The sequence below is a fragment of the Micromonospora sp. NPDC051543 genome, from assembly GCF_044454415.1.
Lineage (GTDB): Bacteria > Actinomycetota > Actinomycetes > Mycobacteriales > Micromonosporaceae > Micromonospora.
The window spans coordinates 154,503-201,165 of record NZ_JBITDT010000010.1; the positions used below are offsets into that span (position 1 = coordinate 154,503).

39 protein-coding genes (1 of these 39 running past the window's edge) are annotated in these 46,663 nt (G+C 71.3%); 21 read left to right on the forward strand and 18 right to left on the reverse strand.

All coding sequences use genetic code 11. The features are described 5' to 3' along the window. Window positions 1–276, reverse strand: the beginning of a protein-coding gene (locus ACIA3K_RS19665) for a phosphoketolase (RefSeq protein ID WP_396802706.1). 2,118 nt of this gene lie to the left of the window's left edge; the window shows 276 of its 2,394 coding nt (coding positions 1–276); its start codon is at window positions 274–276; the stop codon falls past the left edge of the window. A 67-nt stretch (window positions 277–343) separates the two neighbouring features. After that, a complete protein-coding gene (locus ACIA3K_RS19670) occupies window positions 344–1,204 on the reverse strand; it encodes a universal stress protein (RefSeq protein ID WP_396802707.1) in 861 nt (286 codons plus the stop codon). Between the two features lie 169 nt (window positions 1,205–1,373). Here ACIA3K_RS19670 and ACIA3K_RS19675 point away from each other — a divergent pair, with 169 nt between their 5' ends. The 7 genes from ACIA3K_RS19675 (at window position 1,374) to ACIA3K_RS19705 (ending at window position 7,829) form a co-directional block, all read left to right on the forward strand. Next, window positions 1,374–1,610 (forward strand): helix-turn-helix domain-containing protein, encoded by a 237-nt coding sequence (locus ACIA3K_RS19675; RefSeq protein ID WP_396802708.1) that lies wholly within the window; start codon window positions 1,374–1,376, stop codon window positions 1,608–1,610. Further along, window positions 1,610–2,188, forward strand: a complete 579-nt coding sequence (locus tag ACIA3K_RS19680; protein WP_396802952.1) for a Clp protease N-terminal domain-containing protein — start codon at window positions 1,610–1,612, stop codon at window positions 2,186–2,188. The genes ACIA3K_RS19675 and ACIA3K_RS19680 overlap by 1 nt, the downstream gene beginning before the upstream one ends. 93 nt (window positions 2,189–2,281) lie before the next feature. After that, window positions 2,282–3,286: a diacylglycerol/lipid kinase family protein gene (locus ACIA3K_RS19685; RefSeq protein ID WP_396802710.1), complete on the forward strand. Its 1,005-nt coding sequence runs from the start codon at window positions 2,282–2,284 to the stop codon at window positions 3,284–3,286. Further along, a complete protein-coding gene (locus ACIA3K_RS19690) occupies window positions 3,279–4,280 on the forward strand; it encodes a YihY/virulence factor BrkB family protein (protein ID WP_396802712.1) in 1,002 nt (333 codons plus the stop codon). Before ACIA3K_RS19685 ends, ACIA3K_RS19690 begins: the two co-directional genes overlap by 8 nt. Window positions 4,281–4,350: 70 nt before the next feature. After that, complete coding sequence (locus ACIA3K_RS19695; protein WP_396802713.1) at window positions 4,351–5,841, forward strand: phosphatase PAP2 family protein; 1,491 nt, start codon at window positions 4,351–4,353, stop codon at window positions 5,839–5,841. A gap of 8 nt (window positions 5,842–5,849) precedes the next feature. Next, on the forward strand, window positions 5,850–6,650 hold the full coding sequence (locus ACIA3K_RS19700; protein WP_396802714.1) for an endonuclease/exonuclease/phosphatase family protein: 801 nt from the start codon (window positions 5,850–5,852) through the stop codon (window positions 6,648–6,650). A 48-nt stretch (window positions 6,651–6,698) separates the two neighbouring features. Then, the gene (locus ACIA3K_RS19705) at window positions 6,699–7,829 is read left to right on the forward strand and encodes a hypothetical protein (protein WP_396802716.1); all 1,131 of its coding nucleotides are present in this window, start codon (window positions 6,699–6,701) and stop codon (window positions 7,827–7,829) included. Window positions 7,830–7,961: 132 nt separating this feature from the next. Here the strand turns inward: ACIA3K_RS19705 and ACIA3K_RS19710 are convergent, their stop codons facing one another. Together ACIA3K_RS19710 and ACIA3K_RS19715 are read right to left on the reverse strand one after the other, a co-directional pair. After that, entirely contained in the window at window positions 7,962–8,837 is an 876-nt protein-coding gene (locus ACIA3K_RS19710) for an alpha/beta fold hydrolase (RefSeq protein ID WP_396802717.1), read from the reverse strand. Further along, window positions 8,834–9,796, reverse strand: a complete 963-nt coding sequence (locus ACIA3K_RS19715; protein ID WP_355051801.1) for a TIGR03557 family F420-dependent LLM class oxidoreductase — start codon at window positions 9,794–9,796, stop codon at window positions 8,834–8,836. The genes ACIA3K_RS19710 and ACIA3K_RS19715 overlap by 4 nt, the downstream gene beginning before the upstream one ends. 375 nt (window positions 9,797–10,171) lie before the next feature. Between ACIA3K_RS19715 and ACIA3K_RS19720 the strand changes: the two genes are divergently transcribed. Then, window positions 10,172–11,566: a cellulase family glycosylhydrolase gene (locus tag ACIA3K_RS19720; protein ID WP_396802720.1), complete on the forward strand. Its 1,395-nt coding sequence runs from the start codon at window positions 10,172–10,174 to the stop codon at window positions 11,564–11,566. Window positions 11,567–11,645: 79 nt separating this feature from the next. On the opposite strand, the gene ACIA3K_RS19725 is transcribed toward ACIA3K_RS19720, so the two are convergent. From ACIA3K_RS19725 to ACIA3K_RS19755, 7 genes are all read right to left on the reverse strand, one after another. Continuing rightward, window positions 11,646–11,969: a DMT family transporter gene (locus tag ACIA3K_RS19725; RefSeq protein WP_396802721.1), complete on the reverse strand. Its 324-nt coding sequence runs from the start codon at window positions 11,967–11,969 to the stop codon at window positions 11,646–11,648. Window positions 11,970–11,977: 8 nt separating this feature from the next. Continuing rightward, window positions 11,978–13,264 (reverse strand): RNA polymerase sigma factor, encoded by a 1,287-nt coding sequence (locus ACIA3K_RS19730; protein WP_396802954.1) that lies wholly within the window; start codon window positions 13,262–13,264, stop codon window positions 11,978–11,980. 3 nt (window positions 13,265–13,267) lie between these two features. Continuing rightward, window positions 13,268–13,669, reverse strand: coding sequence for a YciI family protein (locus ACIA3K_RS19735; protein ID WP_396802723.1), 402 nt, complete (start codon window positions 13,667–13,669; stop codon window positions 13,268–13,270). 95 nt (window positions 13,670–13,764) lie between these two features. Then, a complete protein-coding gene (locus ACIA3K_RS19740) occupies window positions 13,765–15,900 on the reverse strand; it encodes an alpha-galactosidase (protein ID WP_396802725.1) in 2,136 nt (711 codons plus the stop codon). After that, window positions 15,897–16,778, reverse strand: a complete 882-nt coding sequence (locus tag ACIA3K_RS19745) for a carbohydrate ABC transporter permease (RefSeq protein ID WP_396802727.1) — start codon at window positions 16,776–16,778, stop codon at window positions 15,897–15,899. Before ACIA3K_RS19745 ends, ACIA3K_RS19740 begins: the two co-directional genes overlap by 4 nt. Next, on the reverse strand, window positions 16,775–17,731 hold the full coding sequence (locus ACIA3K_RS19750; RefSeq protein ID WP_396802729.1) for a carbohydrate ABC transporter permease: 957 nt from the start codon (window positions 17,729–17,731) through the stop codon (window positions 16,775–16,777). Before ACIA3K_RS19750 ends, ACIA3K_RS19745 begins: the two co-directional genes overlap by 4 nt. Before the next feature lie 21 nt (window positions 17,732–17,752). Then, entirely contained in the window at window positions 17,753–19,081 is a 1,329-nt protein-coding gene (locus tag ACIA3K_RS19755; protein WP_396802731.1) for an ABC transporter substrate-binding protein, read from the reverse strand. A gap of 281 nt (window positions 19,082–19,362) precedes the next feature. On the opposite strand from ACIA3K_RS19755, the gene ACIA3K_RS19760 reads away from it, so the two are divergent. The 4 genes from ACIA3K_RS19760 (at window position 19,363) to ACIA3K_RS19775 (ending at window position 31,375) form a co-directional block, all read left to right on the forward strand. After that, window positions 19,363–21,351, forward strand: coding sequence for a beta-galactosidase (locus ACIA3K_RS19760; protein WP_396802733.1), 1,989 nt, complete (start codon window positions 19,363–19,365; stop codon window positions 21,349–21,351). Window positions 21,352–21,388: 37 nt separating this feature from the next. Continuing rightward, window positions 21,389–22,165, forward strand: a complete 777-nt coding sequence (locus ACIA3K_RS19765) for a DeoR/GlpR family DNA-binding transcription regulator (protein ID WP_396802735.1) — start codon at window positions 21,389–21,391, stop codon at window positions 22,163–22,165. A 320-nt stretch (window positions 22,166–22,485) separates the two neighbouring features. Further along, window positions 22,486–30,504, forward strand: a complete 8,019-nt coding sequence (locus ACIA3K_RS19770; RefSeq protein ID WP_396802737.1) for a LamG-like jellyroll fold domain-containing protein — start codon at window positions 22,486–22,488, stop codon at window positions 30,502–30,504. Between the two features lie 25 nt (window positions 30,505–30,529). Next, the gene (locus ACIA3K_RS19775) at window positions 30,530–31,375 is read left to right on the forward strand and encodes a hypothetical protein (protein ID WP_396802738.1); all 846 of its coding nucleotides are present in this window, start codon (window positions 30,530–30,532) and stop codon (window positions 31,373–31,375) included. Here the strand turns inward: ACIA3K_RS19775 and ACIA3K_RS19780 are convergent. Together ACIA3K_RS19780 and ACIA3K_RS19785 are read right to left on the reverse strand one after the other, a co-directional pair. Further along, a complete protein-coding gene (locus tag ACIA3K_RS19780; protein WP_396802955.1) occupies window positions 31,372–31,608 on the reverse strand; it encodes a hypothetical protein in 237 nt (78 codons plus the stop codon). The two genes, ACIA3K_RS19775 and ACIA3K_RS19780, sit on opposite strands and share 4 nt — an antisense overlap. An 83-nt stretch (window positions 31,609–31,691) precedes the next feature. Next, the gene (locus tag ACIA3K_RS19785; protein ID WP_396802739.1) at window positions 31,692–31,940 is read right to left on the reverse strand and encodes a DivIVA domain-containing protein; all 249 of its coding nucleotides are present in this window, start codon (window positions 31,938–31,940) and stop codon (window positions 31,692–31,694) included. Between the two features lie 332 nt (window positions 31,941–32,272). On the opposite strand from ACIA3K_RS19785, the gene ACIA3K_RS19790 reads away from it, so the two are divergent. The 4 genes from ACIA3K_RS19790 (at window position 32,273) to ACIA3K_RS19805 (ending at window position 35,766) form a co-directional block, all read left to right on the forward strand. Then, window positions 32,273–33,145, forward strand: a complete 873-nt coding sequence (locus ACIA3K_RS19790) for a helix-turn-helix domain-containing protein (protein WP_396802741.1) — start codon at window positions 32,273–32,275, stop codon at window positions 33,143–33,145. Then, window positions 33,142–33,363: a DUF397 domain-containing protein gene (locus tag ACIA3K_RS19795; RefSeq protein ID WP_396802742.1), complete on the forward strand. Its 222-nt coding sequence runs from the start codon at window positions 33,142–33,144 to the stop codon at window positions 33,361–33,363. Before ACIA3K_RS19790 ends, ACIA3K_RS19795 begins: the two co-directional genes overlap by 4 nt. 121 nt (window positions 33,364–33,484) lie before the next feature. Further along, window positions 33,485–34,618 carry a HEAT repeat domain-containing protein gene (locus tag ACIA3K_RS19800; RefSeq protein WP_396802744.1) on the forward strand — a complete coding sequence of 378 codons (1,134 nt, stop codon included), beginning with the start codon at window positions 33,485–33,487 and terminating at the stop codon, window positions 34,616–34,618. 179 nt (window positions 34,619–34,797) lie between these two features. Continuing rightward, a complete protein-coding gene (locus ACIA3K_RS19805) occupies window positions 34,798–35,766 on the forward strand; it encodes a sporulation protein (RefSeq protein WP_396802746.1) in 969 nt (322 codons plus the stop codon). 76 nt (window positions 35,767–35,842) lie between these two features. On the opposite strand, the gene ACIA3K_RS19810 is transcribed toward ACIA3K_RS19805, so the two are convergent. Then, window positions 35,843–36,127 (reverse strand): hypothetical protein, encoded by a 285-nt coding sequence (locus ACIA3K_RS19810; protein WP_396802956.1) that lies wholly within the window; start codon window positions 36,125–36,127, stop codon window positions 35,843–35,845. A gap of 376 nt (window positions 36,128–36,503) precedes the next feature. On the opposite strand from ACIA3K_RS19810, the gene ACIA3K_RS19815 reads away from it, so the two are divergent. Next, on the forward strand, window positions 36,504–36,929 hold the full coding sequence (locus ACIA3K_RS19815) for a hypothetical protein (protein WP_355051819.1): 426 nt from the start codon (window positions 36,504–36,506) through the stop codon (window positions 36,927–36,929). 55 nt (window positions 36,930–36,984) lie between these two features. On the opposite strand, the gene ACIA3K_RS19820 is transcribed toward ACIA3K_RS19815, so the two are convergent. Both ACIA3K_RS19820 and ACIA3K_RS19825 read right to left on the reverse strand, forming a co-directional pair. Further along, window positions 36,985–39,204 (reverse strand): HelD family protein, encoded by a 2,220-nt coding sequence (locus ACIA3K_RS19820; RefSeq protein WP_396802958.1) that lies wholly within the window; start codon window positions 39,202–39,204, stop codon window positions 36,985–36,987. Between the two features lie 258 nt (window positions 39,205–39,462). Then, window positions 39,463–40,584 (reverse strand): outer membrane lipoprotein carrier protein LolA, encoded by a 1,122-nt coding sequence (locus ACIA3K_RS19825; protein WP_396802748.1) that lies wholly within the window; start codon window positions 40,582–40,584, stop codon window positions 39,463–39,465. A gap of 97 nt (window positions 40,585–40,681) precedes the next feature. Here ACIA3K_RS19825 and ACIA3K_RS19830 point away from each other — a divergent pair, with 97 nt between their 5' ends. Both ACIA3K_RS19830 and ACIA3K_RS19835 read left to right on the forward strand, forming a co-directional pair. Further along, entirely contained in the window at window positions 40,682–41,338 is a 657-nt protein-coding gene (locus tag ACIA3K_RS19830) for a response regulator transcription factor (RefSeq protein WP_355051822.1), read from the forward strand. A gap of 71 nt (window positions 41,339–41,409) precedes the next feature. Further along, a complete protein-coding gene (locus tag ACIA3K_RS19835) occupies window positions 41,410–42,768 on the forward strand; it encodes a sensor histidine kinase (RefSeq protein WP_396802960.1) in 1,359 nt (452 codons plus the stop codon). 12 nt (window positions 42,769–42,780) lie between these two features. Here the strand turns inward: ACIA3K_RS19835 and ACIA3K_RS19840 are convergent, their stop codons facing one another. After that, window positions 42,781–44,439 (reverse strand): tetratricopeptide repeat protein, encoded by a 1,659-nt coding sequence (locus ACIA3K_RS19840; protein ID WP_396802750.1) that lies wholly within the window; start codon window positions 44,437–44,439, stop codon window positions 42,781–42,783. Window positions 44,440–44,496: 57 nt separating this feature from the next. Beyond that, window positions 44,497–44,958, reverse strand: a complete 462-nt coding sequence (locus ACIA3K_RS19845) for a MarR family winged helix-turn-helix transcriptional regulator (protein ID WP_396802961.1) — start codon at window positions 44,956–44,958, stop codon at window positions 44,497–44,499. A 49-nt stretch (window positions 44,959–45,007) separates the two neighbouring features. On the opposite strand from ACIA3K_RS19845, the gene ACIA3K_RS19850 reads away from it, so the two are divergent. Together ACIA3K_RS19850 and ACIA3K_RS19855 are read left to right on the forward strand one after the other, a co-directional pair. Further along, window positions 45,008–45,529: a VOC family protein gene (locus tag ACIA3K_RS19850; RefSeq protein ID WP_396802752.1), complete on the forward strand. Its 522-nt coding sequence runs from the start codon at window positions 45,008–45,010 to the stop codon at window positions 45,527–45,529. Between the two features lie 24 nt (window positions 45,530–45,553). After that, the gene (locus tag ACIA3K_RS19855) at window positions 45,554–46,480 is read left to right on the forward strand and encodes a hypothetical protein (protein WP_396802753.1); all 927 of its coding nucleotides are present in this window, start codon (window positions 45,554–45,556) and stop codon (window positions 46,478–46,480) included. Window positions 46,481–46,663 lie beyond the last annotated feature (183 nt).

Here is a 46,663-nt window from a genome sequence, read left to right on the forward strand (position 1 = left end):
GCCGTGCCCGGGGCCGGTGACCAGCATGGCGTTCAGGTCGCGGGCGACGATCACGCGGTTGAGGTGGGCGTAGATCAGGTTGAGCCCGGGGCTGGTGCCCCAGTGCCCGAGCAGCCGGGGCTTGATGTCGTCGGGGGTCAGCGGCTCGCGCAGCAGGGGGTTGCCCAGCAGGTAGATCTGCCCGACGGTGAGGTAGTTCGCGGCACGCCAGTAGGCGTCCAGCCGGCGCAGCTCGTCGTGGGTGAGTGCGCGCTGTACGTCTTCAGCGGTGTCCATGATGCTGCCTCTCGCGAGTAGGGGGTGGGTGTCCGCCGTCCAGCCTCGCCGCCGCGGACGTGGTCGGTCAGGGTCCTTGGTCCCGGATCGGGTGGGCGTCGGGCCCGGGGAGCGGCACCTCGGCCAGGCCGCGTACGACGACCACCGGGGCGGGGGAGTGGTAGAGCAGGGACTGGGCGACCGCGCCGAGCATGGCGCGTCCCGGTTCGTCGCCGCGGGCGGCGACCAGCGCCATCTGGACCGACCGTGACGTGTCGATGAGCACCTGCGCGGGGTCGCCGCGCACGACCCGGCACTCGGTGGGCACTCCGGCGTGCCGGTCGACGTGGCGGGCCAACGCCTCGCCGAGCTGCTCGGTGACCGCGTCGGTGTCCTCGTCGCTCTCCACCACCCGCAGGGCCACGAGGCGCGCGCCGCGTCGGGCGGCGCACTCGACGGCCCACCGTAGGGCGAGGTGGGAGCTGGGCGAGCCGTCCACTCCGGCCAGGACCGGTCCCTGCGGCGGCGGTTCGCGGCGGACCACCAGCAGCGGGCAGTTGGCCCGCGCCGCCAACTGCACGGCGGGCGTGTCGGCCGGTACGCACTGACCGCTGCCGGCCATTCCGCTGTCCCCGACGGCCAGCAGGAAGGCCGTCTCGGACCGGCGGATGAGGGTGGGCAGCATGGCGCTCTCGACGATCTCGGCGCGCACGGTCAGACCCGGTTCGACCTGGTGGGCGAGCTGAGCCGCCCGGGTGATCAGACTCTCGGCGGCGTTGCGGGGCGCGGCCACGGTGTCCGCCGCGAAGGCGGCGTGCCAGTCGAAGGTGTGCACCAGGTGCAGGGGCCGACCGTGGCCGGCGGCCTCCTGGGCGGCCTGCTCCACGACCGGTAGGTCACCGTCCGAGCCGAGGCCGACCAGCACCTCCGCGTCGGCCGATGCCGCCATCCGATACCACCTCCCGGGCGTCGCGCCCGGCACGACCACGCTGTCCCTGCACCGAGGGTAGTCGGATGACTGCGGCGTGTGGGTGGGATCGACCCATGGGGTACGCGAACCAGGGCTCGCGGTGTCAACGAATGTTGACGAACGGGCGCTGTCAACGTATGTTGACAGCATGAGTCAGGCAACGGAACTCGCGGCGGCAGCCGGCAGCACCGACCCCCGGGTCGGGCTCCGGGCCGTCCGCGCGCTGCGCCGGCTGCTCGAGCGACTGGAGGTGGTCCAGGTGGACAACGCCCGGCGACAGGGCTGGTCCTGGCAGGAGATCGCCGACGCGCTCGAGGTCAGCCGGCAGGCGGTGCACAAGAAGCACGCCGGGCGACCGGCGGTCAACTCAACCTGGGAGGCGTGATGTTCGAACGGTTCACCGACCGGGCGCGAGGCGTGGTGCGTCGGGCGCTCGAGGAGGCCCGGGCCGAGGGCCAGCGGCCGGTCGGCACCGAACACCTGCTGCTCGCCCTGCTCGCCGACGAGGACGGCCTGGCCGGCCGGGTGCTGGCCGACGCCGGGGTCCGCGCCGACGACCTGCGTGAGCGGGTCCGGCGGCACACCACGAGCGGGGGCGCCGGCCTCGGCGACGCGGACGCGGCGGCGCTGCGCGAGATCGGCATCGACCTCGCCGCGATCGTGGCCCGCATCGAACAGTCCTTCGGCCCCGACGCGCTGCGCGAGGCGGTGCCGGCCCCGCGTCGCCGCTGGGGGCGTCGCCGCTACCTGGGCGGCCCGTTCTCGCCCCGCTCGAAGAAGGCGCTGGAGCTGTCGTTGCGGGAGGCGCTGCGGCTGCGGCACAAGCACATCGGCACCGAGCACATCCTGCTCGGGGTGCTGCGTGAGGGCCAGGGACTGGGCGCGCTGGTGCTCACCGAGGCCGGGGTCGATCTCGACGATCTGCGTCGCCGGGTGGAGGCGGCGCTGCGCGCGGCGGCGTGACGGGCACCCGCGCGTTGAAACCTGTCTGTGGCACTTCCGACGCCTGCGGTTCGCCGGGTCGCTGAGAGCGGCCCGGTGCTGCACACTGACGCCGTGGATGCTGGACAGGACAGGCGCCCCTCAGGTGGCGACGGCGGGCTGCGCTCCGCCGTGGTGGTCAACCCGGCGAAGGTCACCGATCTCGACGAGCTGCGCCGTACCGTGAACGACGCGCTCGCCGCCGCCGGGTGGCCCGAGCCGCAGTGGTTCGAGACGACCGTCGACGATCCCGGCCGGGGCCAGACCGAACAGGCCGTCAAGGACGGCGTCGACCTGGTCTTCGCCTGCGGCGGCGACGGCACCGTGATGTCCTGCGTCAGCGCGCTCGTCGGCACCGACGTGGCCCTCGCCGTCCTGCCGCAGGGCACCGGAAACCTGCTCGCCGCCAACCTCGGCCTCTCCACCGACCTCCCGGCAGGGCTCCAGGTCGCCGTCGAACGCGGTCGGCGGCTGCTCGACGTCGGTGCGGTGGAGGACCAGTACTTCACCGTGATGGCCGGCATGGGTTTCGACGCCCAGATGCTCGACGCCACCAACGAGACCACCAAGGCCCGCATCGGCTGGCCGGCGTACGTGATGGGTGCCGTGAAGCACCTGCGGGACCGGCCGATGCGGGTGCAGATCCGCATCGACGACCGCCCGCCGGTGCGCCGCCGGGCCCGCTCGGTGCTGATCGCCAACGTCGGCCGGCTCCAGGGCGGCGTGACCCTGCTGACCGAGGCCGAGCCGGACGACGGTTGGCTCGACGTCGCCGTGCTCACCCCGCGTAACCTGCGGCACTGGCTCGCGCTCGGCTGGGCCGTGGTCCGCCGCAGCGGCCAGGTGCCGCAGATGGAGGTCTTCCGCGGCCGGACGGTGGTGGTCAGCAGCAACCGCCCGCAGCCACGGGAGCTGGATGGCGACCTCATCGCCCCCGGACGGCAGCTCCGCGCCGAGATCCGGCCGCAGGCGTTGTGGCTCTGCGTTCCGCAGCCCGAGGACGCTCCCGACCTGTCCGTCGACGCACAGGGCGCCGGGGAGCGGGGCGAGCAGCTGATCGAGGAAGCGCGCCGTGAGTAGCACCCGGATGGTGCCGGAGACCCGGCTGATGGCCGACCAGGAGCTGTCGGCCGACGACGCCTGGCACACACTGCGCCGCAAGGGCGGCTGGCACCTGCTGCGGGACGCGTTCATCCGGTTCCGCTACGGCGACGGGTTCAGCCACTCCCGCGCGTTCGCGTTGCAGCTCTGCCTGGCCGTGGTGCCGTTCCTCATCGCGCTCACCGGTCTGATCAGCGAGCTGGGCGTCGAGGAGGGCGGCCGGGTCGTCGCCGACACCGTGCTGGCGCTCACCCCCGGCCAGAGCGCCGAGGTGGTCGGCGAGCTGCTCGGCGAGGGCGAACGCGTCGAGGACGCGGGGGAGCTGGCGCTCACCCTGGGTCTGCTCACCGGTCTGGTCGCGCTGACCACGACGATGGCCCAGATCGAGCGTGGCGCCAACCGCATCTACGGCGTCGAGCGGGACCGTCCGGCCCTCTGGAAGTACCTACGGGCGGCCGTCCTGGCGGTCACCGCCGGCCTGCCCGCGCTGGCCGGCTTCCTGATCCTCGTCGGCGGCGGCGCGATGGGCGACTCGGTGCGCGAGCACTACGAGTGGGGCGAGACCGCCAACATCATCTGGAACGTGATCCGGTTTCCGTTGAGCCTCGGTCTGACCGTGCTCGCCGTGGCGGTGCTGTTCCGGCACGCGCCACGCCGCAACCAGCCCGGCCTGTCGTGGCTGTTCTTCGGCGCCGGCATCGCCACGGCCCTGTGGTGGCTCGCCAGCCTGCTGCTCGCCGCGTACGTCAAGTTCAGTGAGGGCTTCGGGCAGACGTACGGGGCGTTGACCGGCATGATGGCGCTGCTGCTCTGGGCCAACCTGACCGGCATGGCGCTCTTCGGCGGGCTGGCCTTCGCCGCCCAGTTGGAGGCGCTGCGGATCGGCGTGCAGGAGCCGGCGCAGCCCGACCTGTGGGAACCCGAGGCCGACCGCGCCGAGTTGTTCGACACCGGGGACATGACCGCGCTCTGAGCGCGTTCGGGTGTACGCCGGACGCGGATCGGGTACCTCGCCTCGCCAGGTACGACAAGGGAGGTGCGGGGTGACCGCGGTCAAAGATGTGACTCGGCGTCCGATCGGTCATTTCGCCGAACGGAGCATCGCCGGTCTGGTCGCCGTCATCGGCGCCGGTGCGGCGTTCGGACTGTTGCTGTTGCTCGTCCGCTTCCGCTGGAGCCCGTTGCAGCAGGCCGACCACGAGCTCGCCGAGTGGTTCAACTCGCTCGTCGCCCCACACCACGCGCTGGTGACCGTGCTGCAGGCGGTGACCGACCTGGGTGGCCGGCCGATCCTCATCTGGCTGGTCGCGATCCCCGCGATCGGTCTGCTGATCCGGCGGCAGCCCCGGCTGGCCGTCTACCTGATCGTCACGGGGGTCGGCGGGCTGATCCTCGACCCGTCGCTCAAGGCGCTCGTCGGTCGACTCCGCCCGGTGGTGGACGTCCCGGTCGCCAGCGCTCCCGGCAACAGCTTCCCGAGCGGGCACGCCCTCGGCTCCATCGTCGCGTACGGGGCGCTGCTGCTGGTGTTCCTGCCGGCGATGGCACCCCGCTGGCGCAAGCCCGCGATCGTCGGCGTCGGCGTGCTGGTGGTGCTGATCGGGCTGACCCGGATCTCGCTGGGCGTGCACTTCGTCTCCGACGTGCTGGGCGCCTGGCTGCTCGGTGCCGCCTGGCTGGGCGTCACCGCGTACGCCTTCCGGCTGTGGCGGCGCGAGCGCGGCAAGCCGGTGCCGCCGCTGACGGAGGGGCTGGAGCCGGAGGCGGGGCACGACATCTCCATCGCCCCGGCCGAGGAGCGGGTGCTGGCGCACCCCCGCTCGGCGGTGGCCGAGCTGCTGGTCGGCTGGGTGCTGGTGTTCGGCGCGCTGTACGGCTTCGGCATGTTCGTCAGCTACCACGCCAAGGGCACCTTCTTCGCGACCCTGGACACCGAGGTTCCGCGCTGGTTCGCCGACCGGCGCACCGACGTGCTGACCGACGTGAGCTGGTGGTGGAGCAAGTTCGGGGACACCCACGCCATCCTGCTCATCTCGCTGGTGTTCTGCCCGCTGGTGCTCGCGGTGTGGCGGCGGTGGCGGCCCGTGCTGTTCGTGGTGCTGGCGATGGTCGGTGAGTTGACCCTCTTCCTCGCCTCGGCGCACGTGGTCGGCCGGCCGCGTCCGCCGGTGGAGAACCTGGACGGGCAGATGCCCACCTCCTCGTTCCCGTCCGGGCACATCGCGGCCACGATCTGCGTCTGGCTGGCGATGACGCTGATCGTGTTCCCGCGTACCGACCGCTGGTGGCGGTGGATCTTCGTGGCGCTGGCCGTGATCATGCCGGCCGGGGTCGCCACCTCCCGGATGTACCGGGGGATGCACCATCCGACCGACTTCATGGGCGCGATCCTGCTCTCCGCGCTCTGGATCGGCCTGCTCTACTTCGTGATCCGCCCCAACGCCGACCTGGCGGAGGGCAACCAACCGGCCATCGAGTCGGAGGACGTGGACACCCTCGACGACGAGCTGGCGCGGGCCGGCCGACCGGACTGAGCACCGCGATGCTGCGGGTGATGACCTGGAACATCCGTACCGGCGGCCGGGACCGTGGCGGCTCCGACCGGCTGGATCGGGTGGTCCAGGTCGTCGACCAGCAGGCGCCGGACGTGTTGGCGTTGCAGGAGCTGCGCGGCTTCGACCGGTCGGGGCTGATGGACACCATTGCGGACCGGGTCGGGATGACGCCCCACCTCGCCCGGTCCTGCTTCGGGCAGCCGGTGGCGGTGCTGGTCCGGCCGCCGTACCGGGTGCTCGCCGCGGGGCCCCTGCGTCGGCCGTTCCACCACGCCGCCGCCCGCGTCGTGGTGTCCACCCCGGCCGGGCCGCTCACCGTTGTCGGCACCCACCTGTACCCGTACTCCGGAGGCCGTCGACGGATGGAGGTCGACTGGTTGGTCGCTGCCCTGCGCCGCGCCCCCGGGCCGATGACCCTGCTCGCCGGTGACCTCAACTCGCTCGACCCGACGGTCGACCACACCGCTCGTCTGGACGGCCTGCCCGCTCTCTACCAGCGACGGCACCTCCGTCGGCGCGGCGGTGCCGTGGACACCCGCGCGGTCGCCCGGCTGCTCGCCGCCGACCTGGTCGACCTGTGGCCGTCCGCCAACGACGACGCGCCGGAGGCCGCGGGTCTGACCGTCCCCACCCGGTTCGGCGGTGCGGAGTTCGCCGGGATGCGCCTGGACTACCTGTTGGGCAGCCGTGCGGTGGCCGAGCGGGTGCGCGACTGCCGGGTGATCCGCGACGCGACGACGGACACGGCCTCCGACCACTATCCACTGCTGGCCACCATCGACCTGTGACCGCGTCGGGGCCCCGGCGGATGGCGCCGTCGGGCTACCGTGCCCACCGTGACCGAGCGCCGCACCCTCCGTCCGCCGCTGCCCGGGCCGCCGACCGACCGGCCGGGCTCGCCGACGGTGACGCTCGCGGCCCTCGCTCCGTCGGCGGTGGGCACGACCGAGCCGGACACCGTCGCACTGCCGCTCGTCGCGGCCGTCGCGCGCGGTGTCGCGCTGGTCTTCGTGCTGCCGGTACGCCTGCTCTGGGAGCTGATCGCGGCTGCCGGCCGGCTGCTGGGCCGGTACCTGCTGACCCCGGTCGGGCGGTTCCTGCGCGACTGGCTGGTGGCCCCGTTGGTCTGGGCCCTGGACCGGCTGGTGTGGCGTCCGCTGCTCTGGTGCGCCGACCATCTGTTGTGGCGTCCCCTGCGCTGGGTGGCCCGCAACCTGGTGTGGGTGCCGCTGGTGTGGCTGGCCCGGGGTGTCGCGTGGGTGGCCCGCAATCTGGTCTGGGTGCCGCTGGTGTGGCTGGGGCGCGGCGTGGCCTGGGTGGCCCGCACGCTCGTCTGGCTGCCGCTGGTGTGGTTGGCGTACGCCTTCGCCTGGACGGTCCGCACGATCCTCTGGACGCCGCTGGTGTGGTTGGCCCGCCATGGCCTGCGCCCACCTCTGGTGGCCCTGGGCCGGGTGCTGGTCTGGCTGGCCAAGCACCTGGTCGTGCGGCCGCTGCGTTGGCTGGGCGCGGCCCTCGCCCCCGCCGGACGGCTGCTGTGGCGCGGCGTCGCCGTGCTCGCCGGGGCGGTGGGCGCCGCGCTCGTCGCGCTGGCACGGGGAGCCCGGTGGGTCGGGGTCGGCCTGGCGCGGGGAGTCTGGTGGCTCGTCGTCGGGTTCGGCCGGCTGGCCGTGGCCGCGCTGGTGGGGGCGTGGCGGACCGCCGGCTGGCTGTTGCGGTGGGTCTACCGACTGCTGCTGCGCCCGGTCGGGCTGGGGCTGCGCTGGCTGTGGCGGCACACCGTACGTCCGCTGCTGTCGGGCATCCGCTGGGTCTGGTCGGTGACGGTCGTACCGGTGGCGCGTGGCCTGCGCGCGGGCTGGCGGGCCACCGTCACGCCGGCGGCCCGCTGGACCCGGCGCGCGGTGCTCGACCCGGCCCGGGTGGCGTCCCGCGAGGTGCTGAGCGCACTGGGTCTGCGCCGCTGACGACGCCTCAGAGCACCAGGTTGAGCAGCACGGTCAGCACCACCGAGGCCACGATCGAGAAGAGGATCATCAGAAGGCAGCCGAGTCCACCACCGAGCGGGCGGATCTCCGTGTTTCCGAAGCGCATGAGGTTCACCTGTCCGTGAGTGCGGGCTGCGGGCTGAGCAGATGGCGGATCGCGTCCGCGACTGCCGTCGGCGCGGTGGTGACCAGGTTGTGCGCGGCGCCCGGTACGACGGTCAGGTCGGCGTCCGGCACGAGCCGGCTCGCCTGGTCGCGCCACCGCGCCGGCACCACCGGGTCGCGCTCACCGGCCAACACGAGGGTCGGCGTGGTGATCCGCACGAGATCCGCCTCGATCGTGTTGCGCACCGAGTGCGACAGCGTCGCGAAGACCCGCCAGGGCCGGGCGTCCCAGATGTCCCGAACCAGGATGGGCGCCTGCAGCGGAGCCTCGCGCAACGTGTCCACCAGCCACCGGCCGAACAGGGCGCGTCGGGACCGGGCGACCGGGTCACTTGTCGGCCCGGCGAGCACCAGCGCGCGTACCGCGTCCGGATGGTTCGCGGCGACCGCGGCGGCGACCTCCGCGCCGAACGAGTGCCCCACCAGGCAGACCGGCGGCAGCCGATACGCGGCCAGCCAGGTGGCCAGGTGGTCGGCGTGCCGCGCGACGTCGTACGCGCCCCGGGGGTGGTCGCTCAGACCGAAGCCGGGCAGGTCCGGCACGTACACCGGGTGGGTCCTGGCGAGCGCGACGGCCAGCGGGGTGAGATAGCGGTGCGAGACGGCGAGGCCGTGCACCAGCACCACGGGCGTGGCCCCGGCGTCCGGTTGGGCGCTTCGCCGGGTGTGGGTGCGCAGTCCGTCGACGAGCCGCCAGTCGCTGGTGAGGCCGGCGGCCGGCCGGGGAGCGGCCAGGGCGAGCCGCAGCTCGGCCAGCCCGAACCGGCCGGCGGGCGTGAGCCCGGCCGGCCGGATCCGCCGGCGGCTCGTCGGGTGGCTCACAGCTCGCGGAGCCGGGGCAGTAGCTGATCCTGCGCCCAGTCCAGGAACATCGGCTGGGTCTCCCCGCCGACCTGGATGATCGCCACGTGCGTGAAGCCGGCGTCGACGAACTTGCGGAACGCGTCGACGTGCGCCTCCACGTCCGGGCCGCAGGAGATGCCCTCGGCGACGTCCTCCTCCCGGACGAACTGGGTGGCGGCGGCGAAGGACTCCGGCCCCGGCAGGTCGGCGTTGACCTTCCAGCCCATTCCGAACCAGCGGAACTGGTCGTGGACGATCTTGCGGCACTCGGCCTCGTCCGGGCCGTAGCAGATCGCCACCTGCCCGTACCGGGGCTGGCCCGCGCCGCCCGCGTCGTCGTACATCTCGATGATGTGCCGGTCGGGCTCGGTGGAGACGAGGCCGTTGCCGTACTCGGCGGCCAGCGTGGCGGACTGCCGGCCGGAGGCGGCGATCGCCATCGGGACGGGCCGCTCGGGGCGGTCCCAGACGTAGGCGTCGGGTACGTCGAAGTGGTTCCCGGAGAAGGTCAACGTCTCGCCGTTGAGCAGCGGACGGATGATCTGCAACGCCTCCTCGAACATCTCGTGGCGCTGCTGCACGTGCGGCCAGCCGCCGACCACATGCTCGTTGAGGTTCTCCCCGGCGCCCAGGCCGAGGGTGAACCGCCCATCCGAGAGCGCGCCGATGGTGCTGGCCTTCTGGGCGACCACGGCCGGGTGGTAGCGGCGGATCGGGCAGGTCACGAAGGACATCAGCTCCGCGCGAGAGGTGGCGTGCGCGACCGCGCCGAGCACCGACCAGGCGTACGGGGAGTGGCCCTGCGAGTCCAGCCACGGGTAGTAGTGGTCGGACATCACCAGTTGGTCGAAGCCGGCCGCCTCGGCCCGCACCGCGTGGTCCACCAGTTGCTTCGGTCCGGCCTGCTCGCACATCAGGGTGTAGCCGACGCTCACCATCCCGTTATCTCCTTCTCGCCGACGGTTCGTCCCGGGATACCCAGGTCAGCAACGGTCAACCCTCCCGTCCGGTTCGCCCGGACGATGCTTGACGGATGCGGTGGACCCGCCTACGGTCCTCTTAACCGGTTAAGACCCTCGGTGTGGCGCACATCCTGTGGTGGGGATGACCGCCCCGTGACGGCCCGCGTCCGCGCGGGCCGTCACGGCCGTCCGCCCCTTCGAGCGTTCTACTGAACCGGTTGCGAGGGCTGATCCATCGCCCTAGGCTGATGCGCGCCGCCGGGAGTCGGGCGGCGGCTGTCGGGCTGCAGCCGCCTTCCCCTGTCGTACCCCACCCCTGCCGGGCATCGGGGGTCCTCCCTGAGGAAGGCCATGAAGACTCGACTCTCCGCCGTCGGCGCCGCCCTGCTCGCGCTGCTGCTCGCCGTGCTGGCGTTCGGTCAACCGGCGCACGCCGCGGCCGGCTTCTCCGTCGCGGGCGGCAAGCTGTACGACGCCAACGGCGCCGAATTCGTCATGCGCGGCGTCAACCACGCGCACACCTGGTACCCGCAGCAGACCAGCTCGTTCGCCAACGTCAAGGCGCTCGGCGCGAACACCGTGCGGGTGGTGCTCGCCAGCGGCGACCGCTGGACCCGGAACACCAACGCCGACGTCGCCAACGTCATCTCGCTGTGCAAGGCCAACCGGCTGATCTGCGTGCTGGAGGTCCACGACACCACCGGGTACGGCGAGCAGAGCGGCGCGATCACCCTGGACCGTGCCGTCGACTACTGGCTCAGCCTGAAGGACGTGCTGGTCGGCCAGGAGCGGTACGTTCTCGTCAACATCGGCAACGAGCCGTACGGCAACCAGAACTACGCGTCCTGGGCCACCGACAGCGCCAACGCGATCAAGCGGCTGCGGGCCGGGGGCCTGACCCACACCATCATGGTGGACGCCCCGAACTGGGGCCAGGACTGGTCGTTCACGATGCGCGACAACGCCGCGTCGGTCTTCGCCGCCGACCCGGCCCGCAACACGCTGTTCTCCATCCACATGTACGGCGTCTTCGACACCGCTGCCGAGATCACCGACTACCTGGGCCGGTTCCGTACGGCGGGGCTGCCCATCGTGGTCGGTGAGTTCGGCTTCAACCACTCCGACGGCGACCCGGACGAGGACACCATCCTCGCGTACAGCCAGGCCAACGGGATCGGCTGGCTCGGCTGGTCGTGGAGCGGCAACGGGGGTGGCGTCGAGTATCTCGACATGGCTACCGCCTTCAACCCGGCGAGCCTGACCACCTGGGGGCAGCGGGTCTTCAACGGCGTGAACGGCATCCGGCAGACGTCCCGCGAGGCCACCGTCTTCGGCGGAACCCCGCCTCCGACGACCCCGCCTCCGACCACGCCGCCTCCGACCACGCCGCCTCCGACCACGCCCCCTCCCACCACGCCGCCTCCGACGACCACGCCGCCGCCCGCCGGTGGCTGCACGGCGACGTACACCATCACCAACCAGTGGCAGGGCGGCTTCCAGGGCGAGGTGCGGGTGACCGCCGGCGCCAACGCGATCACCGGCTGGACCACCCGGTGGACCTACACCAACGGCCAGAGCGTCACCCAGGCCTGGAACGCCACCCTGACCAGCAGCGGTTCCACGGTGACCGCGCGGAACGCGGACTACAACGGCCGACTGGCCGCCGGTGCCAGCGCCACCTTCGGCTTCCTCGGCAGCTGGAACGGCACCAACCCCACACCGCAGGTGAGCTGCACCGCCAGCTGAGCGACCTGCGGCGACCAACGCCAGATGGCCGGGCCCGCACTGGGCCCGGCCATCGCGTCCTTCGGGTGCCCGACAGCGGTCAGTGCTGCTCGCCGGTCAGGTTGACGATGACCACGCCCGCGATGATCAGAGCGATGCCCACGAGCTTGACCGGCCCGACCGACTCGCCCAGGAACACCGCGCCGATCGCCACGATGGCCGCGGTGCCCAGGCCCGACCAGAGGGCGTACGCGACACCGACCGGTATCTCCTTCACGGCCTGGGCGAGCAGGAGGAACGCCAGCGCGTACCCGGTCAGGCAGCCAAGTGTCGGCCAGACGCGGGTGAACCCGGCGGTGTTCTTGATCAGGCTGGTCGCCACCACCTCGGCGAGGATGGCGATTCCCAGCAGCACGTACGCCATGCGGCCCCTCAGTCCTCGGTTCGCGGTCGAGCCATCGAGTGTTCCACCCCAGCATCGGCCAGGCGGGCGGCGCGCATGGTGAGGTAGCGCTGTTCGGGGAGGCTGCTCGTGCGGGCAGCGGCATCCCGGTAGTCCGCGATGGCCCGCTCCCGGTCGCCGGCCATCTCGTGCAGGTGCGCGCGGGCGGCGGGCAGCCGGTGGTGTCCTGCCAGCCGGGGATCGTCGGTCAGCGCGTCGAGGGCCCGGAGGCCGGCAGCGGGCCCGTGCACCATGGCGGTCGCGACGGCCCGGTTGAGCGCCACCACCGGGGTGCCGGCCAACCGATCCAGCACGCCGTACAGCGCCAGGATCTGGGGCCAGTCGGTCGCGTCGGTGCTGGGAGCCTCGTCGTGCAGCGCGGCGATGGCGGCCTGCACCTGGTAGGGGCCGACCGGGCCGCGCGGCAGCGCCGCCGTGACCAGTGCGACGCCTTCGGCGATGGCCGCCGCGTCCCAGCGGCTGCGATCCTGCTCGGCCAGTGGGATCAGCTCTCCCGAGGGCCCGGTTCGTGCCGGGCTGCGCGCCTCCGTGAGCAGCAGCAACGCGAGCAGTCCGGCGGTCTCACTGTCGTCGGGCAGGCGTACGTGCAGCGCCCGGGTCAGCCGGATCGCCTCGGCTGCGAGGTCGACACGGCGTAGGTCCGGGCCGGCGGTACTGGTGTGCCCCTCGGTGAAGATCAGGTAGAGCACCTGTCGGACGGCGGCCAGCCGATCGGCCCGCTCCGCCTCCTCGGGCATCCGGAACGGCAGCCCGGACGCGCGGATCCGCTGCTTTGCCCGGCTGATCCGCTGCGCCATGGTCGCCTCGGGCACCAGGAACGCGCGGGCGATCTCGGCGGTGCTCAGACCGCCGACCGCGCGCAGGGTCAACGCGACCGCCGACGTGGGGGCGAGCGCCGGATGGCAGCAGAGGAGGAGCAGGACCAGGGTGTCGTCCCGCTCGGCGGCCAGCTCCTCGTCCGGGGCCGGCGCGTACCGCCGGTCGTCCGGGTCCTGACGGGTGACCAGGTCCTCGCGGCGACGCCGGGCCTGCTCGCCGCGGACCAGCTCGATCATCCGGCGGTAGCCGACCTGGATCAGCCAGCCCCGGGGGTTCGTCGGCAGCCCGTCGGCCGGCCACTGGCCGGCGGCGGCGAGCAGTGCCTCCTGTACGGCGTCCTCGGCGGTGGCGAAGTCACCGAACCGGCGGGTGAGCACGCCGAGGACCTGCGGCGCCAGTTCGCGCAGCAGGTCCTCGATGCGAAGGTCGGCGGTCAGCGCTCACAGCTCCTGCGACGGAGCGGACATCACCGGGTGCACCTCGATCGGCATGTTCAGGGGCCGGCCGCCGGGTCCGGGCGCGGTGGAGATGTGCGCGGCCAACTCCACCGCCCGCTGCGGGCTGTCGACGTCGACGATCCAGAAGCCGGCGAGGAACTCCTTCGTCTCGGCGAACGGGCCCTCGGTGACGACCGGCGCACCGCCCTCGTCGGCGCGCACGATCCGCGCCTGCTGCGGGCCGCCGAGACCCTGCGCGTCGACCCACTCGCCATCGGCGGCCAGCTTCTCGTTGACCTCACCCATGAACGCGACGTGCGCCCGGACCTCGTCCTGCGTCCAGGTGTCGATGCCCGGAAAGTCGGTCCCGCTGGCGCTGAACTGCATCAACAGCATGTACTTCATCGTCTCGCTCCTCACGCCCGCGCACCGTGGTCGGTGCTCTCACCCTGAGGTAGAAGCCGACGAGACCGTTCTCGACACCCCGGACAAAGAAATTTCTAGCCGACCTCGTCGACCTCGAACAGCACGCTCTGCTCGGGGTGCAGCGCGGGTAGCTGCACGCCCACCCGGGCCAGCGCAGCTCCGCTGAGCACGACACCGGACGCCAGCCAGGGCGGCCCGGAGAGGTCGATCGTCGCCGGAGGTGGCACGTCCGGGACCGGGCGCACCCGGTAACGCCGCGCCGGGTCGAGACCGGGTAGCCGTACCGCGCCCGGGGTCTGCGCCACCGAGGTGGCGAGCCGGGCCACCGCGTACACCGCTCGGCTCTTGTCCTTGCCGATGACGCCGTGCGCCCAGACGGCCGGGTCCGGGTGGTCGACCCGGACCACCCGCCCGGAGTGCAGCAGCGGACGCAGCCGCTTGTGCAGCGCCACCCAGGCGGTCAGCTCGGCCTGTTCGGCGGCGCTGATCGAGGCGATGTCCCACTCGATGCCGTGGTGACCGAACAGCGCCGTGGCCGCCCGGAAACCCAGGTCGTGTACGCGGTGGGTGGTGTGCGAGCGCTCCGGCCCGATGTGCGTGCCGACGAGCTCCGGTGGCAGCAGCAGCCCGGTCCAGCGCTGGATGCCGAGCCGTTCCAGGGCGTCGTTGCAGTCGCTGGCCCAGACCCGGTCGGTGCGGGCCAGGATGGCCAGGTCCACCCGGGCGCCCCCGGACGAGCAGCTCTCGATCTCCACGCCGGGGTGACGTCGACGCAGCTCGTCGAGGAGGCGGTAGACCGCGAGGGTCTGCCCGTGCACCCCGGGCCGGCCGTGGTGCCCCGCCTCGGTGAGGTCCCGGTTGTGGTCCCACTTGAGGTAGCTGATCCCGGGATGCTCGGTGAGCAGCGCGTCGAGGCGTTCCAGCACGTAGTCGTACGCCTCGGGGCGGCCCAGGTCGAGCACCTGCTGCCGGCGCCAGGCGGGCGGCAGCCGACCCGGCAGGGTCAGCAGCCAGTCGGCGTGCGCGCGGTACAGGTCCGAGTCGGGGTTGACCATCTCCGGTTCCACCCACAGGCCGAACTGAAGGCCGTGGCCGGTCACGTGGTCGATGAGCGGTTGCAGGCCGTCGGGCCAGACGTCCTCGTCGACGTACCAGTCGCCCAGCCCGGCCGTGTCGTCGCGCCGGCCGCGGAACCAGCCGTCGTCGAGCACGAACCGTTCCACGCCGATCTGCGCGGCGCGGTCGGCGAGGGCCCGCAGCCGGTCCAGGTCGTGGTCGAAGTAGACCGCCTCCCAGACGTTGAGGGTGACCGGGCGCGGCGATCGCGGGTGTCCGGGCCGCGCCCGCACATGCGAGTGGAGTACGTCGCTGAGTCCGTCCAGCCCCTCGTCGGACCAGACGGCGTAGAGCAGTGGAGTCTCGTACGCCTCGCCGGGGGCGAGCCGGATCTCGCCGGGGGCCAGCAGCTCCCCGCCGCCGAGGGTGGAGTCGCCGGTGGGCCGGCGTTCGGCGACGGTGAGGTGGTCGCCGCTCCACGCGGTGTGCACCGCCCAGATCTCGCCGTGGCCGAAGTCGAACCCGGCGGTGCCGGCCACCAGCAGCAGTGTGGCGTCGTGCCCGGTGCGACCGTGCCGCCCCTCGCGGACCCACGCGCCGTGCTGCCACGGGTGCCGTTGCGGGGAGCGTTCGCGGCACCAGCGACCGGTCAGGTCGAGCAGTTCGGTGGCGACCGCCGGCACCGGGAGCACCGGGGTCAGCTCCCGCACCTCGTACGCGCCGTCGCCGTCGTTGCGGAGCTGGTGTCGGACGGTCAGCAGGCCGTACGGGTCGAGCGTGATCTCGATGGTCAGGGACAGCCTGGCGGACTCATCCGACGCCCGTACGGTGACCCGGGCCGGGGCGTCGGCCGGCTCGTCGACGGCGAGGCCGTCGAGCCGGAACGCGGTGGACCAGTCCCGCCCGTCGCGGTGCCCGGCCAACCCGGGTCGGCCGCTCCAACCGGCGCTCGCCTCGGGCAGCAGCGACAGCACGGGTGGCTCGTCGAAGCTGCTCGGCACCACCGGTGGCACGGTGGCGTCCACGAGGTGGCGCAGGCCGTCGTCGTCCAGGTCGCCGATGTCGCCACCCCAGTGCGCCATGCGGGGCAGCCCCGGGCCGCGCGCGTCGAGTACCAGGCTGGTCCGCCCGCGGCGCAGGTGCAGGATCGTCATCCTTTGGAGGCTCCCAAGGTCAGGCCCCGGACGAAGTGCCGCTGGAGCATAAAGAAGATCACGAGGGTGGGGATCGCGACGAGCACGCTGCCCGCCGAGACCAGGTTGTTGTCGGTGAAGAACTGGCCGCGCAGGTTGTTGAGCGAGCTGGTCACCGGGAACTTGTCGCCGGTACGCATGAGGACGGTGGCCCAGAAGAACTCGTTGTAGATCCAGGTCACCTCCAGGGTGGCCAGCGCGGCCAGGGCCGGCCGGCACAGCGGCATGGTGATCTGCCAGTACTGCCGCCAGACACTCGCGCCGTCGACCATCGCCGCCTCGTACAGGTCGTGCGGGAGCGCCTTCATGTAGTTGCTGAGCACGAAGACGCAGAACCCGCACTGGAAGGCGACGTTGATCAGGATCAGGCCCCAGTAGCTGTCGTAGAGCAGCTCGGAGTCGCTCATGAACTCCGGCAGCGGCACCTCGGTGAACAGTCGGAACAGCGGGATGAGCAGCGCCTGTTGCGGCAGCAGGTTGGCGGCGGTGAACACCCCGAGCAGAAGCAGGTTGATCTTCCAGCTGAACCGGGCGATGACGAACGCCACGCAGGAGGCGAGCAGGAGCGTCAGCAGCACCGCCGGCACCGTGATGTAGACCGAGTTGAGGAAGTGCTTGCCGAACTCCGCCTGATCCCAGGCCGTGACGTAGTTGTCGATGGTCCAGCCGCCGAACGAGACGTAGCCGTTGGCGGCGGTGTACTGGTACGAGCGGAACGACGTGAGGACCGCCCAGGCGATCGGGAAGAGCCAGATCAGCGCCACGGCGATGAGGAAGCCGTGCAGCAGGATCCGCAGCGGGGTCAGCTTGCGTCGGCGGATCGGGGTGTCGACGCTCATTCCCGGTTCTCCCTCATCACGGTCGCCAGGTAGATGGTGATGAAGACCAGCGAGACGACCAGCATGATCGTCGCCAGCGCCGAGCCGAAGCCGATCCGGCTCGCCTCACCCACCACGTTCTGGGTGACCAGCGCGGAGATCAACTCCAGGCCGTTGCGGCCCTTGTTGACGACCCAGACCAGGTCGAACGCGCGCAGCGACTCGATCACGGTCACCACCAGCACGATGATGTTGATCGGTCGCATGACCGGGAAGACGACCCGGAAGAACGTCCGGACCTCGGAGGCGCCGTCGACGGCGGCGGCCTCGCGCAGCGACGGGTCGACGCCCTTCAGCCCGGCCAGGTAGAGCAGCATGATGTAGCCGACGTGTCGCCAACCGGAGGCGACCATGACCGCCCAGATGTTGACGTTCGAGTCGCCGTACCAGTCGGTGCCGGTGCCGAGGACGGCGTTGATCAGGCCCTGGTCACGGGAGTAGAGCAGCTGCCAGACGAAGCCGATCAGCGCCAGCGAGAGCACCACCGGCAGGTACAGCGCCGTCTGGTAGAAGCGGCTGCCGCGCAGCTCCTTGTCGAGCAGCACGGCCAGGAACATGCCGAACGGCGTGGCGACCACGAACAGCACGGCCAGCCAGAGCAGGTTGTGTTGGATCGCGGGCACGAACGGCGGGTAGATGTTCACCACGTCGCTGTAGTTGCGCCCGCCGACGAACTCGATCTCGTTGAGTGGACCGATGCCATCCCAGTCGGTGCCGGACAGCACCACGGTCGCCAGGGCCGGCAGCCAGACGAGCGCGGTGACGAGCAGCAGTGGGACGAGCACCATCAGCGTGATGACCACGCGGTCGGTGGGGGACAGGAGCCGTAGCCGCCGGCGACGACCACCCGTGGAGGTGGTCGCCGCCGACGGCGGCACGGCGCGATCCGCTTGGATCAGGGGTAGGTCGGACACGATGTCCTCCCCCTTCCGCCGTCAGTCAGTGAAGATCGACTTTTTCTGGTTCTCGATGGACGACGTCAGCCCGTCGATGTCCTTCGGGTTCTTGATGAACTGCTGGATCGCCGGGATCATTACCGTGGAGGCGAAGTCAGGCCGGGTGTCCCGGTCGAGGAACTGGGCGATCTCGGTGGCCGACCCGACCAGCTCCGCGGCCTTCTTCTGCAGCGCCGTGTAGCCGCCGACGTCCGCGCCGCTGTTGGCGACGAGGACGGCCGGGTCGTTCTTGAGGTTGATGTCCGCGGCGGCCTTGCCACCGAAGTACTCGAGCAGCTTGCGGGCGTTGTCCTCGTTCTTGGGCTTGCGGGCCATCATGTAGCCGTCGATCGGGGCGTCCAGCGCCTTCGCGCCGATGGCCGGGTCGATCTCGGGGAAGGTGAAGAAGTCGAGGTCGTCCTGCTCTTCGTTGCTGAACTGCTGACCGACGAAGAGGCCCAGCAGGTACATGCCGCTCTTCTTCTGCTGCAACGACTGCGCGGCCTCCTGCCAGGTGCGGCCGAGGCTGTCCGGCTGGTGTAGGGGGAGCAGGCCGGCCCAGGTGTCGAAGACCTTCTTGACCTTGTCGGAGGTCCAGGCCTCCTTGCCGGCCATCAGGTCGACGTGGAACTGGTAGCCGTTGATCCGCAGGTTGAGGATGTCGAACGTGCCCATCGCCGGCCAGCCGTCCTTGTCGGCGAAGGCGATCGGGGTGAGGCCGTCCTTCTTCATCTGCGCGCCGAGCGCGGTGAACTGGTCCAGCGTGGTGGGCACCTGGTAGCCGTGCTGCTGCCAGACCGACTTGCGGTAGAAGACCGCCCACGGGTAGTACGTCCCCGGCACGAAGTACTGCTTGCCGTCGTCCCCGGTGGACGCCTTCTTGAACGCGTCGGAGTAGCCGGAGATCTTGCCCCACACGTCGCTGATGTCGCTGGCCAGGCCCTTGGCGGCAAAGAAGCGCATCCGGTAGCCGGCGAACCAGGTGAAGACGTCGTCCGGCTTGCCCTGCAGGTAGTTGTTGATGTTCTCCTGGAACGTGTTGTGGTCGACCGTGTTGGTCGCGACCTGGACGCCGGACGAGGTCTTGAACCCGTCGGTGATCTTGGCGAGGACGTCCTTGGGCTTCGGGTCGGACTGGTTCGAGCCGAGCGAGACGTCCTTACTGGACCCGCCGGAGCCGGAGTCGTCGCCGCAGCCGGCGAGCAGACCGGTGCTGAGCAGCGCGCCCGTGCCGGCCGCGCCGGCCAGCAGTGACCGTCGGTTGATGCCGGCGACGGAGGGCGGTACGAGCCGAGCCAGGTATTCGGCTTGCGATCGGGGACGGGACATCGGTGCCTCCTGCGGATGAAGAGGTGCTACGTCCAAGGGGTCAGGTGTGGTGAGGAGCGGTCCAGCCTGGAAATACGCATCGTGATCCACCGAGAATCCACATTGGCGAACACGATCGGCCAGTTGGGGCCTCAAGCTACCTCTCCATAGGCCGCTGTCAAGAGGTACTTTCGCCTCTGATAACCCAGTCGTGATCCGGCTGTTACGAGGTAAACGTTGGAAAGGAAGTCGATGTTGGAAACTGTTGACTTCGGTGGGTGGCCGGTGCACCCTCACCTGTCATGCGGCGATGGCAGGGCGAGGGCATCTACTTCGGCGGCGACTACAACCCCGAGCAGTGGCCCGAGCAGACCTGGTCGGAGGACGTCGAGCTGATGCGACGGGCCGGGGTCAACCTGGTCTCCGTCGGCATCTTCTCCTGGGCACGCCTGGAACCCCACCCCGGACGGTTCGAGTTCGGCTGGCTGGACCGTGTGCTCGACCTCCTGCACGACGGGGGCATCCAGGTCGACCTGGCCACCGCCACCGCCAGTCCACCGCCCTGGCTGCCCCGCGCGCACCCGGAGACGCTGCCCCGACGGGCCGACGGCGCCATCCTCTGGCCGGGCGGGCGGCAGGCGTACTGCCCCAGCTCCCCGGTGTTCCGCGAGCGCTCCCTGGAGCTGGTGCGCGCGGTCGCCGGCCGGTACGCCGAGCACCCCGCCGTCGTCATGTGGCACGTCTCCAACGAGCTGGGCTGCCACAACGTGCACTGCTACTGCGACGTCAGCGCCGAGGCGTTCCGGGGGTGGCTGCGCGAGCGCTACGGCGACCTGGACCGGCTCAACGACGCGTGGGGCACCGCGTTCTGGAGCCAGCGCTACGGCGACTGGGCCGAGATCAATCCGCCGCGCACCGCGCCGACGTTCGCCAACCCGACCCAGCAGCTCGACTTCCTGCGCTTCTCCTCCGACGAGCAGCGCGCCCAACTACGCGCCGAACGCGAGGCGCTCAAGACGCTGGTCCGCCAACCGGTCACCACCAATTTCATGGTCGGCATGGCCAAGCACATGGATTACCACTCCTGGGCCGGCGACGTGGACCTCGTCTCCAACGACCACTACCTGAACGCCGCCGACCCCCGGGCCCACCTCGGGTTGGCGCTCGCCGCCGACCACACCCGGGGCGTCGCCGGTGGCGAGCCCTGGCTGCTCATGGAGCACTCCACCAGCGCGGTCAACTGGCAGCCGCGCAACGTCGCGAAGCTCCCCGGCCAACTGCGCCGCAACAGCCTGGCCCACGTCGCCCGGGGCGCCGACGGGGTGCTGTTCTTCCAGTGGCGTGCGTCCCGGGCCGGAGCCGAGAAGTTCCACTCCGCGCTGGTGCCGCACGCCGGCCCGGACACCAAGGTGTTCCGCGAGGTCTGCCAGCTCGGCGCGGACCTCACGGCCCTCGCCGAGGTACGCGGCAGCCGGGTCGACGCCGAGGTGGCGATCCTGTTCGATTTCGAGGCGTGGTGGGCGGTCGAGTTGGACTCCCACCCGAGCGTCGACGTCACGTACGCCGACCGCCTCAACGCGTTGCACGGCGCGCTCTGGCGGGCCGGCGTGACCGCGGACATCGTCCACCCGTCGACCGACCTCAGCGGTTACCGACTGGTCCTGGCGCCCACCCTCTACCTCGTCCGGGACGCCGACGTCGAGGCGCTGCGCCGATTCACCGAGGCCGGCGGCACGGCGGCGGTCACCTACTTCAGCGGCATCGTCGACGAGAACGACCACATCCGCCTCGGCGGGTACCCCGGCGCGTTCCGCGACCTGCTCGGCGTCCACACCGAGGAGTTCTTTCCCCTGCGCGAGGGCGAGCGCGTCGGACTCGACGACGGCGGCACCGTCGACGTGTGGACCGAGTGGCTGCACGCCGACGACGCCGAGGTGCTGGCGTCGTACACCGATGGGCCCTTGCCGGGCGTGCCGGCGCTCACGCGGCGGTCGGTCGGCGCGGGCGCCGCGTGGTACGTCGGCGCCCGGCTCGACGAGCCGGCCACCGACCGGCTGGTCGCCCGGCTGCTCGACGAGGCCGGCGTCCGTCCGGCGGCGCAGGCGCCGAGCGGGGTGGAGGTGGTACGACGCCGCGACGGCGAGCGGACCTGGCTGTTCGCGATCAACCACACGTCGTCGGAAGTACGGGTCTCGGCGACCGGTGTCGATCTGTTGACCGGCACGCGGTGCGCGGGTGAGCTGACCGTGCCGGCCGGCGAGGTGGCCGTGGTCCGCGAGGACCGGTCGTAGTGTGGTCGACGGCCACGGCGCGAAGGAGGTTCCCCAGATGCTGGCCCAGCAGCGGCAGAGCGCCATCCTCGACCTGATCCGCCAGCGCGGTGGGGTGCGGGTGAGCCACCTGGTCAGCCGGTTCGGCGTGTCCGACATGACGATCCGGCGCGACCTGGAGGTGCTGGCCGAGCGCGGCCTGGTGGACAAGGTCCACGGTGGTGCGACGCTCGCCGGACCTGGCTCGGCCGACGAGCCCGGCTTCGCCGCGAAGTCGATCCGCCAGCAGGCGGAGAAGCGGGCCATCGCCGAGCGGGCGGCCACGATGGTGGAGCCGGGGATGGCCATCGCGCTGTCCGCCGGTACGACCACCGCCGCGCTGGCCACCCTGCTGTCCGACGTGCACGGGCTGACCGTGGTGACCAACTCGATCCCGGTGGCCGACGCGCTCTACCAGAATCCGCGCGCCGACCAGACCGTCGTCCTGACCGGCGGCATCCGTACCCCGTCCGACGCGCTGACCGGCCCGGTCGCCGAGGCGGCGATCAGCGCGCTCAACGTCGACCTGCTCTTCCTGGGGGTGCACGGCCTCAGCCCGCGCACCGGCTTCACCACCCCGAACCTGCTGGAGGCCGGCGTCAACCGGTGCCTCATCGGGGCCGCCCGCCGGCTGGTGGTGCTCGCCGACCACACCAAGTGGGAGACGATCGGCATCGCCACCATCGCCCCGCTGGAGGCCGCCGACGTCCTCATCACCGACGCCGGGATGTCGGCCGAGGCGTGCACCACGATCGGCGAGCAGGTCGGCGAACTGGCCGTCGTCAAGACCGGTTAGGTCAGCGACTTTTCCCACAGCGCCTGAAGATCAGGCCGATCTTCGGTGACCATCTGGGCTGTCCGGCAGTCCAGTTAGGACACTTTTCAATAGCCATCGTCTGTTATCGCTGCTACCGAGAGTGGATGCGCTCAGGGAGCTATCAGCCGGCATTCATCTAGTCAAGATCTTGAGTCTCGTGGAAGGATCTCCGTACTCTCCGCTCGTCATCCGGCGTGTGTGGCGGGGAGGGTGTTGTGCGGACTCAGGCGTGGCCTTCGAGTGTGTTCACCAGGTTGACGCGAGGCCGTGCGGTGGGGTGGGCGTCCAGGCTGGCGATGATGCTGGTCCTGGTACTGGTCGCGACCCTCTCGGACGTGCCGACACGCCCCGCCGAGCCGGCCCGGGCCGCACCGGCCGCCGCGACGGCGCCCAAGCCGACGTGTCCGGACGATCGACCGGACGAGGTGTCGGCCGCGGTGGCGGCGAAGCTGTGCGGTGCACGGGTCGAGATCGCCGGCCGACGTACGGAGACGACGCAGCTCTTCGCGAACGCCGACGGCACGCTGACCGAGGAGCAGGCCCTCGCCCCGGTCCGGGTCCGCAACGGTGACAAGTGGGTGCCGGTGGACCTGACCCTCCAGGGTCGTTCCGACGGCACGGTCGCCCCGATCGCCCACCCGCGAGGGCTGGTGTTCGCCGGTGCCGCGTCGACGAACGGTGAGCACGAGGTCGCCTCCCTCGGCCTCGGCGACGACAAGGTCGGCCTGGCGTGGACCGGAGTCCTGCCGCCACCGGTCCTGTCCGGCCGGACGATCACGTACCCGAACGTGCTGCCCAGTGTCGACCTGGTCTTCCACGCCCACGCCACCGGCTACGAACAGCATTTCGTGGTGAAGGACCGGGCCGGACTGGCGCAGGTGCGCAAGCTGACGCTGCCGATCCGGACCGGCAAGCTGACCGCGGCCGGGGACGGCATGGGCGGCCTGTTGTTCAAGGACAAGGCTGGTCGGCAGGTCAGCCGGGCGCAGACGCCGATCATGTGGGACGCCGAGGTCGGTGCCCTGTCCGGCGAGCGACTCAACCGGGCGCCGGTGGGTCTGCGGACGGTCGCGAAGGGCGCGGGTCGTACGGTGGTCGAGCTGACCCCGGACGCGAAGTTCCTCGCCCGCGCGGATCTGACGTTCCCGGTGACGATCGACCCGCCGACGTCACTGTCGCCGTCCTTCGACGCGTTCGTGCAGAACTCGTACTCCAGTGACCAATCGGGCTCGGCCGACCTGAAGTTGGGTTACTCCACGGACGGTGGAACGTTCACCGCGCGGTCGTACCTGCGATTCAACACCTCCGGCTTCGCCGGCAGCCGGATCATGAGCGCGAAGCTGAAGTTGTGGAACTACCACTCCTGGTCCTGCACGGCCGCCGGCTGGGAGGCGTGGCGGACCGACTACGTCGACTCGTCGGTGCGGTGGACCGACCAGCCCACGGCGCGGGCGAAGGTGGGCACCTCGTCGGAGACCCGGGGCTACAGCTCCTCCTGCGGTGACGGCTGGGTGTACATCGAGGTCGGTGGCGCGCTGCAGTACAGCGCGGACACGTCCGCGACCAGCGCCAGTGTGCTCCTGCGCGCAACCTCGGAGACCACGACCGCAGGCTGGAAGCGGTTCGACTCCGCCGAGGGCACCCATCCGCCGTCGGTCGCGATCACGTACAACAGCGCTCCCAGTGTCCCGAGCGCGGTCGCGGTGTCGCCGTGTTTCACCTCCTGCGGCGCGGGGGCCCGGACCGCCTCGGTGCGTCCGACGCTGTCCGCAAAGTTGGCCGACGCGAACGCGGGCCAGACGCTGCAGGCCGAGTTCGTCGTTCGCAACAAGGCCACCCAGGCGGTCGTGTCCTCGTCCGGCCTGCGCTCGGGCAGCCCGGCGTGGACCAACGGCTCGACGGCCTCGTGGCAGGTGCCGGTGGACCTTGTCAACGGCACCCAGTACGAGTGGCAGGTCCGTGGCAAGGACCCGTGGAACTACGGCGGTTACACCGGCTGGACCAGCTTGACGGTCGACACGGACAAGCCGCTGGTGCCGTTCGTCTCCGCCAGCGTGTACCTGAATGACGGCCAGCCGCACGGTGGCGCGGCCGCAGCCGACACGTTCACCTTCTCTCCCGCCTCGGGCACGACCGACCTGGCCGCGTACGTGTACCGGTTCGACTACGACACGGCGGCGACCACGGTCGCGGCGACCGGCACCCATCCGGTCTCGCTGGCCCCGCGGGACGGGCATCGCACGTTGACGGTGCAGGCAAAGGACTCGGCCGGCAACCTGTCCAACCCGAACCTGTACGTCTTCGAGGCCGGCAGCGCCGCGCTGGCGCAGCCGCTGCCCGGTGCGACCATCGTCAAGCGGACCAAACTTCAGGTCACCACTCCGGTGGCGGGCTACACCCGGGGCTACTTCGAATACCGGCGTGGCCCCGGCTCGGCGACCCTGCCGGTGCCGTCGGCGAACCTGACCTCGGCCACCGGCGCGCAGATCCTCGCGACCGCCGCGAGTCCGGTAAGCCTGTCCGCGCTCGGCGGGTACGCGGTGTGGAACGCCACCGACACCCTCGGCCTGGTCGGCGGCGTGGTCGAGGTCCGTGCGCAGTTGTACACCGCGACCGGCACGACTCCGGCGTACACGGTGCCGTGGGTCCGGGTGACCGTCGACTCCAGCGGTGACGGAGCCTCGGACGACGAGGTTGGGCCAGGCTCGGTGAACCTGCTCACCGGCGACTACGCCCTCTCCTCGGGTGACGCCGACGAACTCGGGCTGAGTGTCTCCCGCTCGGCGTCGTCCCGGGGCTACCGCGACGGCTACCAGCCGATGGTGCAGCGCCTGACGGCGAACCAGCAGCAGGTCTCCACCGACCTGACCGGGTTCAACGTCCCGTCGACCTCATCGGCCGTCCGATCGACCGCCAGAGGACAGGGCGAGACGACTCCGGCCGACTCGTTGGAGATCACCCCGGTCACCACGACCAGCAATGACACGTACGTCGCGGTGGGCGGCGACGGCGGCGCACTCCAGTTGAACATGACGCCGGGTAAGACGTACCGGATGACGGGTTGGGTCTACGTGCCGGCCGCGACCGGTCTGGTGCCGGCGTACACCCAGCGTGGGCTCCGGATCGTCGGTTTCCACCGGGTCAACGGCGTCTACACCGAGGTGTCGTCGAAGATGGCCGCCTACCTCGACGGGTGGCAGGAACTCTCCGTCGACATGACCGTCCCGGCCGGCGCGACAGAGGCGTTCTTCCGCCTCTACAACGGCATGCAGGGCGGCTCGGGCCGCAAGGTCTACTGGGACAACCTCTCGATGACCGAGATCGTCGCTCCGTTCGGCCCCGCCTGGACCGGCGGTGCGACCGGCGGCGCGGCGGACGTCGAATACACCACGGTCACCTTCCCCGAACCGTCGCTGGCCCGGGTCAACACGATCGGCGGCGGCTGGATCACCTTCGCGAAGAACCCCGACGGGGTGAGCTTCACTCCCGAGCCCGGCGCCGAGGGCCTGGTCCTGTCGAAGGTCGGTAGCACCTCGTACCGGTTGTCGGAGATCGACGGCACCGCCACCGAGTTCACCTCCCAGGGCGGGGTGTGGGCGGCGACCTCGTCGTGGACGCCGGAGTCGGACACCACCTCCCGGTACGTCTACGACACCACCGGCAGTCGCCTCCTGCTCCAGAAGGTGATCAACCCGGCTGAGCCGGGGGTCGACGACACGAACCACTGCACGAGCGCCACCCCGGCCCGTGGTTGCGAGGTGCTCGAGTACGTCTACGCGACCGCCACCACCGCCGGCCTGTCGCAGACGGTGTTCGGTGACTACGTCGACCGGGTGACGCAGGTGAAACTGTGGGCCTGGGACCCCGCCGCCTCGGCGACCACCTCCACGGTCATCGCCCGCTACAGCTATGACAACCTGGGGCAGCTGCGCGAGGTGTGGGACCCTCGCGTCACCCCCGCGTTGAAGACCGCCTACGAGTACGGAAACGGGCGGGTCACCAAGGTCACCCCGGCCGGTGAGCTGCCGTGGATGTTCGACTACGGCAACCCCGACGTCGACACCGCCGCGCTGCGCTGGAACCTCGACGAGGGCAGCGGAACGAGTGTCAGCGACGCCTCCGGCAGCGGCCGGACCGGCACCGTCGCCAGCGGTGTCGGTTGGGGCCAGGGCAACGACCCCGACGACCCGGCCGACCGGGCCGCGACGTTCACCGCCGGCACCGGCCAGCAGATCAGCGTCGCCGGCACCGCCCTGTCCAACACCGCCTCGTACACCGTCTCGGCCTGGGTGCGGCTGAACAACAAGGACGGCAACCGCACCGCCGTCTCCAAGGACGGCGCCAGCACCAGCGGCTTCTTCCTCAACTACGTCAAGGAGACCGACCGCTGGGCGTTCTCCCGGGTCACCTCCGACAACACCTCGGCGACCCCGGTCCGGGCCAGCTCCAACACCGGAACCGTGGCCGGGCAGTGGACCCACCTGACCGGCGTCTACGACACCGCGGCCGGGCAGATGAAGCTGTACGTCAACGGCATTCAGCAGACGTCGACCGCCGCGACCGGCGGCTGGAACGCCTCCGGCAACTTCGTCATCGGCCGTGCTAAGTGGGCCGGCGCCGCCGCGAACGTCTGGGACGGCGACATCGACGACGTCCGCGTCTACGGCAAGGCTCTCAACGCCGACCAGGTCGCCGACCTCGCGACCGACGAGAACCCCGGCCGGCTCCTCAAGGCCCGTCGGGCCGCCCTGCAGCAGGGCTCCAAGACCGCCACCGACGGCGAACTCGCCACCAACGTCGTCTACAACGTCCCCCTGACCCAGGCAGCCGGTGGTCCGCACAACCTGAACACCGCCGCCGCGGCGACCTGGGGTCAGCTCGACCTGCCCACCGACGCCACCGCCGTCTTCGGCCCCGAGGACAACCCGGGTCGGAACAGCGCCATCCCCAGCTCACCCGGCACCGGCGGCTACACCTACGCCACCATCCACTACCTCGGCGCGAGCGGTAAGGAGGTCAACACCGCCACGCCGGGCGGGCACATCGACACCCAGGAGTACGACCGGTTCGGCAACGTCATCCGCACCCTGGAGGCCACCGACCGGGAACTTGCCCTCGGCACCCTTCCCGACTCGAACACCCACCTCGCCGAACTCGGCCTGGCCAACACCGACACCGCCAACCGGGCACTGGCCCTGTCCACCATCAACAAGTACTCCACCGACGGCATCGACCTGATCGACACCCTCGGCACCACCGTCACCATGGTGCTGGAGAACCCCGTCGCCGACCCGGACGGCAGCGGGCCGCTGACCGCCCTCGATGCCGGCACGACGGTGATCGGCCGCAGCCACGCGGTGAACGTCTACGACGAGGGCAAGCCCGACGGCGCCAGCTACCACCTGGTGACCACCGAGAGCGAGGGCGCCCAGATCGTCGGTTATCCCGACGTCGACGTCCGGGTCAGCAAGAACGGTTACGACGCCGAACACGGCGGCGTGTCCGGGTGGACGTTGAAGACCGCGACGAAGGTCGTCGCCGACGCCGGTGCCGGTGGGCAGAATCTGACCGCGTACGCGGTGCACAACGCCGCCGGGCGGGTCCTCAAGTCCTGGGGGATCGGCTCCTCCGGCTCGGACGCGATGGCCCGTGAGATCGTCTACTACACGGCGGGTACCAACACCCAGGACGCCGCGTGCGGAAACCGGCCCGAGTGGGCCGGCGAGCCGTGTGTGACCCGCGCCGTCGGTGCCGTCGCCGGGCACGACCCGGACCGGATGACCACCAACCTGCCCGTACGCCGGGTCACCGAGTACACCCGCTACGGCGACGAGGCAGTGGTCACCGAGACCTCTGCCGGTAAGACCCGCACCACCACCACCTCGTACGACGCGGCCACCAGGGTGACCAGCGCGGTCATCACGTCGGACGAGGGCGCGGCTGTCGGCGCGGTCACCACGGCCTACAGCCCGACCTCCGGTGACGTGACCCAGACGACGATGGACGGTGCGACCGTCACCCGGGACTACGACCTCCTCGGTCGGCTCGCCTCCTACACCGACGCCGACGGCGGCACCACCGTCAACGAGTTCGACCGGTTCGGCAAGGCGTCGAAGGTCTCCGACCCCACCGGCAGTTCGGTCTTCGCGTACGACCGGGTCGCCGAACCACGTGGCCTGCTGACCTCGGTCACCGACAACATTGCCGGAACCTTCACCGCCAAGTACTCACCCGACGGACAGATCACCGAACTCGGATACCCGGGCGGCCTCACTCGTAAGGACCGGCTCGACGCGAACCTGCAACCCGTCGAGCGCACGTACACCCGCGATTCCGACGGCGCGGTCATCTACTCGGAGTCCGTGGTCGAGAACACCGCCGGCCAGTGGGTGGACCACAGCTACACCGGAGGCGGCAAGAACTACGCCTACGACCGGCTCGGCCGGCTGACCAAGGCACGCCAGGACAGTGCGATCACGGGTGGCTGCGTGACCCGCACCTACGCCTACGACAGCCGTACCAACCGCACCAACAGCGCCACCTTCGACCCGGCGGCCGACGGCAGTTGCGACGAGGACGCGGCCGATGCGGAGGCCGACCATACGTACGACACCGCGGACCGCCTCACCGACGCCGGATTCGTCTACGACGCCTTCGGCCGAACCGTGGCGATGCCCGGTGGGCTGACCAACGCCTACTACGCCAACGACCTCGTCCAACGTCAACAACTCGGCGATTCGCGGCAGACCTGGACCCTCGACCCGGCGCACCGGTTCCGTGCCTTCACCACCGAGACGCTGGTCGACGGCAACTGGTCCAACGCCACCTCGAAGCTCAACCACTACGGCGACGACTCCGACGAACCCCGGTGGATCGTCGAGGACACCACCCTCGGCAGCATCACCCGCAACGTCTCCGGACCCGACGGTGATCTCGGCGCCACCACCAGCGCCACCGGAGACGTACGCCTCCAACTGATCAACCTGCACGGCGACGTCGCCGCCACCATCGACCCCGCGCTGACCGAACCCGAGCTGTTCGACTACGACGAGTTCGGTGTCCCGATGGCGGGGCAGGCCGACCAACGCTACGGCTGGCTCGGCGGCAAGCAGCGCTCCGGTGAGGCGATGGCAGACGTCATCCTCATGGGCGTACGTCTCTACAGCCCCGCCCTCGGGCGCTTCCTCCAGGTCGACCCCGTCGAGGGCGGCAACGCCACCGCCTACGACTACTGCGCCGGCGATCCCGTCAACTGCACCGACCTCGACGGCAAGTTCGGCTGGGGCAGCATCAAGAAGGGCCTGTCCAAGGTCGCGAAGGTCGCCTCCTACGCGTCCATGATTCCCGGCCCCATCGGCACGATCGCCGGGGTTGTCTCGGCCGTCTCCTACGCTGCCACCGGCAACTGGAAGGAAGCCGCCTGGGCCCTCGGCGGAGCGGCGGCAGCGGCCATCGGCGCCGGAGCGGCGGTCAAGGGCGCGAGACTGGCCGCCAGCGCTGCCCGTGCCGCGGCCAAGGCCCGCAAGGCCAGAAAGGCGGCCAAGGCAGCACGGGCGGCGAAGAGATGTAATTCCTTCGCGCCGGACACCCCTGTCCTGATGGCCGACGGACGCTATCTGCCCATCGCGGAGATCCAGGTCGGGGACCTGGTGATGTCGACCGACCCGAAGACGGGTATCTCGGCGGCGCAGCCCGTACTCGGGACCTTCGTCGGGCAGGGCAGCCGGCATCTCGTCGACATCGACCTCGACGGCGACGCCCGTGATGTCCTCACCGCCACCGCCGAACATCCGATCTGGGTCGACGGCAAGGGCTGGACCAACGCCGCCGAGGTCGGGGCCGGGGACGTGATCGTCGGTAGCCGCGGCGAGAAGGCCACGGTCCAACGCGTTCAGGAACGCGGCTGGCTGCGGGACCAGACGGTCCACAACCTCAACGTGGGCGACACCCACACGTACGTGGTCGCCGTTGACGATCTGGACATCCTCGTTCACAACGCGAGTTGCCCGATCCTGGATGCCGCGCGTAGGGGCGTACCGAGGTCCTCGGGGATGTACATCATTCATCTGAACAACGGCAAGAAGTACGTAGGTATCTCGAAGAACATGCACCGGCGGATCGGGCAGCACGTGAACCGGAGCAAGGGCGCGCTCCGGCGAGAGGGCCTCGGCGCGGCCGATATCAATCACATCTCGCACTACACGTTCAGCAAGGGCAGGAACTCCTGGGCCCGGATGCGGCGGTTGGAGAAGCGCACCATCCGCGCGTTCGGGGGACCTTCTCGGGGGCGCGGTACCCTCTACAACCGAAGTTACTAGGCGAGCGGGCGGAGGAGACGGCACCGTGTTCGGCAACCAGACGGTGAATCCCGGCGAATATCTGCTCTCGGACAGCGTCTGGCGGGAGGGTGACACCCGCCGGTACGTCGAGGGTGGTTGCGATGCCGTCTTCCTCGCCTTCGACAGTGACACCGGTCGGAAGCTCGACCTGAGTTTCCTGCGCGACCTGCCCAATCTGCGCAGGGTCGCGATCGAGGGTCCGTTACGTGATGACACGCTGGTATTCGAACTGGAGGATCTTCTCGGTCTGTCGTTGCTGACGCGGTCCAAGAAGGCGGTCCGGCTCGATCTGACGCCGAAGCTGGACACGCTCGTGCTGTCGGAGCGGCCAGGTCTGGAGACGATCGGCGCGCTGTCGGCCCTGCAACACCTGACGATCGACCGGTACGCCGGCTCGGACCTGACCCTGCTGGGGGCCAAGTCCGAGCTGGTGTACCTCAGGATCGAAGGGCGCAAGGCTGCCCTGGCCCTGCACGGCGTCGAAGAAGCGCCCAAGCTACGGCAGCTCGAAGTGGTCGATGCCGCCGTGGACTCCCTGGAGCCGTTGGCCCGCCTGGTCGAACTGCAGGAGGTTGTGGTCCGACCCAACGCGAAATCGGCGCCGGTCGAGCCGCTGCGGCTGGACCCGGTGGCTGGTCTTCCGAACCTGCACACCCTGCGTCTCGGCGCGATCGCGTCGGCGTCGCCCCTCGCCGCCGCGTCCGGTCTGCGGCGGCTCGTGGTCGGCACGGTGCTCGACGGTGACCTGCGTCCTCTGATCGATCTGCCCGACCACGTGGTGGTCACGGTCCTGGACAACGCCGCCCAGGACCGTGAGGTGCAGCGGTCACGAGCTCGACCGACACCCTAGGGATCGTCGATAGGTAGGCAGGACCCGAGATGATCGGCCCGCCGCGCACAGCGGCGGCGATCCGGCATGATCCGGTCACAGAAAACCCAGTGTCGTACGTGTTGAGCGTCCTCGGCCGACACCGTGGTCCCCGAGACGTCGACCTGCGGAGCCGAGGTCAGTGACCGAGCGAGGCTCCGGGCCAGCTCCAGCGCCTCGGCCAGATCGGCTACCGCCACCGGCAGGTGGATCACGTGTCGGGGCGGCGGTTCGGTCGCCTCGGTGAACGCCAGCACGGCGTCCCGAGGGAGCGGGACGAAGATCCGGTCCGGTGGGATCACCACTGCCGCCTCTCGGGCCAGGCGCCCTGCCGGGCCCGCAGCGCCCGCTTGACCCGCGCGTTCTCCTCGCTGAGCAGCGCCAGATCGTGGTGCAGCGCGGTCAGGTCGAGCGCGACGCGGTGCAGGAACCGCCGCACCTCCCGGGGGTCGAGCCCTCGCCGGCCGAAGCCCACGGTGGCGAACTGATGGTCGCGCACGTGCCGCGGATGCAGCCGGCCACCGTCGTAGAGCGAGCCTCTGGTCATCGGTCACCTCTGCTGTCGTCGGTCCATGGACGCGTCGGGGTCGCGGGAGCGTCCTTCTTCGTGGTAGGTATTCGTGCAAGTCGGTTCGGAGCCGGGATGCAGTTGTCCCGACGCTCTAGTTGAGACCCGACGAGAGCCGGTATGCGACTGCCACTCGCGAGGCCGTCTCTCGTCACCTTCTCGGCTGTTGGCCCAGCCGCGGTTGCCGTGTTTGCACCGGGCTTCCCCGGGGGCCGGCGATCACTCTCACCCGCAGGTCACGTTTCCAGTGGCCTCGGTCTTGGTGCAACGACACCAACGGAATCCTTCGGTGGGTGCCTGGAGAGGTGAGCATGGCCGCGAACAGAGAGCCGTTCGTTCGAACCCTACGTGCCCAGTGGCTGGGCCAGCACATGCGTGAGCTGCGCGAGAAGCGTGGGCTCACTCTCAAGTACGTGGCGCAGTATCTTGAGCGTGACTTCTCGTCGCTGGCTCGCTATGAGAGAGCGGAATGGCCCTTTCGGAGAGACCTCGTCGTGGCGCTGTTGGACCTTTACGGCGTCTACGACGAGCGGGAACGGGAGCGGCTCATTCAGCTCGCACAGGACGCCTGGCGCGTCGACCGCTGGGACAACGGCTTTGACAAGACGATCTACGACAACTCGTTCATTGACTTTCCGTGGTTGGAGTCGAGAGCCGACCAGGTCTGCACCTACGCAGCGCTGCTGATACCCGGCCTGCTTCAGACACGCGACTACGCCGAGGCGGTCATCAGGAATGCCGAGCCCAGCTCCGCGAGCGAGATCGAGATCCGGAAGTGGGTCCAATTGCGCATTGATCGGCAGCGGTTGCTGAATGGTCCTTCGCCGATGAGACTCACCGTGATCATCGAGGAGGTGGCCCTCCGTCGGCCCGTCATGAGTAGAAGCGTCATGGCTGCACAACTGGCCCACCTGGCGCGCGCCACCGCGAAGCCGACTGTCGAGATCCGTGTCCTCCCGCTGACCCTCGGACTGCACGCGGGCCTGGACGGCACCTTTTGGCTCTTCAGGATGCCTGCCCCCTACTCCGACGTCGCCCATGCCGAAACCCTCGGTGGGCGTCTCTTCCTGGAATCGGACAATGCCTCGCGCTACGTGCGCGCGTACGATCGCCTCCGGGAGGCCGCACTCAGTGCGACTGAGTCGGCGAAGCTGATCACAGCACTCGCGGAGGAGCTGTCATGAGCGAGTCCACGCCTTATGTCGCTTGGCACATCAGCACGAGGAGCCCCGACAACGGTGGCAACTGCGTCGAGGCGGGGCCTGTTCTCGATGGCTCCGGGCGGGTGGCGGTGCGCGACAGCAAGGACCGCGCGGCGGCGACCCTCGTCTATGGCGTCAGCGGCTGGACCGCGTTCCTCAACGGGGTCAAGGCCGGCCGGTTCGCCCGTACCGATCCGTGATCGACCCCGACATCGCCGATGTCGGGGTGTCCCGGTCGGGTTGATAGCCCGACTTCGGCGAAGTCGGGGTTGATCAGAAGTCGGTGGCGGCATCCACTGGCCGGCGGGCACCATCGTGGCCATGGAAGCGCACGAGGTGGCGGACCTGTTCGACCGGGCGGTGGGGCTGCTGCGGCGCACCGTCGAGCATGGCGAATCCGACGACGGCTCGGAGCTGCTCCGGCAGTTGGCCGTCGATCATGGACTTGTGGTGCCCGATTCGGTAACTCACGGGCGTTTGGTCCCCCACCACAACGCCATGATCGACGATGCGGGGCGGGCGGTGGCAGGCTGGAGCGGCTCAGGTGGGCCTGCCGTCCGGCTGGCGGTCGGTCGGCTCGCCGATCCGGACCGCGTGGTGCGCGCGGCGGCGTGCGACCTGCTCGGCTTCGCGAGCGCCGTGCACGGGGACGACCTGCGCGCGGACGCCGCGACGGCCCTGATCTCGTTGGCCGCCACCGAGACCGATCCCGAGGTGCACTGGTCGATCGCCCGCGCGTTGGGTGCGACCTGCGACCCTCGCGCCCTGCCGACCCTGGTCACCCTCGCGGACAGTCCCGACAGCGACGTACGGTTCCAGGTCGCCGTCGCGGTGCCGATGGTGCTCGACGACCCGCCGGCCGAGGCCGGCGAGGCGGTGTTGATCGCCCTGTCCACCGACTCCGACTCCGCCGTGCGGGATTGGGCCACCCTCGGGCTCGGCTGGATGAGTACCGCAGACGGGAACGCCGTTCGCCGGGCGCTGTGGGACCGTACCCGTGATGTCTACCCGGAGGTACGCGCGGAAGGCGCCCGAGGGCTGGCCCGGCGGCGGGACGCACGGGCGCTTCCGCTGGTACGTGAGCTGCTGGCCCGGGACGAGGTCCACACGTTCACCTTCCAGGCCGCCGCCTACCTGGCGGACCCGTCACTGCTGCCGCTGCTGGACGGGTTCGATCCCGAGGCGGACGGCGTCGCCGAGGCGCTGGTCGAGTGTGATCCGGTGCGCCGTTCCCGGCGCGACGAGTCGGCGTGGCGGCTCTTCGACGCCATCCACCGCCGCCGCCCCGACCTTCAGGTCACCATCTTCGGCGAGCGTTGCGACCTCGGCCTGTACCTCGACGTCATCGGCGGCCCGGGCGTCGCCGGCCACTGGTTCGCGGATGCGCTGCTGAGGCGGGCCGGTGACGACCCGGACCGGGCCGCCCACCTGGCGATCGCGGATCTTGATCGTTGATCGACTCGGGTTCACGGAAATCGGGGTGTTCTGAGCGGGGCGACAGCCCGACTTCCCGGAAGTCGAGTCGATCAAGCATGGCGCGCTCACAGCCATCTCACAGGGGGTCTGGATAGGGTGCGCGGTGAGTCAACGTCCGACTCCATGGTGGAGCGGTCGGCTGTCGCACAGGAGTTCCGATGGTCTTCAAGAAGATGTTGAGCGCGTTCGGTGTGGGTGGTCCCAGCGTGGACACTGTGCTGGCCAACCCCAACACCCGGCCCGGCCTGACCCTCGACGGGGAGGTCAGAATCGTCGGTGGTGACAACCCGGCGGCCATCGAGCAGGTGGTGATCGGCCTGGTCACCCGGGTCGAGGTCGAGGGCCACGACACGGAGTACGCCGGCACCATGGAGTTCCACCGGATGGCCGTCAGCGGGGCGTTCCAACTCGCGCCCAAGCAGGAGCTGTCGATCCCGTTCCAGCTCCCGGTGCCGTGGGAGACCCCGATCACCGACGTGTACGGCCAGCGCCTGCACGGCATGACGATGGGCCTGCGGACCGAGTTGTCGGTGGCCCGCGCGGTCGACAAGACCGACCTGGACCACGTGGCGGTGCACCCGTTGCCGGTGCACGAGCGGATCCTGGAGGCGTTCCAGCGGCTCGGTTTCCGGTTCAAGACCGCTGACCTGGAGCGCGGCCACATCCGGGGCGTGCAGCAGACGCTGCCGTTCTACCAGGAGATCGAGTTCTTCGCCTCGCCGCAGTACGCGGGCACGATCAACGAGGTCGAGCTGACCTTCGTGACCAGCCAGCGTGGCGTCGAGGTGATCCTGGAGTGCGACAAGCGCGGCGGCTTCCTCAGCGCCGGGCACGACGCGTTCGGCCGCTACCAGGTGTCCCACGCCGACGTCGACCGGGTCGACTGGGCGCAGGTCGTCGACGGCTGGCTGCGCGAGACCACGTCCCGCTACGGCAGCCTGCGCTCCCAGTACGGCCACGGTCACGGCTACGGTCCGGGTCACGGCCACGGTCACGGCCGTGGCGGCATGGGTGTGGGCGGCGTGGTCGCCGGCGCGGCGCTCGGCGTCGCGGGCGGCATGATCGCCGGCGAGATGATCGAGGACGCCTTCGAGGGCGACTTCGGCGACTTCGGCGGCGACGAGTAACGCGTTCCGCAGACGACGGTGGCCTCCGGGAGAACTCCCGGAGGCCACTGTGCGCTGTCAGGGCGCTGTCACCCGGTCAGTGCCGGGCCTTGCGCTCCGAACCGCTGCGGAAGTTGCTGCCGGCCTTGGCGAGGCCGCGGCTACCGAGGTAACCCAGCGTCAGCAGGGTGATCAGGAACCAGGCGTTGTCGGCCCGGAAGATGTCCACCCCGGCCGAGTTGCGACCGACGACCTGCGACGCGCCCAGTACGGCGGCCACCGCGATCAGGTAGATCCAGAACTCGGTGGTCTTGAACGCCTGCTTGGTCTCCGTACCGGGAGCCTGCATGTCGTTCCGATGCCCGTCGTGCATGACCGGCATCTGCTGCGTGTCCCGCATCATGGCGGGGTTCTGCGGGTCGTTCATGGGCCGGTTCATCGGCCTGGTGGAAGCAGCCTGCGTGCTCATCTGGTCCTCCTCAGGATGCGATGAGTCGTACCTGCCTTCCCTCGCCCCGCTACCGCGTTTCGGCCACGGCACGGTTCGCTTGCACGGCGGGGACGCCCACCGACTACCCGAGGCCGGCGACCAGGTAACACCCCCACCTCGGAAAATGAGTCGACGAGGCGTGCCGGTGCCCGCCTCACGACCGGCCGGGGCGGATGTCCGTTTCCGGGTCACTGCACGAACGCTCCGGGTTTGGTCGACGGGAGGTCGGGCACGCAGTCGGTTCCACAGCTTCTGTGAGGTGATGGACGTGCGTGAGGACGACATGCGGCAGGAGGCCGCCCGCCAGGCCGAGAACCGGATCGCCGGTGGCGTGTACGGCGAGGGCGCCCTCGACGAGGTGACGGTGCCCCCCACCGACGTGGAGTCCCAACTCCAACGTGACGACCCGCTCGACCCGGCGCAGGAACGGGTCGACCCGCGGGTGCTTCACGACGGCGGCCCGGTCGGCGGGCAGGGCGCGGTGACGACCACCGGTGGCACCGCCGGGCCGGCGAGCGTGCGCCGGGTGGCCCGCCAGCCGGAGCGACACCCCGGCAAGGTGGCGCCGACGACCACCGGCGACGCCACCACCGGCGGCCTGAGTACGCCGACCGGCGGCAGCACCAGCGACCAGTCCACCTCGGCGACCGGCCCGGGCAAGTCCATTCGGGACCGCTCGACCGACCGGCGGTGATCCCACCCGTGCCCCCGCCGACCAGACGGTCGGCGGGGGCACGTCGGGTGGCTGGTCAGCGGCAGGGACGCAGGACGCCCAGTCGCTGGGTGGCCCGGGTGAGCGCCACGTACAGGTCGCTGCGCCCGCGCGGCGACTCGGCCACCATCCGGTCCGGGTCGACGACCAGCACCGAGTCGAACTCCAACCCCTTCGCCTGTGCGACGGTCAGCACGACCACCCGGCTCTCCAGCTCCGGGTTCTCGCCCACGGTGGCCTCGGGCAGCGCGGCGGTCAGCGCCGAGCCGAGCGTGTCGACCCGGCTGGCCGGCACGATGACGCCGACCCGGCCCTCGGCCAGCCCGGCGGCCTCGCGGGTCACCGCCGACACCAACTCGGCGGGTAGCTGCCCGTCGGGGACCGCCCGGTCCCACGGGGGTACGCCGCTCTCCCGCACCGAGCGGGGTGGCCGCAGCGCCGGGTCGATCTCGGTGAGCACCTCGGCGGCGACCGCCATGATCTCGGCTGGCGTGCGGTAGCTGACCGTCAGCTCGGTCAGACGCCACCGCTGCGCCACGTACGGGGCGAGGGCGTCGGCCCAGGAGGGCGTCCCGGCGAGCGCGCCGGTCTGCGCCACGTCCCCGACGATCGTCATGGACCGGCTCGGGCAGCGGCGCATCAGCAGCCGCCACGCCATCGGCGACAACTCCTGTGCCTCGTCCACGATGATGTGGCCGAACGCCCACGTGCGGTCGGCGGCGGCGCGCTGCGCGGTGGTCAGCCGGTCGGCCTCCTCCTGCCGTTCCAGCAGCCGATCCGCGTCGATGAGGTCGGTGACGCCGAGGATCTCACCGCCCTCGGCCTCGTCCTCCACGTCGATCGACCGGGAGCCCCGGGCGATCTCCAGCACACCCTCGGCGTACTCCCGCTCCATGAGGCGGATGCGCTCGCGCCGGGCGGCGGCGGCCCGCTCGTCCTCGCCGAGCAGCTCGGCCGCCTCGTCCAGCAGCGGCACGTCGGCGGGCGTCCAGCCGCCCGGCTCGCGGCGCAGCAGCGCCCGCTCGTCGTCGGTGAGCATCGGCGCGGCGGCGGCGATCCGGTCCGGGTCCGCGTACAGGTCCGCGAGCAGGCGCTGCGGGGTGAGTACCGGCCACAACCGGTCGAGTACGGCCTGGATCTCCGTCTCCTCGCGCAGCTCCCGACGGATCTCGGCGCGGTCGGCCTCGTCGAGCAGGTTGTCGCCGCCCAGCGGGTCGGCGCCGATCCGCTCGGCCACCTGGTCGGCGAGCGCGTGCACGATCTCCACGTCGAACAGCGCCCGGGCCAGGTTGTGCGGACGGTCGGTGCGGCGTACCCGATCCCGCGCGACCCGTACGGTCTCCGGATCGAGGGTCAGCACCTCGCGCTCCACCTCGATCTCCAGCGGCTCGTCCGGCACCCACTGCCGGTCCCGCACGGCGAGGGCCAGCACCTCGGCGAGCACGGCGCGACCCTTGAGCGCCGCGGTCTGGGCCGGCTCGTCGCGCTGGGCGCTCACTCCGGGGAACAGGTCGCCCTGGGTACGCAGCAGCACGCCCGTCTCGGCCAGCGTGGGAAGCACCTGGGAGATGTAGCGCAGGAACGTCGCGTTCGGCCCGACCAGCAGCACGCCACGGCTGGACAGCTCGCGTCGGTGTGTGTAGAGCAGGTACGCCGCCCGGTGCAGCGCGACCGCGGTCTTGCCGGTGCCGGGGCCGCCCTGGACCACCAGCACGCCGGGCAGGTCGGCGCGGATGATCCGGTCCTGCTCGGCCTGGATGGTCTCCACGATGTCGCGCATCCGGCCCGTCCGACCGGCGTTGAGCGCGGCCAGCAGGGACGCCTCGCCGGTCAGCTCCTCGTGCCCGCCGGGGGAGGCGCTGTCGATGTCGAGGACCTCGTCGTTGAGCCCGGTCACCTTGCGCTGGCGGGTACGCAGGTGTCGGCGGCGGCGTACGCCCTGGGGGTTGGCGGCGGTGGCGAGGTAGAACGGCCGCGCGGCCGGGGCACGCCAGTCCATCAACAGCGGGTCGTAGTCGCCACTGGTGTCGAAGATCCCGATCCGGCCGATGTAGCGGCGGGAGTCGTCGTCGCCGTCGAGCCGCCCGAAGCAGAGGCCATTCTCCACGGCGGAGAACTGCTCGACCTGGTCGGCGTACATGGCCACGGAGCTGTCGCGCTGGGAGCGGTCCTGCAGGGTGCCGCCGGTGTTGCGTAGCTCGGCGGTGAGCCGGTGGGCGGCCTGCTCACGCAGCCCGTCCAGACGGTCGTAGAGCATCGAGACGTACTCCTGCTCGCGGCCGATCTCGTCGTCGAGCGGCAATTCACCGGTACCGCCGGAGTGCCTTGACAAGCCGTCTCCCTAAACGTTAGAATCCAATGCTAGAACGGCATTTAATGCCGTTCTTTTTTGTGCCTTCGAATTGTCGAAGATAGCGCGGCCGGCCCGCTGTCACCAAGCCGACGGGGCCGATACGGGTCACACAGGTACGCCGGGCCGACCGTGTGGTCGACCCGGCGTAGGAGTGTGCGGAGATCAGCCGCGAGCCACCTGGTAGAGCCGCTCGGGAGTGACCGCTCCGGCGAGCACCCGCCCGTCGTCGGTGAGCAGCACGCTGAACAGCTTGCCGGTGAGCAGCCGCCCGCTGCCCCAGTCGCCGCTGACCGCCGGCAGCCCACCGAGCAGCTTCGACAGGTCGGCGTCCGGCGCGGCGGCCGGCTTCTGGCCCGGGGCGGTGTCGGCCGGCTTCTGACCCTCGGCGGCGTCGAGGCGGGCGACCAGGACGGTGGTCCAGCCGTCGCCGACCGTGCGTACCTGGGGGTCCCGACCCGGTGCGACGTGTGCCGGCCGGCCGGCGGTCGGCCGCTCGGCGGTCTCCTCGGTGACGCTCACCCCGGGAGGCGGGTTGAAGGCGAACTGGTCGGCGTCCGGGCGGCGGTAGTCGACCTGGGTGAACGCCATCTCGAAGGCCGGCTGGTCGCTGCCGGCGGCGAGCACCTCGAAGCGCAGCGGCACGTGCTGCTTCGCGTCGATGGCGATCCGGAGCTGGTGCACCAGCGAGTCGCGGTCACGCGGCTCGAGCACCAGCTCGTAGGCGTCCCGACCGGCGACGGTGGCCGAGCGGCCGACGCTGACCTCGGTGCTCGGATCGATCGCGCTCAACGCCAGGTCGGCGGCCTCCCGGGGAGTGGCCGGCAGGCTCGGCGTCGCCTCGGGCTTCGCGGCACCCTTCGAGTCGCCCAGGGCGCGGTGGCGGGCGGTGTTGCCGCGGCTCTCCCAGGTCCACACGTCCTGACCGTTGCGGATGATGTCCCGCTGGCCGAGCGTGTCCACCAGCGCGACGCGCTGCCGATCCGGGCCGGAGTACCACACCCGCAGGGTGTGCGTGCCGCTCAGCAGGGCGGTCAGGTCGTTGCCGGGCAACATCCCGACGAGCGGCGGCAGGCCGAGGTCGGCGCGTTGCACGACCGTGCCGGACAACCCCTCCAGGGAGGAGGTCTGGAGGTCCACCAGAAGCTGGGCGGCGGTACGCGGCGGCAGGCTCGGCTCGGCCTCGGCGGCGAACGTGCCGACGGCGGCGCCGCCACCGATGACGGCGACACCGGCGGCCACCGGGACCAGCCACCGCAGGACGGGACGACTTCTCAGGATCGACATGGTGCACACCTCCTGCCCGACATCCTGCCCGCTCGGCGCTGTGAACGCGCTGAGGACGCCGAACCGCGAGCTGTGACCCGGGTGGCACCCTTGAGGTGTGCGGTTGTTGGTGGTGGAGGACGAGGCCCGGCTGGCGGCTGCCCTGCAACGCGGTCTTCAGGCCGAGGGGTTCGCGGTCGACGTGGCGGCCACCGGCCCCGAAGGCCTGGACGCGGCACGCCACGGCGGGTACGACGCGATGATCCTCGACGTCATGCTGCCCGGGCTCTCCGGTTACGAGGTGGTGCGCCGGCTGCGCGCCGAGCAGCACTGGCTGCCGGTGCTGATGCTGTCGGCCAAGGATGGCGAGTACGACCAGGCCGACGGCCTGGACTGCGGCGCCGACGACTACCTGACCAAGCCCTTCTCGTACGTGGTGCTGCTGGCCCGCCTGCGGGCGTTGCTGCGCCGGGGAGCGCCGGAGCGCCCCGCCGTGCTGGCGGTCGGTGACCTGCGGCTCGATCCGGCCCGTCGGCGGGTGACCCGGGCCGACGCCGAGGTGACGTTGACCGCGCGCGAGTACGCCCTGCTGGATTATCTGATGCGCCGCCCCGGCCAGGTCATTTCCAAGATCGAGCTACTGGACCACGTGTGGGACGCCAGCCTGGAGACGGCGCCCAACGTGGTCGAGGTGTACGTCGGCTACCTGCGTCGCAAGCTCGGCCGGGATCGGCTGGAGACCATCCGGGGCGCCGGCTACCGGCTGGCGACGTGACATCCGCCGACCCGCCGCGCGGCTGGTCGCCCCGCGGGGGCCTGCACGGCCTGGGGCTGCGGGGTCGCCTCCTGGCGCTCGGCGTGTTCGGCCTCACCATCGGTCTCGCCCTCGGCGGGGTGGTGCTGCTCGGCGCGCTCCGTTTCGTGCTCCAGCGCAACGTGGACACCGAGGCGTTCCGGACGGCCGACGCGGTCGCCCTGCTCGCCGCCGAGGACGCGCTGCCCGACCCGCTGCCGGTGGCTGGCGGGCAGGTCCGGGTCCAGGTGATCGACGCGCAGGGGCGGGTCCGGGCGGCCTCGATCGACGCGGACCGGCTGGTCCCGATGGCCCGCCCCGAGTGGTTGGACACCGGCCACCGTCAGCGCCTGGACGTTCCCGCCGAGCGGGTCGGGCTTCGCGGGCCGGTCCGGGTGGTCGCCGTACCCGCCGGCACGTCGGCCGATCCGCTCACCGTGCTGGTCGCCCGCTCGATGGCCGACGTGCGGCAGAGCACGCACGTGGTGCGGACCATCCTGCTGGTGGCGTTCCCGCTGCTGGTGGTGGTCCTGGCCGGGGTGGCGTGGCGGGTGGTCGGCGCGACGTTGCGTCCCGTGGAGGCGCTGCGGCGCGGCGCTGAGGAGATCACCGGGCGGGCCGGCGCCGGTCGACTTCCGGTGCCCGCCTCCGCCGACGAGATCCATCGGCTGGCGGTGACCCTGAACGGCATGCTCGGCCGGCTGGAGTCGGCCCGGGCCCGGCAGCGGGCCTTCGTCTCCGATGCCGCGCACGAGCTGCGGAGCCCGCTGGCCAACATCCGTACCGAGTTGGAGGTGGCCCAGCGGCTCGCCGACCGGACGGACTGGACGGCGGTGACCGCCAACCTGCTCGCCGACACCGAGCGGTTGAGCCGGCTGGTCGACGACCTGCTGCTGCTGGCCCGCCTGGACGAGATGCCGGCGTCGGGGGGCACCGGTCCGGTCGACCTGGCGGCGCTTCTGAGCGAGGTCGCCGCCCGGTATCCGTCGCCGCCGGTGCGGGTGGAGGCGTCGCCGGGGCCGCTGTGGACGGCCGGGAACGAGGCCGAGCTACGGCGGGTGCTGGCCAACCTCGTCGACAACGCGGTCCGGCACGCGCGGAGCCGCGTCGTCCTCGCGGTCGGGCCGCACGAGACCGCGTACCACCTGGTGACGGTGACCGACGACGGCCCCGGGATCGCGTCGGCCGATCGCGGCCGGGTCTTCGACCGGTTCACGAGGTTGGACGACGGTCGGGGCCGCGACCACGGCGGCGCGGGCCTCGGCCTCGCCATCGTGTGGGAGCTGGTCCGCCGCGCGGGCGGCACCATCACCCTGGCCGACGCCGACGGCCCGCACGGCCTACGGGTACGCCTGCTGCTCCCGGCGACGGCGGCCGGGCCCGAGCCGCCGCCCACGGTTGCCCGACCGTGAGTACGGCGGACGTCAGCGGCGGCGGGTGCAGACCTGGTTGGCGCTCGCCACGGTGTCGGTGGACCAGACGACCGCGACGGTGAAGCAGTAGTCGTTGGCGCGGTTCAGCGCGTACACGATGTAGCTGTCGGTGCCGGCGGGCAGCGTGGCGATCGCGGTCTTCTCCTGCCCGGCCCGGCCGGCGGAGACGATGACCGGACCCTCGCCGCCGGCCGGGTACGTCCAGCGCAGGGCGATGTTGTCCCGGTTGTCGCGCAGCGACACCGCGCCGGGCGGGGTGCCCGGCGCGGCGGCCGGCGCGGTCGTGCCGGCGGTCGGGGCGCCGGTGGTCGGGGCCGCGGCCGTGCCGCTCGGGCCGGCGCTCGGTGACGGCCCGGATTTGGGGTCGTCGCCGACGCGCGCCACTCCGGCGATCACCGCCGCCGTGCCGAGCAGCACCACGACCACGCCGGCCACCAGCACCGGCACCAGCCTGTTGCGTGCCGCTGCCGGCGCCCGGTGCACAGGCACCGGCAGCAGCCGCGACGGCGTGTACGGCGTCAGTGGCGCCGACGGTCGGTCCGGTTCGGACGACGCGCCGGGACGGTACAGCCGGTACACGCCGGACGACTCTTCGGTGCCGCCCGTGAACCCGGCCACCGATGGGGGCACCGGCGCGACGGTGGGGGGCGGGACGGGATCGTCCGTCGGGTCCGGCGGCCAGCGCAGGCCCGGGACATCGTCCGGCTCGTCGGCCGGCGGCCAGCGAAAGTCCGGGGAGCCGTTCGGCTCGTCGGCCGGTACCCGCGGATTCGGTACCGGGCCGCCGCTGGAGACCTCGGCGGCAGCCAGACCCTCGTCGGTACGGCCGGCGGGAGCAGCGGCCTGAGGGGCCGGCGGATAGTAGGCGCCATCGAGCGGTCGATCGGGCTGCGGCGGCGGCGTGCGCGCCGCCGGCACCACCGGTGCGTCCCGCACGGCGGACGCGTCGTCGTCGGCGCAGACGTGGTCGGGGTTGGCGGCGGCCCGGGCCAGCGCCGCCACCTGAAGGGCCAGCGGATCGTCGGCGCTCAGATGCTGCCGGCACAGCTCGCGGGCCAGCGCGAGGTTGTCGTGCGCCTCGGCGAACTGCCCGCAGTCGCGCTGCATCGAGCCGAGCCGGGCCAACATCTTGATGCCGCTGGGGTGGCCGTCGCCGTACACCTCGCGGTGCAGCTCCCAGGCGTCCTGGAGACGGTCACGGGCGACCGTGCACTGGCCCCGGGCGTACTCGACGGTGGCCAGGTCGGCGTGTGCGGCCAGCACCCGCAGTGACTCGGGACCGTCCTGCGCGGTCAGCTCGATGATCACGTCCTGGTACAGCCGGGCGGACCGGGAGTGACTGCCCACCCGGTGCAGCACGGCGGCCAGGGTCGCGGCGGCGGCCACCGTGCGGGGGTCGGAGCGGCCGTGCAACCGGGTCGTGGCCGCGTACGCGAAGGCGGCCCAGCCACGGGCGGAGTGCGGCTCGCCGAGGGCGACGAGCACCCGCGCCTGCAGGCTGGCCGCCTCGGCCAGCTCCGGCGTGGCGTTGGCCGGGCGGGGGTCGGCATCGGTGAGCGCGTCGGAGAGCAGCCGTTGCGCACCGGCGATGTCGCCAGCGGACACGAGGTGGTGCGCCTGGTCAGTCAACTCGTCGAAGCCGGAGGACACGCCCCATCGTGCTCATCCGACGACGGTAAGTACAAGACCCGCGCCGGTGTCGATCGGTCAGGATCTGCTCAGGTGCTCGGCCAACGTCTCGCTGATCCGGCGTAACTGGTCGACCTGGGCGGGGCTCAGGGCGTCGAAGAGGTGCCGGCGTACGCCGTCGACGTGGCCGGGCGCGGCGGCGGCGAGGGTGGCGAAACCGTCGTCGGTGAGCACCGCGATCTGCCCGCGCCGGTCGGTGGGGCAGTCCTCGCGGCGCACCCAGCCGGCTTCCTCAAGGCGGGCCACCGCGTGCGAGAGCCGGCTGCGCGACGACCCGGCCGCCTCGGCCAGCTCGCTCATGCGGAGTTGCCGACCGGGCGCCTCGGAGAGTCGGACCAGGATCTCGTAGTAGGCGTGCGGCATTCCGGCATCGCGTTGCAGCTCACGGTCGAGCGTGTCCATCAGCGCTCGGGAGGAGGCGAGGAACGCCCGCCAGGTGCGCTGCTCGTCGGGGTCAAGCCAGCGGGTCATGACGGCCATCATACTCCGGATGGTTGAACGCTCAACAAATTGGCGTTAGTGTGGGGTCATGGGTATCCACCGGCTCAACCACGCGGTTCTCTACGTCAGTGACCTCGCCCGCAGCGTCGCCTTCTACCGCGACGTGCTGGGCTTCACCCCGGTCGACATGACCCCGGCCGGTTTCCGGGGCGCGACCTTCCTCCAGGCTCCCGACTCCACCAACGACCACGACCTCGGCCTGTTCGAGATCGGCGCGGGCGCCGGGCGCTCGACCGCCGGCCGGGCCACCGTCGGGCTCTACCACCTGGCGTGGGAGGTCGACACCCTCGACGAGCTGGCCGCCACCGCCGAGCGGCTCGCCGCCGCCGGGGCGCTGGCCGGCACGTCCGACCACGGCACCACCAAGAGCCTCTACGGGCAGGACCCGGACGGGCTGGAGTTCGAGGTGGTCTGGCTGGTCCCGGCCGACCAGCTCGACGACGCCACGGTGGCCGCCCGCAAGCGGATCGACCGACTCGACCTGGCCGCCGAGCGGCAGCGCTACGGCGGGCAGACGCGCGGCGGCGTGGGGATCTCCGTCCCGGCCTGAACGGCCATGGGGTAGAACGGACCGATGCCAACCAACCGGACCGCCGACGTCCTCCGCGAACTGCTGGTCCGCCACCTGGCGACCTGGTTGCCCGTCGCCCTGCACCGCTCCCGCCGCGTGACCGTCGCGCTGGCCTGGGCCGGCGCCGACGGCGGCGGCGCGGAGGCGGCGCTACGGGCGGTCGTCGGTCACGCCACGCAGATACGCGGCCGGCAGGTGACGATCCTGGCGCTGGCCGACGAGGCCAGCGACCTGCCGGCCCGGCTCGGGCCGGTCGAGGCGGAGTTGCCTCCCGAGGTGACGGTGCACCTGCTGCCCGGCGGCCCCGCCCGGCTGCCGGTGGCGTTGAAGGCGGCCGCCGCGGCCGGGGCGCCGCTGTTCTGCTTCGTCGACCTGTCCGGCCCGGCGCACGCCGAGGTGCTGCGCGCCTGCGCCAACGGCCGCAACGGTGAGGTGCTGCTGCACGCCACCACCAGCGCCCGCCCGGCCCTCGGCCTCGCCGGCTTTCCGCTGGTCGCCGAGGTGGCGCCGGTGCTGGAGGCGGACGGGGGAGTGGGCGACGCTTCCGCCGACGGGGACGACGAGGCGGCCGGCGTGATCGCGTTCGGGAGCCGGTCGGACCGGAGTCTGGAGGCGGTCCGCGACGCGCTGTGGACGGTCGGCGCGGGCCTCCGGGTGCGCTATCGCGATCCGGCCGACCCGACGGGCACCCCCGTCGACGTGACCGGAGACCCGGACCGGGAACCGCTGGCCCGCGAGCTGCTGGCCGAACTGCGCCGGGGTGGCCCGCGCCCGGTCACCGAGCTGCGCCGGCACACCCTGACCGCGACGGTCTACCGAGCCACCGACGCCAACCACGCCCTAGCCACCCTCGTGCACGAGGGCAAGGCAACCCGGGAACGCGAGTCCGGTCGCCTTGCCGGCGACGAGCTGATAACCCCAACCCCCTGAGACCCCGCGATCTTGCACTTTCTGCGGCGACACAAGGGATGTTTCCGCGCAGAACGTCGACCGAAAGTGCAAGATCGACGCGTGGTTTGGCGTGCGGGGGTGGAGACGCCGAGCGGGGGGCCCGGGTAAAACCCGCGCCCCCCCCGCCACCCCCGGCGGTTACACCCCGGCCGGTGCAGCGGG

What these genes read in the sequence shown, in the direction of transcription:
- ACIA3K_RS19765 (WP_396802735.1), top strand. Translation starts at nt 21,389, where the DNA reads ATGCTGGCCCAGCAGCGGCAGAGCGCCATCCTCGACCTGATCCGCCAG.
- ACIA3K_RS19850 (WP_396802752.1), top strand. Translation starts at nt 45,008, where the DNA reads ATGGGTATCCACCGGCTCAACCACGCGGTTCTCTACGTCAGTGACCTC.
- ACIA3K_RS19715 (WP_355051801.1), bottom strand. Translation starts at nt 9,796, where the DNA reads ATGGTGAGCGTCGGCTACACCCTGATGTGCGAGCAGGCCGGACCGAAG.
- ACIA3K_RS19745 (WP_396802727.1), bottom strand. Translation starts at nt 16,778, where the DNA reads ATGAGCGTCGACACCCCGATCCGCCGACGCAAGCTGACCCCGCTGCGG.
- ACIA3K_RS19795 (WP_396802742.1), top strand. Translation starts at nt 33,142, where the DNA reads ATGAGCGAGTCCACGCCTTATGTCGCTTGGCACATCAGCACGAGGAGC.
- ACIA3K_RS19735 (WP_396802723.1), bottom strand. Translation starts at nt 13,669, where the DNA reads ATGAAGTACATGCTGTTGATGCAGTTCAGCGCCAGCGGGACCGACTTT.
- ACIA3K_RS19805 (WP_396802746.1), top strand. Translation starts at nt 34,798, where the DNA reads ATGGTCTTCAAGAAGATGTTGAGCGCGTTCGGTGTGGGTGGTCCCAGC.
- ACIA3K_RS19670 (WP_396802707.1), bottom strand. Translation starts at nt 1,204, where the DNA reads ATGGCGGCATCGGCCGACGCGGAGGTGCTGGTCGGCCTCGGCTCGGAC.
- ACIA3K_RS19680 (WP_396802952.1), top strand. Translation starts at nt 1,610, where the DNA reads ATGTTCGAACGGTTCACCGACCGGGCGCGAGGCGTGGTGCGTCGGGCG.
- ACIA3K_RS19740 (WP_396802725.1), bottom strand. Translation starts at nt 15,900, where the DNA reads ATGACGATCCTGCACCTGCGCCGCGGGCGGACCAGCCTGGTACTCGAC.
- ACIA3K_RS19825 (WP_396802748.1), bottom strand. Translation starts at nt 40,584, where the DNA reads ATGTCGATCCTGAGAAGTCGTCCCGTCCTGCGGTGGCTGGTCCCGGTG.
- ACIA3K_RS19785 (WP_396802739.1), bottom strand. Translation starts at nt 31,940, where the DNA reads ATGACCAGAGGCTCGCTCTACGACGGTGGCCGGCTGCATCCGCGGCAC.
- ACIA3K_RS19720 (WP_396802720.1), top strand. Translation starts at nt 10,172, where the DNA reads ATGAAGACTCGACTCTCCGCCGTCGGCGCCGCCCTGCTCGCGCTGCTG.
- ACIA3K_RS19855 (WP_396802753.1), top strand. Translation starts at nt 45,554, where the DNA reads ATGCCAACCAACCGGACCGCCGACGTCCTCCGCGAACTGCTGGTCCGC.
- ACIA3K_RS19820 (WP_396802958.1), bottom strand. Translation starts at nt 39,204, where the DNA reads ATGCTCTACGACCGTCTGGACGGGCTGCGTGAGCAGGCCGCCCACCGG.
- ACIA3K_RS19755 (WP_396802731.1), bottom strand. Translation starts at nt 19,081, where the DNA reads ATGTCCCGTCCCCGATCGCAAGCCGAATACCTGGCTCGGCTCGTACCG.
- ACIA3K_RS19810 (WP_396802956.1), bottom strand. Translation starts at nt 36,127, where the DNA reads ATGCCGGTCATGCACGACGGGCATCGGAACGACATGCAGGCTCCCGGT.
- ACIA3K_RS19675 (WP_396802708.1), top strand. Translation starts at nt 1,374, where the DNA reads ATGAGTCAGGCAACGGAACTCGCGGCGGCAGCCGGCAGCACCGACCCC.
- ACIA3K_RS19760 (WP_396802733.1), top strand. Translation starts at nt 19,363, where the DNA reads ATGCGGCGATGGCAGGGCGAGGGCATCTACTTCGGCGGCGACTACAAC.
- ACIA3K_RS19770 (WP_396802737.1), top strand. Translation starts at nt 22,486, where the DNA reads ATGCTGGTCCTGGTACTGGTCGCGACCCTCTCGGACGTGCCGACACGC.
- ACIA3K_RS19800 (WP_396802744.1), top strand. Translation starts at nt 33,485, where the DNA reads ATGGAAGCGCACGAGGTGGCGGACCTGTTCGACCGGGCGGTGGGGCTG.
- ACIA3K_RS19700 (WP_396802714.1), top strand. Translation starts at nt 5,850, where the DNA reads ATGCTGCGGGTGATGACCTGGAACATCCGTACCGGCGGCCGGGACCGT.
- ACIA3K_RS19790 (WP_396802741.1), top strand. Translation starts at nt 32,273, where the DNA reads ATGGCCGCGAACAGAGAGCCGTTCGTTCGAACCCTACGTGCCCAGTGG.
- ACIA3K_RS19725 (WP_396802721.1), bottom strand. Translation starts at nt 11,969, where the DNA reads ATGGCGTACGTGCTGCTGGGAATCGCCATCCTCGCCGAGGTGGTGGCG.
- ACIA3K_RS19845 (WP_396802961.1), bottom strand. Translation starts at nt 44,958, where the DNA reads ATGGCCGTCATGACCCGCTGGCTTGACCCCGACGAGCAGCGCACCTGG.